Annotated in this window: 49 protein-coding genes, 4 tRNA genes, 3 pseudogenes and 1 other annotated feature (1 of these 57 cut by a window edge); of the genes and pseudogenes, 29 read left to right on the plus strand and 27 right to left on the minus strand. The window is 63.0% G+C overall.

Annotation, left to right across the window (positions count from 1 at the left end):
* The 6 genes and pseudogenes from BMX43_RS11460 to BMX43_RS11485 form a co-directional block, all read left to right on the plus strand.
* A partial coding sequence (locus BMX43_RS11460; RefSeq protein ID WP_175482096.1) for an ATP-binding protein occupies positions 1–266 on the plus strand: 266 nt, incomplete at its 5' end.
* Between the two features lie 103 nt (positions 267–369).
* Positions 370–1,431, plus strand: a pseudogene (locus BMX43_RS20205) (DNA methyltransferase); the annotation flags it as partial.
* Positions 1,432–2,035: 604 nt separating this feature from the next.
* On the plus strand, positions 2,036–4,621 hold the full coding sequence (locus BMX43_RS11470) for a DEAD/DEAH box helicase (RefSeq protein ID WP_091301499.1): 2,586 nt from the start codon (positions 2,036–2,038) through the stop codon (positions 4,619–4,621).
* Positions 4,622–5,037: 416 nt separating this feature from the next.
* Positions 5,038–7,440 (plus strand): phage/plasmid primase, P4 family, encoded by a 2,403-nt coding sequence (locus tag BMX43_RS11475; RefSeq protein ID WP_091301501.1) that lies wholly within the window; start codon positions 5,038–5,040, stop codon positions 7,438–7,440.
* A gap of 216 nt (positions 7,441–7,656) precedes the next feature.
* Positions 7,657–8,184, plus strand: coding sequence for a hypothetical protein (locus tag BMX43_RS11480; RefSeq protein WP_091301502.1), 528 nt, complete (start codon positions 7,657–7,659; stop codon positions 8,182–8,184).
* Complete coding sequence (locus BMX43_RS11485; RefSeq protein WP_091301504.1) at positions 8,174–9,931, plus strand: phage terminase large subunit family protein; 1,758 nt, start codon at positions 8,174–8,176, stop codon at positions 9,929–9,931. Before BMX43_RS11480 ends, BMX43_RS11485 begins: the two co-directional genes overlap by 11 nt.
* Before the next feature lie 246 nt (positions 9,932–10,177).
* Here the strand turns inward: BMX43_RS11485 and BMX43_RS19515 are convergent, their stop codons facing one another.
* Complete coding sequence (locus BMX43_RS19515; RefSeq protein ID WP_139201574.1) at positions 10,178–10,636, minus strand: hypothetical protein; 459 nt, start codon at positions 10,634–10,636, stop codon at positions 10,178–10,180.
* A 143-nt stretch (positions 10,637–10,779) separates the two neighbouring features.
* The gene (locus BMX43_RS11495) at positions 10,780–11,070 is read right to left on the minus strand and encodes a hypothetical protein (protein WP_091301508.1); all 291 of its coding nucleotides are present in this window, start codon (positions 11,068–11,070) and stop codon (positions 10,780–10,782) included.
* Positions 11,071–11,334: 264 nt separating this feature from the next.
* Here BMX43_RS11495 and BMX43_RS11500 point away from each other — a divergent pair, with 264 nt between their 5' ends.
* The 8 genes and pseudogenes from BMX43_RS11500 to BMX43_RS11535 all read left to right on the plus strand — a co-directional run bounded on the left by BMX43_RS11500 (position 11,335) and on the right by BMX43_RS11535 (position 17,044).
* Positions 11,335–11,871, plus strand: a complete 537-nt coding sequence (locus BMX43_RS11500; protein WP_091301510.1) for a hypothetical protein — start codon at positions 11,335–11,337, stop codon at positions 11,869–11,871.
* A 5-nt stretch (positions 11,872–11,876) separates the two neighbouring features.
* Positions 11,877–13,217 (plus strand): phage portal protein, encoded by a 1,341-nt coding sequence (locus BMX43_RS11505; RefSeq protein WP_091301512.1) that lies wholly within the window; start codon positions 11,877–11,879, stop codon positions 13,215–13,217.
* A 101-nt stretch (positions 13,218–13,318) separates the two neighbouring features.
* Positions 13,319–13,705 (plus strand): annotated as a pseudogene (locus tag BMX43_RS20500) (hypothetical protein); the annotation flags it as partial.
* 72 nt (positions 13,706–13,777) lie between these two features.
* Positions 13,778–15,010 carry a phage major capsid protein gene (locus tag BMX43_RS11510; protein WP_245749454.1) on the plus strand — a complete coding sequence of 411 codons (1,233 nt, stop codon included), beginning with the start codon at positions 13,778–13,780 and terminating at the stop codon, positions 15,008–15,010.
* Positions 15,010–15,225, plus strand: a complete 216-nt coding sequence (locus BMX43_RS11515; protein ID WP_245749455.1) for a phage head-tail joining protein — start codon at positions 15,010–15,012, stop codon at positions 15,223–15,225. Before BMX43_RS11510 ends, BMX43_RS11515 begins: the two co-directional genes overlap by 1 nt.
* 1 nt (position 15,226) lies before the next feature.
* Positions 15,227–15,553, plus strand: a complete 327-nt coding sequence (locus BMX43_RS11520) for a DUF2190 family protein (RefSeq protein WP_091301517.1) — start codon at positions 15,227–15,229, stop codon at positions 15,551–15,553.
* Positions 15,554–15,566: 13 nt separating this feature from the next.
* Positions 15,567–15,755 carry a hypothetical protein gene (locus BMX43_RS11525; protein ID WP_091301519.1) on the plus strand — a complete coding sequence of 63 codons (189 nt, stop codon included), beginning with the start codon at positions 15,567–15,569 and terminating at the stop codon, positions 15,753–15,755.
* Positions 15,756–16,009: 254 nt separating this feature from the next.
* Positions 16,010–17,044: a tyrosine-type recombinase/integrase gene (locus BMX43_RS11535; RefSeq protein ID WP_175482097.1), complete on the plus strand. Its 1,035-nt coding sequence runs from the start codon at positions 16,010–16,012 to the stop codon at positions 17,042–17,044.
* 80 nt (positions 17,045–17,124) lie between these two features.
* Here the strand turns inward: BMX43_RS11535 and BMX43_RS11540 are convergent.
* The 9 genes and pseudogenes from BMX43_RS11540 to BMX43_RS11585 all read right to left on the minus strand — a co-directional run bounded on the left by BMX43_RS11540 (position 17,125) and on the right by BMX43_RS11585 (position 27,247).
* Positions 17,125–17,214 (minus strand) — tRNA-Ser (locus tag BMX43_RS11540).
* 245 nt (positions 17,215–17,459) lie between these two features.
* Positions 17,460–18,661 (minus strand): annotated as a pseudogene (locus BMX43_RS11545) (IS3 family transposase).
* Positions 18,266–18,381, minus strand: a sequence feature (AL1L pseudoknot). It overlaps the preceding pseudogene by 116 nt.
* Positions 18,662–18,895: 234 nt before the next feature.
* The gene (locus tag BMX43_RS11555; RefSeq protein ID WP_217643955.1) at positions 18,896–20,077 is read right to left on the minus strand and encodes an efflux RND transporter periplasmic adaptor subunit; all 1,182 of its coding nucleotides are present in this window, start codon (positions 20,075–20,077) and stop codon (positions 18,896–18,898) included.
* A complete protein-coding gene (locus BMX43_RS11560; protein WP_217643956.1) occupies positions 20,074–22,440 on the minus strand; it encodes an ABC transporter permease in 2,367 nt (788 codons plus the stop codon). The genes BMX43_RS11555 and BMX43_RS11560 overlap by 4 nt, the downstream gene beginning before the upstream one ends.
* On the minus strand, positions 22,434–23,150 hold the full coding sequence (locus tag BMX43_RS11565; protein ID WP_091301852.1) for an ABC transporter ATP-binding protein: 717 nt from the start codon (positions 23,148–23,150) through the stop codon (positions 22,434–22,436). The genes BMX43_RS11560 and BMX43_RS11565 overlap by 7 nt, the downstream gene beginning before the upstream one ends.
* 153 nt (positions 23,151–23,303) lie before the next feature.
* Positions 23,304–23,549, minus strand: a complete 246-nt coding sequence (locus BMX43_RS11570) for a DUF2484 family protein (RefSeq protein ID WP_091301527.1) — start codon at positions 23,547–23,549, stop codon at positions 23,304–23,306.
* A complete protein-coding gene (gene murC, locus BMX43_RS11575; protein ID WP_091301529.1) occupies positions 23,546–24,973 on the minus strand; it encodes a UDP-N-acetylmuramate--L-alanine ligase in 1,428 nt (475 codons plus the stop codon). The genes BMX43_RS11570 and murC overlap by 4 nt, the downstream gene beginning before the upstream one ends.
* Positions 24,970–26,079 carry a UDP-N-acetylglucosamine--N-acetylmuramyl-(pentapeptide) pyrophosphoryl-undecaprenol N-acetylglucosamine transferase gene (locus BMX43_RS11580; protein ID WP_091301532.1) on the minus strand — a complete coding sequence of 370 codons (1,110 nt, stop codon included), beginning with the start codon at positions 26,077–26,079 and terminating at the stop codon, positions 24,970–24,972. The genes murC and BMX43_RS11580 overlap by 4 nt, the downstream gene beginning before the upstream one ends.
* Before the next feature lies 1 nt (position 26,080).
* Positions 26,081–27,247, minus strand: a complete 1,167-nt coding sequence (locus BMX43_RS11585) for a peptidoglycan glycosyltransferase FtsW (protein WP_091301534.1) — start codon at positions 27,245–27,247, stop codon at positions 26,081–26,083.
* Positions 27,248–27,547: 300 nt separating this feature from the next.
* Between BMX43_RS11585 and murD the strand changes: the two genes are divergently transcribed.
* Entirely contained in the window at positions 27,548–28,948 is a 1,401-nt protein-coding gene (gene murD / locus BMX43_RS11590; protein WP_091301536.1) for a UDP-N-acetylmuramoyl-L-alanine--D-glutamate ligase, read from the plus strand.
* Positions 28,949–29,041: 93 nt separating this feature from the next.
* Here the strand turns inward: murD and mraY are convergent, their stop codons facing one another.
* The 8 genes from mraY to BMX43_RS11630 form a co-directional block, all read right to left on the minus strand.
* On the minus strand, positions 29,042–30,124 hold the full coding sequence (gene mraY / locus BMX43_RS11595; RefSeq protein ID WP_091301538.1) for a phospho-N-acetylmuramoyl-pentapeptide-transferase: 1,083 nt from the start codon (positions 30,122–30,124) through the stop codon (positions 29,042–29,044).
* A complete protein-coding gene (locus tag BMX43_RS11600) occupies positions 30,124–31,569 on the minus strand; it encodes a UDP-N-acetylmuramoyl-tripeptide--D-alanyl-D-alanine ligase (RefSeq protein ID WP_091301539.1) in 1,446 nt (481 codons plus the stop codon). The genes mraY and BMX43_RS11600 overlap by 1 nt, the downstream gene beginning before the upstream one ends.
* Positions 31,569–33,050 (minus strand): UDP-N-acetylmuramoyl-L-alanyl-D-glutamate--2,6-diaminopimelate ligase, encoded by a 1,482-nt coding sequence (locus BMX43_RS11605; protein WP_091301541.1) that lies wholly within the window; start codon positions 33,048–33,050, stop codon positions 31,569–31,571. The genes BMX43_RS11600 and BMX43_RS11605 overlap by 1 nt, the downstream gene beginning before the upstream one ends.
* 17 nt (positions 33,051–33,067) lie before the next feature.
* Positions 33,068–34,864, minus strand: a complete 1,797-nt coding sequence (locus BMX43_RS11610) for a peptidoglycan D,D-transpeptidase FtsI family protein (protein WP_091301543.1) — start codon at positions 34,862–34,864, stop codon at positions 33,068–33,070.
* Positions 34,861–35,217 carry a cell division protein FtsL gene (gene ftsL / locus BMX43_RS11615; protein WP_091301545.1) on the minus strand — a complete coding sequence of 119 codons (357 nt, stop codon included), beginning with the start codon at positions 35,215–35,217 and terminating at the stop codon, positions 34,861–34,863. Before ftsL ends, BMX43_RS11610 begins: the two co-directional genes overlap by 4 nt.
* A complete protein-coding gene (rsmH, locus tag BMX43_RS11620; protein WP_091301547.1) occupies positions 35,217–36,218 on the minus strand; it encodes a 16S rRNA (cytosine(1402)-N(4))-methyltransferase RsmH in 1,002 nt (333 codons plus the stop codon). The genes ftsL and rsmH overlap by 1 nt, the downstream gene beginning before the upstream one ends.
* A 3-nt stretch (positions 36,219–36,221) precedes the next feature.
* Positions 36,222–36,746, minus strand: a complete 525-nt coding sequence (gene mraZ, locus BMX43_RS11625; RefSeq protein WP_091301854.1) for a division/cell wall cluster transcriptional repressor MraZ — start codon at positions 36,744–36,746, stop codon at positions 36,222–36,224.
* Between the two features lie 775 nt (positions 36,747–37,521).
* Positions 37,522–38,595, minus strand: a complete 1,074-nt coding sequence (locus BMX43_RS11630) for an Mrp/NBP35 family ATP-binding protein (protein WP_091301549.1) — start codon at positions 38,593–38,595, stop codon at positions 37,522–37,524.
* Positions 38,596–38,861: 266 nt separating this feature from the next.
* Between BMX43_RS11630 and BMX43_RS11635 the strand changes: the two genes are divergently transcribed.
* Positions 38,862–39,077: a DUF1127 domain-containing protein gene (locus tag BMX43_RS11635; RefSeq protein ID WP_091301551.1), complete on the plus strand. Its 216-nt coding sequence runs from the start codon at positions 38,862–38,864 to the stop codon at positions 39,075–39,077.
* Between the two features lie 563 nt (positions 39,078–39,640).
* Positions 39,641–40,783 carry a benzoate/H(+) symporter BenE family transporter gene (locus BMX43_RS11640; protein WP_091301856.1) on the plus strand — a complete coding sequence of 381 codons (1,143 nt, stop codon included), beginning with the start codon at positions 39,641–39,643 and terminating at the stop codon, positions 40,781–40,783.
* A gap of 99 nt (positions 40,784–40,882) precedes the next feature.
* Here the strand turns inward: BMX43_RS11640 and BMX43_RS11645 are convergent, their stop codons facing one another.
* Positions 40,883–43,252 (minus strand): ATP-dependent helicase, encoded by a 2,370-nt coding sequence (locus tag BMX43_RS11645; RefSeq protein WP_091301553.1) that lies wholly within the window; start codon positions 43,250–43,252, stop codon positions 40,883–40,885.
* Positions 43,253–43,464: 212 nt separating this feature from the next.
* On the opposite strand from BMX43_RS11645, the gene BMX43_RS11650 reads away from it, so the two are divergent.
* Positions 43,465–46,905, plus strand: coding sequence for a pyruvate carboxylase (locus BMX43_RS11650; protein ID WP_091301555.1), 3,441 nt, complete (start codon positions 43,465–43,467; stop codon positions 46,903–46,905).
* 35 nt (positions 46,906–46,940) lie between these two features.
* On the opposite strand, the gene BMX43_RS19820 is transcribed toward BMX43_RS11650, so the two are convergent.
* Entirely contained in the window at positions 46,941–47,087 is a 147-nt protein-coding gene (locus BMX43_RS19820) for a hypothetical protein (RefSeq protein ID WP_175482098.1), read from the minus strand.
* Positions 47,088–47,246: 159 nt separating this feature from the next.
* On the opposite strand from BMX43_RS19820, the gene BMX43_RS11655 reads away from it, so the two are divergent.
* The 6 genes from BMX43_RS11655 (at position 47,247) to BMX43_RS11680 (ending at position 50,745) form a co-directional block, all read left to right on the plus strand.
* Positions 47,247–47,321: transfer RNA gene (locus BMX43_RS11655), tRNA-Gly, on the plus strand.
* 122 nt (positions 47,322–47,443) lie between these two features.
* A tRNA-Gly gene (locus tag BMX43_RS11660) sits at positions 47,444–47,518 on the plus strand.
* Positions 47,519–47,624: 106 nt separating this feature from the next.
* Positions 47,625–48,476 carry a metal ABC transporter solute-binding protein, Zn/Mn family gene (locus BMX43_RS11665; protein WP_091301556.1) on the plus strand — a complete coding sequence of 284 codons (852 nt, stop codon included), beginning with the start codon at positions 47,625–47,627 and terminating at the stop codon, positions 48,474–48,476.
* A gap of 39 nt (positions 48,477–48,515) precedes the next feature.
* The gene (gene hisB / locus BMX43_RS11670) at positions 48,516–49,103 is read left to right on the plus strand and encodes an imidazoleglycerol-phosphate dehydratase HisB (RefSeq protein WP_091301558.1); all 588 of its coding nucleotides are present in this window, start codon (positions 48,516–48,518) and stop codon (positions 49,101–49,103) included.
* Positions 49,104–49,195: 92 nt separating this feature from the next.
* Positions 49,196–49,834 carry an imidazole glycerol phosphate synthase subunit HisH gene (gene hisH / locus BMX43_RS11675; RefSeq protein ID WP_091301560.1) on the plus strand — a complete coding sequence of 213 codons (639 nt, stop codon included), beginning with the start codon at positions 49,196–49,198 and terminating at the stop codon, positions 49,832–49,834.
* Positions 49,834–50,745 carry a glutaminase gene (locus tag BMX43_RS11680; protein WP_091301562.1) on the plus strand — a complete coding sequence of 304 codons (912 nt, stop codon included), beginning with the start codon at positions 49,834–49,836 and terminating at the stop codon, positions 50,743–50,745. The genes hisH and BMX43_RS11680 overlap by 1 nt, the downstream gene beginning before the upstream one ends.
* On the opposite strand, the gene BMX43_RS20000 is transcribed toward BMX43_RS11680, so the two are convergent.
* The 3 genes from BMX43_RS20000 to BMX43_RS11690 all read right to left on the minus strand — a co-directional run bounded on the left by BMX43_RS20000 (position 50,742) and on the right by BMX43_RS11690 (position 51,979).
* A complete protein-coding gene (locus BMX43_RS20000) occupies positions 50,742–51,122 on the minus strand; it encodes a DMT family transporter (protein WP_217643957.1) in 381 nt (126 codons plus the stop codon). The two genes, BMX43_RS11680 and BMX43_RS20000, sit on opposite strands and share 4 nt — an antisense overlap.
* A gap of 55 nt (positions 51,123–51,177) precedes the next feature.
* Positions 51,178–51,423, minus strand: coding sequence for a hypothetical protein (locus BMX43_RS20005; RefSeq protein WP_217643958.1), 246 nt, complete (start codon positions 51,421–51,423; stop codon positions 51,178–51,180).
* A gap of 166 nt (positions 51,424–51,589) precedes the next feature.
* Positions 51,590–51,979, minus strand: a complete 390-nt coding sequence (locus tag BMX43_RS11690; protein ID WP_091301564.1) for a DUF2147 domain-containing protein — start codon at positions 51,977–51,979, stop codon at positions 51,590–51,592.
* Positions 51,980–52,108: 129 nt separating this feature from the next.
* On the opposite strand from BMX43_RS11690, the gene hisA reads away from it, so the two are divergent.
* The 3 genes from hisA (at position 52,109) to BMX43_RS11705 (ending at position 53,996) form a co-directional block, all read left to right on the plus strand.
* On the plus strand, positions 52,109–52,828 hold the full coding sequence (gene hisA, locus BMX43_RS11695) for a 1-(5-phosphoribosyl)-5-[(5-phosphoribosylamino)methylideneamino]imidazole-4-carboxamide isomerase (RefSeq protein ID WP_091301566.1): 720 nt from the start codon (positions 52,109–52,111) through the stop codon (positions 52,826–52,828).
* Between the two features lie 98 nt (positions 52,829–52,926).
* Positions 52,927–53,688 (plus strand): imidazole glycerol phosphate synthase subunit HisF, encoded by a 762-nt coding sequence (hisF, locus tag BMX43_RS11700; protein WP_091301568.1) that lies wholly within the window; start codon positions 52,927–52,929, stop codon positions 53,686–53,688.
* Positions 53,685–53,996 carry a phosphoribosyl-ATP diphosphatase gene (locus BMX43_RS11705; protein ID WP_091301570.1) on the plus strand — a complete coding sequence of 104 codons (312 nt, stop codon included), beginning with the start codon at positions 53,685–53,687 and terminating at the stop codon, positions 53,994–53,996. Before hisF ends, BMX43_RS11705 begins: the two co-directional genes overlap by 4 nt.
* A gap of 74 nt (positions 53,997–54,070) precedes the next feature.
* On the opposite strand, the gene BMX43_RS11710 is transcribed toward BMX43_RS11705, so the two are convergent.
* Positions 54,071–54,490: a CoA-binding protein gene (locus BMX43_RS11710; protein WP_091301572.1), complete on the minus strand. Its 420-nt coding sequence runs from the start codon at positions 54,488–54,490 to the stop codon at positions 54,071–54,073.
* A gap of 162 nt (positions 54,491–54,652) precedes the next feature.
* Positions 54,653–55,441 carry a 23S rRNA (guanosine(2251)-2'-O)-methyltransferase RlmB gene (gene rlmB / locus BMX43_RS11715; protein ID WP_091301858.1) on the minus strand — a complete coding sequence of 263 codons (789 nt, stop codon included), beginning with the start codon at positions 55,439–55,441 and terminating at the stop codon, positions 54,653–54,655.
* A gap of 119 nt (positions 55,442–55,560) precedes the next feature.
* On the opposite strand from rlmB, the gene BMX43_RS11720 reads away from it, so the two are divergent.
* Both BMX43_RS11720 and BMX43_RS11725 read left to right on the plus strand, forming a co-directional pair.
* Positions 55,561–55,644: transfer RNA gene (locus BMX43_RS11720), tRNA-Tyr, on the plus strand.
* 129 nt (positions 55,645–55,773) lie between these two features.
* Complete coding sequence (locus BMX43_RS11725; RefSeq protein WP_091301574.1) at positions 55,774–56,367, plus strand: (d)CMP kinase; 594 nt, start codon at positions 55,774–55,776, stop codon at positions 56,365–56,367.
* Between the two features lie 64 nt (positions 56,368–56,431).
* Here BMX43_RS11725 and BMX43_RS11730 read toward each other — a convergent pair whose 3' ends face one another.
* Positions 56,432–56,782, minus strand: the 3' portion of a protein-coding gene (locus tag BMX43_RS11730) for a GGDEF domain-containing protein (protein WP_245749464.1). Its footprint extends 657 nt past the window's final position; 351 of the gene's 1,008 nt are visible here — the last part of the coding sequence; its start codon lies off the right edge, out of view; it ends in the stop codon at positions 56,432–56,434.

The raw sequence follows: 56,782 nt of genomic DNA on the forward strand, positions 1-56,782 counted from the left end.
TGCCGTTCAGCGCCTCGGGCGGGGCGTTGCTGTTCCACCTCTTGAGCAAGCTCTACGAACGCACAAGCGTCATCATCACTACAAACCTCAGCTTCAGCGAATGGGCAACCGTATTCGGCGACGCCAAGATGACCACCGCCCTGCTTGATCGTCTTACCCACCGCTGCCACATCCTTGAGACCGGAAACGACAGCTTCCGCTTCAAGGCAAGCTCAGCAGTAGCCAAAACGAAAAGGGAGGCCACGCATGCCTTGACCCCAGCATAACCCGCAGAACATAACCTTCAGGCGGGTCAATTCTCGATGAAAACCCCGGGTCACTTCTGGGTGGAAATCAACACACACGGTTATTATCGGCGAGAACTTCCATGTGCTCGAGGCGCTGACTTACACCCATCGCGGCAAGATCGACGCCATCTACATCGACCCGCCGTACAATTCAGGTGCCAGCGACTGGAAATACAACAACGACTACGTTGAGAAAGACGACCTGTACCGACATTCAAAATGGCTTGCGATGATGGAGCGGCGCTTAAAGGTCGCAGGTGAACTTCTGAACCCACAGAATAGCGTCCTCGTTGTTGCTATCGACGACAAGGAGTTTTCGAGGCTTGCCTTACTTCTCGAGCAGGTTTTTCCCGAGGCAAGACAGGAAATGATCACTTCAGTGATCAACCCTCGTGGGAAGTACCGTCAGGGCGAATTCGCGCGGTGCGAGGAATATCTCTTCTTCCTATCCTTTGGCTCGGCAAAGGCTCTTGGTGAGCCGGACGACGATTTTGGCGCCGGGGCGACGGTCAGTTGGAGAACACTGCGCCGCAGTGATCTTTCGTCTGCGAGAGGTACAAAGAAGGGCGGAACGGGGCAGTTCTATCCGATCTACATAAACAGCTCAGGAAAGATCGAGAAGGTCGGTGATCCGTTGGAGCACGGGGTCGAACGATCATTAGCACCATCTTTGCCGAACTGCGTTGCGGTTTTTCCGATTAGAGACGACGGCACCGAGATGAACTGGGGCCTTACTGCCCCATCGCTGAATGACTTGCTGGCAAAGGGGTATGTGCGAGTTGGCAGGGCGACCCCCGACAAGCCGCAAAAATACGAGATCTCGTATCTGACTTCGGGACGCATCGCTGACATTGAAACTGGAAGAGCCAAGGTCTTTGGGCGCGGGAAAGACGGCAGCGTGATCGCGAGATACGAGTCAAGCAAGATCAAAATGCCGGTATCAACGTGGGCACGGCCATCACACAATGCAGAGATTTGTGGAACAGACCTCCTCAAGAGCTTGATCGGAGAACGAGCCTTTCCATTTCCCAAGAGCCTGTTCGCTGTGGAGGATTGTCTGCGCCTCTTTATCGCCGACAAACCCCAAGCCACCATCCTCGACTTCTTCTCCGGCTCCGGCACGACCGCCCATGCCGTCATGCGGCTGAACCGTCAAGATGGCGGGCGGCGGCAGTGCATCTCGGTCACCAACAACGAAGTGGAGGCCGACGAACAGGCGGCCCTGCGCAAGGCGGGCCTGCGTCCGGGTGACACGGACTGGGAGAAGTGGGGCATCTGCGACTACATCACCAAGCCGCGGATCGCCGCCGCCATCACCGGCAAGACGCCAGAGGGAAAGGACATCGCTGGCGACTACAAGTTCACCGACGAATTCCCGATGGCCGAGGGGTTCGAGGAGAACGCCGAGTTCTTCACGCTGACCTACGAATCCCATATCGCCGTCGGCGCGAACTTCGCCTTCCAGCGCATCGCCCCCCTGCTGTGGATGCGGGCGGGGTCGGAGGGGCGCCGGATCGACGAGCTGCCCGCCAATGGATGGGCTGTGGCCGATACCTATGGGCTTCTGGTCGACCTGGACCGCGCAGGCGCCTTCTGCGACGCCGTAGCCGCGCAGGGTGGCCTATGTGGTGACCGACGACGACCGCCGTTTCCAGGCGGTGGCCCGCGCGCTGCCGGACGGGGTCGAGCCGGTAAGGCTCTACGAGTCCTACCTTTCCAATTTTCGCTTTTCGATGGGCCGCTGAGCCATGAAGTTTACCCTCAAGGACTATCAGGAAGAGGCCGTCGGCAAGGTTCTGGTGAACCTCAAGAAGGCGTCGAAGCGCTGGCGCGAGGACGGGGACAAGCACGCCTTCTCGCTGACGGCGACCACGGGCGCGGGCAAGACCGTCATGGCGGCGGCAGTATTCGAGGCGCTGTTCCACGGTGACGACAATTACGACATCGAGCCCGATCCGGGTGCCGTGGTGATCTGGTTCAGCGACGATCCGTCGCTCAACGAACAGTCGCGGTACCGGCTGCTCGAAGCATCGGACCGGCTGTCGATCTCGGACCTGGTGGTTGTGCAGAACACCTTTCAGCGCGAGGCGCTGGAACCGGGCAAGATCTATTTCCTGAACACGCAGAAGCTGAGCAAATCGAGCCTTCTCGTGCGCGGGCGCGATCAGGACGAACATGCAAACCCGGACGCGCCGCCTCTGCCGATGCCGGACAGCCGCTCCTGGACGATCTGGGACACGATCCAGAACACGATCGACGATCCGGCCCTGACGCTTTACCTCGTGCTGGACGAGGCGCATCGCGGCATGCGCGCGAGCACAGGTGCGGGCGAGAAAACCACCATCGTCAAGCGCCTGATCAACGGTTCGGGGTCTGTGCCCGGCATTCCCGTGGTCTGGGGCATCTCCGCTACGGTCGAGCGGTTCAACGCGGCCATGTCCGACATGCAGGGACGCGCAACGCTGCCCAACGTCGTCGTGGATTCGGGAAAGGTGCAGGCATCAGGTCTGCTAAAGGACACCATCATCCTCGACGTGCCTAAGGAGGCCGGGCAGTTCGATACCGTGCTGGTGCGGCGTGGCACCGACAAGCTGAAGGAAATCTCTGCCGCATGGGCAGCATATGGCGCACAGCAGAGCGATGCCGGTGTGGTGCTGCCGCTGATGGTGCTGCAGGTGCCGAATGCGCCGGATCACAATGACATCGGCAAGGCTCTGGACACGATCTTCACCCAGTGGCCGGAGTTGCCCGAAGATGCGGTGGCGCACGTCTTTGGCGAACACTCGACTCAGACCTTCGGACGCCACAGCGTGCCCTACATCTCACCCGAACGGGTGCAGGACTCGACATGGGTCCGGGTTCTGATCGCGAAGGACGCCATCAGTACGGGTTGGGACTGCCCACGCGCCGAAGTCATGGTCTCGTTCCGGCCTGCACGGGACAAGACGCACATCACGCAGCTTCTCGGGCGGATGGTGCGCACTCCGCTTGCGCGCCGGATCCCAGGCAATGACCGATTGAACTCGGTGGACTGCCTTCTGCCGTTCTTCGACGAGGCATCGGTCAAGGACGTCGCCAAGGCGCTGATGTCAGGCGGGGATGGAGGCGACGATCTCCCCGGCCGCCGCGTGTTGATCAACCCGGTGGAACTGAAGCCTAACCCGGCAATCCCCGAGGGTGTCTGGGACAAGCTGCTTGCACTTCCGTCACAGACACTGCCGAAGCGGCATGCGCGCCCTGTAAAGCGGCTGACTTCTCTCGCACACGAGCTGGCGGTCGATGGCCTGCTGGCAGATGCGGGGAAGCTGGCCCATTCAGAAATGCACAAAGTGCTGAACGGCATCCGCGCGCGCTACAAGACCGAAATTGAGGCCGCCCGAAAATCTGTCATGACAGTCGAGGGCAAGAGCCTGAAAGCCGACCTGAAGGGCGGCGCGATGACCTTCGACGACTTTCTAGAAGAGGCTGACTACGCCGTCATCGAGGACGCCTACCGCCGTGCCGGTCGGGCGATCAGCCCCGATCTTGCAACGACATACAGCGATTACCTCGCTCGGCTCGAAGGCAAAACCGACGACATGGAAACGGCGCTCATGGAGGCGCATGTCAGTATCGCAGCCTTGGGCCTGGTCCCACAGGTTCGTGAAACGCTCGAGGCTGAAGCCGAGAAGCTCGCCAATCAGTGGCTCACCCGGTTCCGCGTCGAGATCAAGGATCTGTCCGACGAACGCCAGGACGTCTATCGCCAGATCAGAGAGATGAGCGCCAATCCGATGGATGTGGACCTTGCTCGCCCGACATCATGGATGCAGGCGACCACAATCCGCGAGGCGAACGGCACCGAAACACCCCTCCCGACCTTCGAGAGACATCTTCTCTGTGATGAGCAGGGCCTGTTCCCCGAGGATTTCAATTCCTGGGAGGGCGAAGTGGTCCGAGCTGAGCTTGGGCGTTCAGGCACCGTCGCATGGTATCGTAACCCGTCGCGCGCCAGCCAGGACTCGCTTGGGATCATCTATGACGATGGCGGGGAGCCGAAGATTGTGCGGCCAGACTTCGTGTTTTTTGGTCAACAAGGCGACGGCACATTCACGGCAGACATCGTTGATCCGCACGGCATCCAGTTCGGTGATGCCATCCCAAAGTTGAAGGGCCTTGCCCAGTATGCAGAACGCTTCGGCGACCAGTATAGACGGATAGATGCGGTCGCGAAGATCGGCGATACATTCAGGGTCCTTGACCTGAAGGAAGCGGCAACGCGTGCAGCAGTCTTGGCTGCCGCATCCATCAAGGCGCTATATGAGGGGGCGCATGCGTCGGACTACTTGGTCTGAGCCGTTCTTTTTTTCGATTTGAGCGGCGCGCGGCAGGCGTGTGCCATTCCAAAGGTTAAGTGTCAGCGCGGGCGCAATATATCACAAAAACGGACACTTACACGGCATAACCGGAAAGTGTCCGGTTAACAGGTCCGGAGAATATCGGCCCGGAGAGAACGCCCGTGCACCTTTCCGGGCGTGGGCCGGTTAAGAGCCCCTCCCGCATAACCCCCGAAAACAACGGAAAAATCCGGCCGCAGCAGGATCGGGAGAACACTTTCGCTGGGGCAAGTGGCGGAGCCGAAGGGTGTGCCAGACATGAGTGAAATCAATCACTTGCGCTGTCAAACGGCACAAAACCGTTCCGTTGTTTTCCAAGGGATTTTCTGGCGTTTGTCAAACCGCCTGCGGGGCCTCAGTGAGAGGACGCGCAAATGGAACTGCGACACGACGATTTCGACGAGATGCTGGGTGGCCCTGAAAAAGTAAGAGCCGCTGCGGCTGGTCCCCGCAACGGCTCTGAATTCAAACAGGAAAGCATTCCTACCGAAAAAGATACCGCAGCATCGCCTGTTGCGCAAGAAGCGGATGATTTCGACGATCTGTTGGGCGCAGCCCCGGTTTTTTGCCCTGATGCACCGATCTGGACGGCGTGGCGCGAAGAGTCGCGTGGCGGGCGCGTCACGAAAGTGCCCTATCGCACGACTGTCGATAATTCGGCGTCCGATGACCCATCAACATGGATCACGCGCGCCGAAGCCCGAAATGTAGCCGCACGTCTGAAGACTGACGGGCGTAAAGGCACTGGGGTGTTCCTTGGCGGTGACACTGATCTTCTCTTGGGCGGCGTTGACCTCGACTCCTGCTATGATCCCGTTACGCGCGTGTTGGAGCCGTGGGCGCAGGCTGTCGTTGACCGCTTTGCGTCCTATGCTGAGGTCAGCCCCAGCGGGCAAGGCGTGAAAGTGTTCTTCCACTACCGCGCCGACGATCTGGAACCGCTGCGGACAGTAATGAAAACCAAATGGTCTAAGGTTTGGTCGCGCGGCACCCATCTGGAAATCGCGCTACATCTGGGCGGGCGCTATTTCGCGGTTACGGATCTACGCTTTGCCGGTAGCCCTTGCGCGGTGACTGTCGTTGATCGCGCCACCCTGCTTTGGCTGATTGAGGATGCAGGCCCCGCATTCAAGGGTGCGAAGGGTAAGGCAGATGGTGACGACAAGGGCCGCGACGAGTCACGTTCAGGTCGCGCATTCAAGGTGGCCGGTGACTGCCGCCGCGCGGGTATGGATCTGACCGGCTATCGCGCGGAATTGGGTAAAGATCCCGACCTTGCGGAATGGGCGAAGGATGCGCGGCAGGTGAAGCGCGCATGGGAACGGACGCGTCCGACTGACACCACAGAAGATGACTTTGAGGATCTGGGCGTTGACCTGATGGGCTTCGCTATGACCGAAGACGGCGTAGCACGGGCGTTCACAGAGGTTCACGCAGACCGCCTGCGCTTCTGCCATTCGTCAGGCCGCTGGCATGTTTGGACGGGCACCCACTGGCGGAAGGAAGAGACGCGCCTTGCCTTCAACTGGGCGCGTGAGACGGCGCGCCAGCGCGCCGCCGCTGATCCGTTGTCCAAGGATGCGAAAAACCTTGCAAAAGCTGCCTTTGCATCTGCCGTTGAACGATTTGCCCAAGCTGATCGCGCATTCGCCGCCACGGCTGACGCATGGGATTCCGACCATTGGCTCTTGGGAACACCTGGCGGCACCGTTGATCTCCGCACGGGTGCGCTGCGGGACTCCCGGCAAGAGGAAATGATCACAAAGACAACGGCAGCGGCACCTATTCCGCTGGATTCGTTCGACGCATTGCGGGATTGCCCCCGCTGGCTGGCCTTCCTCGATTTCGCCACGGGCGGCGATGCCGAAGCGATCCGCTTCCTGCAACAGTGGTTCGGCTACTCTCTGACTGGCGACACGCGGGAAGAGGCGCTGCTTTTTGTGCATGGTATCGGCGGTAGCGGCAAATCCACCGCGATCAACACCATGGCCGCGCTGCTGGGCGATTACGCCACTGCGGTTGATACAGAGACAATTACAGCCCAGAAGCACGGGCGACATTCCACCGAAATCGCCCGCTTGCATGGCGCGCGCATGGCCTATGCAAGTGAGACGGAGGCGGGCCGCGCTTGGGCTGAGAACCGTATCAAGCAGTTGACGGGCGGCGATACCATGACCGCGCGATTCATGCGGCAGGATGATTTCGAATTTAAGCCACAACTGAAGCTGGTTGTCGTCGGGAACAACAAGCCAGCCTTCGCAAATGTAGATGGCGCGATCAAACGCCGCTTCAACGTGATGCCCTTTGACCAGAAGCCCGACCAGCCTGACCATGGCCTGAAGGATGCCTTACGTGAAGAGTTTTCGGGCATCCTGTCATGGGCAACTCAGGGTTGTCTGGATTGGCAGCGCAATGGGCTGATCCGGCCCGCGATCATGCGCGAAACGACCGCCGAATACTTAGACGAAATGGACACCTTCACTAACTGGATTGGAGATCGGTGCGAGACTGGCGCGCGATATGCCGCCACGACCGAAGACCTGTTTGACTCGTGGTCATGGTATGCGCGCCAGAATGGCGAAGAGCCGGGGAACAAGCGTGGTGACTTCCCGCAGCGGATGCGAGAGCGCGGCTTTGTTCCTGTCAATCGTGCTGCCGGTATTCGTGGCAGGGGATGGAAGGGCCTGCGCATCGCCCCCCAGCCTGATCACAGCGACAATTTCGACGACCTTGGACACTCCCAAGTGACGGAGGGTGAGAAGTGCGTAACCCACTGAAATCAAACAAAGCGAACAGATTGAGTCACATCTGGTCACATCCATTCCGCATGAACGCTCTTACGCACGCGTATGCGCGCGCGTGCATAGGGCAACTAACCGGAACCGATGTGACTAGATGTGACTCGGTTCCTTCCCGCCGCCACCGCCTTGCGGGGTCCGCTGAGCCGCATGGTATTTCTCTTCACAAGATTTTTCGGAATCGGGAATCCTGCGATGTATGATGATTTCGACGATTTGCTCGGCACAACCGCGCACGAAAACACACCTGCCCCCCTGCCGATTGAAATGGACGAAAGAGGCATGGCGGCGCTGATGCGGCTTTCTCTGTCGCAAGTTCGCACCAAAGCACGGGAAGGCTTGTTCGTTCGCAGCGGACGCGGGCGCTATGATGTGGCCGAAAGCCTTGGGCGCTATATCGAGCATCTGCGCTCTGTCGCTTCCCGCTCTGGGGGGCGACCGTCTGCTGTCGGTGATGCTGACGACCTACGGGCCGAAAAGCTGCGGCTCACCCGCGCTCAGGCCGACAAGGAGGAAACCCGCGTCGCCCGTGAGCGTGGCGAACTGGTGCCCGCCGATGCCGTCACCCGTGAATGGGCATCCCTGCTGCGCGATCTGCGCAATGCGCTGCTGGCAGTGCCTTCCCGCTGTGGCGCAACGCTGGGGCATCTGACCGCCACCGACATTGCGACGATAGACCACGAGATCCGCACAGCCTTGGAAGGTGTAGCCCATGGGAATTGAGATTGTCCGCCGCAATGCCCTGAAAGCCCTGCTACCCCCCGCCAATGTGCCCCTTGCCGATTGGATCGAGTCCACGATCTACATTCCCGCCAGCGCGTCAGCCTTGCCAGGCAGAATGCAGCTTTGGCCGTTCCAGCGCGGCTGGTGCGAGGCAATCGAAAATCCCGAGATCGAACGTATTACAATTCTGAAAGGAGCAAGGATCGGTTACACGCAATGGCTCAGCGCCACGATTGCGCATTTTGTGGCAAACGCCCCCGCTCCGATCATCGCATTGCAACCCACTGCCGACGATGCAAGGGATTTCAGCGTTGAACTGGAAGGCCTCTTCGAAGCCTCGCCCGATCTGCGCGGACTCATGTCTGACGATGCGGACGAGTCCGGGCGCAGCACAATGCTGGCGCGGCGCTTTCCGGGCGGCAGTCTCAAATTTCTTGCTGCGAAGTCGCCCCGCAACCTGCGCCGCCATACTGCGCGACTTCTCGCAATGGATGAAATCGACGGATACGAAATCACCCAAGAAGGCGATCCGATCAAACTGGCGGAAATGCGAACCCTTACATTCCAGGACCGCAAAATTTTGGCTGGCTCGACTCCCGTGTTCGATTTCGGGCCGATTTCGCGCCTATATTCCGAAAGCGACAAGCGGGTTTATGAATGCCGCTGCCCGTCATGCGGTGAACTCGGTGAAATCACTTGGGCGTCGATCCAATGGAAAGAAGGCGATCCAGATTCCGCCCATTGGGTTTGCCCTGTCGCGGGCTGTGTCGTGGAAGAGCGGTTCAAGCCGCAGATGGTCGCACAAGGCCGCTGGCGGGCGACTGCGCCCGAGGTGAAGGGTCATGCGGGCTTTGCCGTGAATTGCCTGATCAGCCCGCACCATAACGCCCGATGGGGCAAGCTGGCTGCGGAATTTCTGCTGGCAAAGCGCGCGCCCGAGACGCTGCAAGTGTTCACAAACACCATTTTGGGCCAGCCGTGGAAGGTCGAGGGCGAAGATTTCGACGAACACGAACTTTTCGCCCGGCGTGAACCCTTCAGCTTGGACAAGCTACCGCCCGAAATCCTCTGGCTGACCGCAGGAGTCGACTGTCAGGACGACCGGCTGGAAATCGTCATCATGGGCCACACGGAAACCGATTGGCTGATCCTCGATCACCGCGTTTTCTGGGGGCCAATCGACGGCGAAACCGTCTGGCAGGAGGTGGATTCCCTGCTGAAAGAGACCTGGCAGCACCCGAACGGCGGCACGATCAGGATTGACGCTTGCGCGGTCGACTCGTCTGACGGCGGGCACCTCGAAACCGTCATGGGCTTCTGTCGCCCCCGTTTCGGGCGGCGTGTCGTGCCGATCAAAGGTGTTGCGGGCTTCTCACGCGCGCTTTTCCAGCGTTCCGCGACCAAGGGCCAGCATCTATGGCTTGTGGGTGTCGATGCCGCGAAATCCGCGCTCTTCACCCGCGTTGGGCGTAATCAGGGCATCCGCTTTGGTGAAGCCCTGCCGCCCATCTTCTATGAGCAATTCGCATCTGAGCGGCGCGTGGTGCGCTATGTGCGGGGCAAGCCGGAAGCCCGGTTCGAGCGGATCAAGGGAAAGCGCGCCGAGACACTTGACGCAAGCGTGTATGCGGTGGCCGTGCGCAACCTTATCGGGCAGAGTGTTGACAGGCGGGCCGAGGAACTGGCGAGTCAGGCCGCACCCAAGCGTCCGCCTGTCGTGATTAAAAGCAAATGGCTTGGAGGGTGATTAAAGTGAGCAATTTCAGTGTCGGCGATACTGTGGTTCCGAAAGGACGCATTTCCCCGAGGATGACCGTATCTGAAATCAATGGCGATAAAGCGCTTTGCCGGTGGCTTGATACAAAGCAAACGCAACACAAGGATTGGTTTTCGTTTGCTGAAATTTCGCCGCCGCCGCCCCCAGTCGGTCCAATGCGCGTCACATTCTAGTAGTAGACGTGGCGGCGGATCGACCATCGCCACTTATTCAAGGTCACTGTTTCCCGATCAGCGCCAGAACTTCAGCGAACTGATCGGGAGAAATCTTCCCCACAAATGAGCCTTTTGCCCCGATAATCTTGAACTCAATGCCCGTTTGTGCAGCTTGTTTGAACTGTGCTTCGGTCAGAACAAAGAGACCTTTCTCGGTTGTTATACAACCTCCGGCTCCCCCGCACATTCCAACATCGGTAGTAGTGTTCTTATATGGAAATTTTTTTCCGAAACTCCATACCTCTTGAGGGTGTATCCAGCCGTAATTAGAGATTAGCGTTTCCACGCCATATCCAACATCTCTATTGTAGAAAGCCCGGGCCTTTACGAAGTTCAAAAGGCCTGAGTAGGCATCAACAGTGCGTGAGAATACAACCGTCTGATTTGTATGCTCATCATAGACAACTTGCGGAGTGGTTTCGACACAAGCAGTTAATGCGGTTGCAATGGTGCCAGCCATTAGGAATTTTTTTAGACGCATTTTTTCCTAGTAATTGATCTGTTTCAAAAAGTTTGCGTCTTCCGATGATTCTTGTCGTGTCGCGGCAGACTGCGCTGATAGCATGTGGGCAATCGCACTTCTACGCAATGGCTGTTTGCGTGTCATCGCCGAATCTCGACATAGGGCATAGCGCCGTCCAGCAGCGCGCTCCCCACGCTAGCCGCAGTTGCTGCAGCATCATCGTCGTCAATGTCTGTCACTTCCCGGCTGGATGCATAGAACGGCATGGACATGAACTTGTCGCCATTCCGGCCCACAACAAGGCACGGATGCCAGCCTTCAACTGAGCGCCCACGGAACTGCACAAGGCGTTCCTCTGCCGTGGCAGGCCGTAGCCACCACTGCCGCTCTGGGAAGCGTTTTGCAAAGCGGCGATCAATCTTGGCTGTCATTGGGCGGTCCTCTGTTGTCCTTATATAAAACGACAAGGCCCCCGATCCACTGCCCCCGTAAAAGCCGGCTCGGGCGCGCGCAACCGCCAGGTGTTCGGTGGAGGACGAGACCGCCCGGCAGTGTCTTGGTGGCGGGGCCGATCCGTAGACCGCCCCCGCCCGTTCTTGCCAATCGAACTTTGGTGCAGTCATTGTAGTGGACCCTGGTTGACTTTACAACTCATATTAGAGTAATAGAGGCAAGACCGCCACGGAGTAGCCGACATGACCTTGAAAACCCTTGCCGAGATTGCCGCAGGCTTCGCCCGTATCGACGGAATCTCTGACGAAGATCACCCTGCCTTTGACAAATTCCTGCGCAACCTGACGCAACGCCATTTCCTGCCGCCGACCGAACAAGTCGGGCGGGCATTCCTCTATGATCCCGCCGCCGCTGTCACGATCAGGCTGGCCCAGATCGCCGCTGAATTCGGTCTACCCCGCACCACGATTGACGCTCTAGCGCGTTGGTTGAGTGGTTCAGGTGAGCGCAAGAAGCGCATTTCAGACAGTATGCTGAAAGGCGTGACATACGCCGAAGAGGCGCTTGACCGCGTGACAGCGGGCGAGACCTTTGCCGTCCATGTCATCATGTGCGTTGACCGTTCGGTGATCGTGAAGCCCGACTGGGATCACCCCCGCAGCGAACACGCCGAAAATGCTCTTCGCCTGATCGGCAAAGGCCCGAAAGCGGAAATCGCCCGGTTCAGTCTGCCTGCATCCGCACTGATCGCGGAAATTCTGCCTTTCCTCAAAGGCTGATCCGCATGGGCCTGCTTGACCTTTTCCGCCGCCAGACTGCCCCGGCCCAGACACGCCGCTATGATGCGGCATCTGGTAGCCCGCGCCGGTTCAACGGTGGGGCGAGCCGTTTCGCGGGTTATGGCGCGGAAACGGTGGCGGCAGGCCCCAGCATCCGCAGTCGCGCCCGCCATGCTGCCGAGAACAACAGTCTCGCCGCCAGCGCAATCGGCGCATGGGTGGATGCAGCTATCGGCCCCGGCATAATGCCAACGAGCCAGCACCCTGACCCAGCCGTTCGGGTGATCCTGGACTCCTATTTCGCCAAATGGGCCAAGCGCGCCGATGCGTCGGGAAGGACTGACTTCTGGGGCCTGCAAGCCGCTGCGGTTCGCTCTGAGCGGATCGACGGCGAAAGCATGTTGCTATGGCGCGGTGCCAAGCTGCTGCATCTGCCTGTTGAGCAAATTGCCTATCTAACCACAGACTCGGCGGTTGCCGGGGTTGAACTGGACGACGACGCAGGGGTAACGGGCTATTGGATTCACCCTTCCCGCCCTGATGGCCTGAACGGGCAATACGCACCACCAATCTTTGTGCCCGCCGAAGATGCACTTCACATCTTCCAGCCTTCAGGGCCGGGACAGGTGCGAGGCGTTAGCGCCCTTGCCCCTGTATTGCTGGCATTGTCGGAACTGGACGCAACCGAGGATGCGTTGATCACGCAAACGAAGATTGCCGCCTTGCTGTCGGTGATCCTGACCAATCAGAACGATCTGACGGGCGATGATCCATTGCAGGATGGCCAGGGACTTGAACCGGGCGCGGTTCTTCGCCTTCCGGGAAACTACACAGTCACCACCGTCGCGCCGCAGCAATCGCAACAAGCCGGTGAGTTTCTGGCGCACCTTACCCGGCGTATCGCCGCAGGCGTGGGGGTGCCCGTGCATCTCGTTGATGGGAACCTGAACCAAGCGAACTACAGTTCCTTGCGGGCCGCTCTGGTCTCGTTCCGCCAGCGCATCGAGCGTTATCAGTTTCAATGCCTTGTCCCGGCATTCCTCGATCCTGTTTGGCGGCGTGTCGCAACGCTGGCCGCGCTGGAACATGGCCTCGATGTAAACGACGATCTGTTTGCAGTGGAGCATATCCCGCCAGCCCAACCTTGGGTTGATCCAGCCAAAGATGCGGAAGCCACACTAACCCTGATGGGGGCCGGTCTCATGTCACGCCGTCAGGCCGTGGCAAGCCTTGGCTACAGCATCGAAAAGCTGGACGCGGAAATCGCGGCAGATCGTCAGCGGGAGTCCGCCATGGGCCTCAGCTTCATTCAACAGTCAGTTGAACAAAAGGGCAGTAAAGCATGAACAAACCGCTTCACCGTCTGACCGGAAATCCAGCAAAAGCCACGATCATCACCGCGCCCAAACCGATTGATACCACGGCAGGCGAACGCCATTTCCGCGCCATGCCACGCGTGGGCGATCTGGACGATAAGAGCCGAGAATTCCGGGCTGTGGTCGCCACCTCGACTCCGGTGCGGAGGCGTGACGCCAAAGGGCCATACCTCGAAATCCTCGATCCTATCGGGCTTGAATACCGCGATAGCGACGACTTCCCGTTGCTGACCGATCATCGCCAAGCCGCCCGTGAAACTGTCGGGCGCGCATCCGGCCTTGTGGTCGACGGCCCCAGCGTCAGCGCCACCCTGCGCCTTGGGCAAGCTGACGACATAGAACCGATTTTCCAGCGCGTGAAAGATGGCGTCATTCGCCACGTTTCAGCCGGATACCAAGTTCTCGCATGGCGCGAGACCCGAGACCCTGACGGAACCCGAGTGAAGACGGCAACGCGCTGGCGCTTGCTTGAAATCTCTCTGGTGCCGGTGCCTGCCGACCAAAACGCAATCATTCAACGGAGTGGCGCAATGCCCTTTGACTTTGAAACACGCGCGGCTCTTATCGACACGCTGCGCTCTGCCTGCAATCTGCCCGACACTTGGGGCGACGATTTGGCCGAAGAGGCTGTGACGGAAGAGCAAGTGCGCGAAGCCGCACGGGAAGCGATGCTGACCCGGCAGGCCCCGCAAATCCGCATCCGCCGCGATCACACTGACCCGGCCCAGATCCAGACCCGCGCTGCCGATGCTCTGGCCTTCCGCATGGCGGGCGGTGATCTGCCCGAGGCCAGCCGCGAATTCGTCAACATGTCGATGCGCGATCTTGCCGCCGATTGTCTGACCCGTTCCGGCGTTTCCGTTCGCGGCATGTCGGCGGATGAGGTGTTCAGCCGCGCACATGGCACCTCTGATTTCCCGCTGCTTGTCAGCAACGCCATGGGCAAGGTCGCCGCTCAGGCATACCAAGCCGCCGAAAGCCCGCTGAAGGCTCTGGCGCGTCAGCGGACGCTGCCGAACTTCAAAGAGTCCACCTCGATCCGCCTGGGCGAGATGGGGCGGCTTCAGGAGATGACCGAACACGGCGAATTCAAGCATACCAGCCGCGCCGAAGCTGGCGAGAGCATGGCGCTGAAAACCTTCGGTCGCGCAATCAACGTCAGCCGGAAGCTGCTGATCGACGATGATCTGGGCCTGCTGGGCGATATGACTGCCGCCATGGGTCAGGCTGCCGCCCAGACCGAAGCTGAAGAAATGGTGGCCCTGCTGTCGGGCAACTCCGTTCTCTCGGACGGCAATCCCGTCTTCCACGCATCGCGTGGCAACCTCGCCACGGGCGCGCCCTCTGAACTGGACGAAGGCGCACTGTCGGCAGCGCGTCAGCACATGCGCACCGTGAAGGGGCTGGACGGGAAAACGATCATCGACGCCAAACCGAAATTCCTGATCGTCGGGCCGGAACTCGAAACCCGCGCCGAAAAGCTGCTGGCCTCGATCTACGCCACCACGACCGACGATGTAGCCGCTTTCGCGGGCAAGCTGTCGCATGTCGTGGAACCGCGCCTTGCCGGTCCAGTCTGGTATCTGCTGGCTGATCCCGCCCGCGTGGCCTCTCTGCAATACGGCTATCTGTCGGCGGCTCAGGGCGTCCAGATCCAGCGACAGGAGGCTTGGGATACGCTGGGCCTGAAGTATCGCGCATGGCTGGACTTCGGCTGCGGCTGGCTTGACTGGCGCGGCGCTTACCGTGCGGCAGGCGCGTGATGACCAGCGTCACCAAACTGCGGGAATACCGTGACCAGCTACAGGATGCCCGCTTCTCGGGCGTTCGCACCTTCCGCGACTCCAATGGTGAGGAAGTCACCTATCGGTCGCAAGGCGAGATCGAGCGGGCCATTGCCGCGATCGACTCGGAAATCCGCGCCCTGTCGCAGAAGCGCATGGGCCTTGTTTACCTGCAAACCTCGAAAGGCTTGTGAGATGAAAAACTATATCCAGAAGGGCGACACGCTCACCATTCCGGCCCCGGCGGCTGTCGCTTCCGGCTTCCCGGTGATCGCGGGCGCAATTGTCGGCATTGCATCGGGTGGCGCTGCCAGCGGTGCCCCCGTCGATGTGGCAACCGTGGGCGTGTTCGAACTGCCCAAGGTGGCTGCCGATAACTTCGTAGTCGGTGCCGCCGTCTATTGGGATGTTACTGCTGAACTGGCGACCAGCACCGCGACCGACAACACCAAACTGGGCGTGGCTGTCGCCACCGCTGCCGCCTCGACCGCTTCCGTCAATGTCCGCCTGAGCGGCTTCTAAGGAGGGCATCACCATGGCGAAGATGTTCGCAAAGACACAGATCATCATGCCGGATGATACGGTGATCCCCCGTGGCAAGGTATTCGACGCCACGCCGTTGCAGGCCAAGCAGTTCGATCACCTGAACGCAGCCCGGGCTGCAACAGAAGCCGAGATTGGGAAGGCTACTGCGGCTGAAGCTGCAAAGAACGGTCAAGCCTGATCAGATGCAGACTCAAGTTCGCCCCTCTTCACCGATTGCACCGCCGACTCGGCGCGGGCTGTCGCGCGGAGAGGCGGCGGCTTACATCGGAGTCAGCCCTTCGACCTTCGACAAGATGGTGCAATCTGGCGAAATGCCCGGCCCAAAGCGCGTGTATGCCCGGACAATCTGGGATGTGCGCGCTTTGGATCTGGCGTTTGATGCCCTTCCGGGTGACGATTCAGCCCCCGAAACCAATGACTGGGACTGAAAGGATGAAACTCTTACGCAAACCGCCCCGATACTGTCAGGGCTTCGAAGATCGTCACGGCACCTTCCGCTGGTATTACCGCCGCCCTGGCTTCCCCCGAAGCGCGCTTCCCGGCCTGCCATGGACGCCTGAATTTATGGCGGCATATGAGAAAGCCGCCAATGGCGAGAAGCTGGAAATCGGCGTGAAACAAACCATTGCGGGCAGTGTATCCGCGCTTGTGGTCAGCTACTACAAGACCAGCGATTTCACCGGCCTGAGCGACTCCACCAAGACGACATATCGCGGCATCATCGAACGCTTCCGGGCAGAACATGGTGACAAGAGAGTCGCCCATCTGGAACGCAAGCACCTGCAAAAGCTTGTCAGCGACAAGGCGGCAACGCCCGCCGCTGCGAACAATATGCTGCGCATGGTGCATCTGCTGATGCGTCACGCTGTCGAATTGGGCTGGCGCGGTGACGATCCGACGCAAGGCGTTCGCAAGGTGAAGAACAAGACGGCGGGCTTTCTCACATGGGAAGAGGATCACATTGCCACCTTTGAAGAACACCACAAGCCGGGCACCCGCGCGCATCTGGCGCTTATGCTTCTGCTCTACACAGGGCAGCGGCGCAGCGACGTGGTGCGCATGGGGCGGCAGCATGTCCGCAAAGGCATTCTGTCGATCACGCAACAGAAGACGGGGCAGGACGTTCATATCCCGTTGCATGATGATCTACGGGCAGTTCTCGACGCGCTGCCCCTCGATAATCTGAGTTTCCTAATGACCGCTCAGGGGCGACCCTTTACCCCACCCGGATTCACGAACTGGTTCCGCGACATGGTGCGCGACGCTGGCTTGCCGGATGGGCTGTCACCGCATGGGCTGCGCAAGGCGACTTGCCGCAGGCTGGCGGAAGCGGGCTGCACACCGCACCAAATTATGGCTATCTCGGGCCATAAGTCGCTTGCCGAAGTGACCCGTTACACGGTCGCGGCAGGCCGAAAAGACCTCGCTGCGCAGGCAATGCTTGCGCTCGGGAAGAAAGAAGGGTGACTATCAACTGTCAAACCTTCTAAGATAGTTTGACAAACCGCCTCGCAAGCGGCTGACAAATAAGAGAAATTTTAAGGTAATGGCGGAGCCGAAGGGATTCGAACCCTCGAGACGGTTCCCCGTCTGCACCCTTAGCAGGGGTGTGCCTTCGACCACTCGGCCACAGCTCCGTTGGGGGGTTTAGCCAAGGGCGGGCGGTTCGACAAGGGTAAATCGTGCACATTTTGTTTGCCTACCACGCTGTGGCTCTGCACCTCAGCAATATCACCGTGGAAGAGGCCAATCGGGTAACACATGAACTTTGAACTGCGGGAAGATGCCAGAGGCCGCAGCTGCTGAGCAGGGTGGCGCATCATGAGCAAAGCTGCGAACAGGTTGAACCGCGCCGGGTTTGCCGGAGGCTTATTTCGGTTGGTTACGCGGCCATGTCTTCAGTTTCCAGAGCGGCGTAGAAGTCTGCCTCTGCTTCCGCCGGAGGGATATTCCCGATCGGCTTGAGGAGGCCGCGGTTGTTGAACCAGTCCACCCATTCGAGGGTTGCCTATTCCACGGCTTCGAAGCTCTCGGCGGTGGATGACCTCTGCCTTGAACAAGCCATTGATCGTCTCTGCGAGAGCGTTGTCGCAACTGTCTCCGACGCTGCCAACCGAGGGCTCGATCCCGGCTTCCGCCAAGCGCTCAGTGTAACGAATGGACAGGTATTGCGAGCCCTGTCGCTCTGGTGGACCAGACCCATGCCCTTTCCCGGAGGGCGATCATGCACTGCCTGTTCCAGGGCATCGAGCACGAACCCTGCATGGGCCGAGGTGCTGAACCGCCTGCCTACGATCCGTCGAGCATAGGCGTCGATGACGAAGGCGACAGAGACGAACCCCTTCCAGGTGGCGACAGAGGTGAAATCCGACACCCACAGCATGTTCGGTGTCGGAACGCGGAACTGACGGCTCACCTTGTCCAGCGGACAGGGAGCTTTCTTGTCCGGTACGGCTTGCTGCGGATAATGCCCGGAATCCCCATGCTCTTCATCAGCCCTGCCACCGTGCATCGCACGACATATAAGCCCTCGCGGCCAAGCTGCCGCCAGATCTTCCGGACGCCATAAACCCGCCAGTTCTCTTCAAAAACCCGAAGGATCTCGGGGCGCAGAGCCTTATCCCGGCGGGCGCGGTCTGACCGCCGCGACGGATCGGCTCGCATGGCCAGATGATCATAACAGGTGGACGGGCGATCGGCAGAACCGCGCAGATCGGCTCGACCCCGTGCGCATCACGATGCGCATCGATGAAACCCACCATCACTTCGACCGGCGGTCGAGCTCCGCCATCGCAAAATATGCGCGGGCCTGGCGAAGGATCTCGTTTGCCTGGCGCAACTCGCGGTTCTCGCGTTCCAAAGCCTTCATGCAGCCGGCCATCTCGGTCGGGATGCCCGCACGCTTGCCACTTTCGACCTCGGCCTTCTTCACTCACTCGTTCAGGGTATGGCCGAACAGCCAATCTTCGCCGCAATCAACACGACCGACTGCCAACGCAAGCCATGCTGCCCCTCATTGTCGAAGACCAGCCGCACCGCACGTTCACGCACTTCAGGGGAAAACTTGTTCGTCGTCTTGCTCATGATGCTCCAGCTTACTCACGACCGAGAGCCTCCGGTAAACCCGGCGCGGTTCAATGCGACAGTCGCTAAAGCGGTCGCAGCCGGTGCTTTCTGCGCAGCGCTGTCGCCCACTTATCTCGAGGCTCACGGCCACGGGCTTGGCGCAATGGCAGATGATGCAAGCGCCGGCGGCTATCGCGTTGCGGCTGGGAAGCAGCCTCGCAAGTGCGATGCGCCTTGCACTCAAGGGCCGGCCTAAGGTGCGACGGTAACGCCATCTGAAATCAGATCGCTTGGGTGCAAGACCACCCTGTCTCCGGCCTCCAGGCCCTCCAGTACCTGCGCGACCTCGTCGTCGCGTTCGCCCAAGGTGATGATCCGCAGGCGGGCGCGGCCGTCCTCTATCACAAAGGTCGCCCAATCCGATCCATCGCGGAACAGCGCCCCGACAGGGATCGACAGGACATCCTGCACGTTCAGAAGCGTGATCCCAACGATGACGCGGTAGCCATGACCAAGGGCCTGCCAGTCTTGCGGATCGCCCGTCAGGCGAAGCAGCACTTCGACCCGCTGTTCATCAATCCCCAGGGCAGAGATGCGTGTCATGGCGGCGGGTTCGACGCGCTCGACCTCGGCTGTGATGTCAGGGCCACCCCAACCGGTGATCCGCGCCGCCGCACCCGGTCGGACGCGCACCGCATCGCGCGACAAAAGATCGACGCGGACCCGAAGATCGCCCGGATCGCCGACTTCGAGGATTGGCGTTCCGGACCCGACAACCTGGTCATCCTCGGTCAGCACCCGCATGATCCGCCCTGACACCGGCGCGGTCAGTTCCACGCAGCAAGCCTCTGTCGCCTCGCGGCCTGCGTCTTTCAGCACCGCTGCGGCGCTGTCGCGCTCACGCTCGCGGACGGTCAGGTTTGCCCGCGCACTCTCCAAGGCAGCCGTGGCGGTATCGCGTTCCAGCAGCGCAATATCCAGAAGATGCTGCGAGATCGCCCCCCGATCAAAGAGAACGGCTGCCCGGTCAGCCTCGCTGATACGGAATGAGAGAGTTGCCGCGGCCTGCGCGACCTGGGACTGCGCCAGTTTGACGGCGGCGTCGGCTGCGGCAAGGCCTGCTGCGGCCACCGCCCGCGACCGCGCATCCAGCAAGGCGGGCGCCACAGGGCCGATCACCGCCACGACCGTTTCGCCCGCCGTGACCGGATCGCCCGCGTGCAGGTCGATCCGTCGCAACTGCCCCGCGATGGGGGCCGAGACGACAAAGACCTCACGGATTTCCGCAACGCCCTCATCTTCAACCGTGACCTTGATGGTGCGGGGAGAAATCGTGGCCAGCTCGACCCCGACCGGCCTTGGCAAAAGGGCCCAGACAGCAAGTCCCAGGATTGCGAGGGCAGCAAGGACAAGGCTTGTGCGAAGCATGGTCATTCCCGTGTTTTCAGAACCTCGATCAGGTCAAGGCGGTTGATCCGCTGCCGCACGGCCAGAGCCGACAGTGCGGCGGCGGTACAGACGACCAGACTGGCTGTGGCATAGACTGCGGGCCCGATGACAAAGGGCACGCGGTAGAGGTCGGAGGAAAAGGCCCCGGCCATGGCTAGGCCCATACCGAAACCGATGGCCCAGCCCAGCGGTTGTGCCAGCAGGACGATGACGGCCAATTCGCTGAACAGGATGGCCGCGACCTCGGCCCGGGTAAAGCCAAGGACCCGCAGACTGGCCAGTTCGCGCCCCTGTTCGGACAGCGAAATGCGGGAAAAGTTGTAAATCACGCCCACAGCGATGATCGCGGCCAACGCAACATAGACGGTGATCATCACAGTGATGTTTTCGGCCAGCGTGGCGCGGAAACGCGCGACGGTCAGCCCCATCACGGCGATGAACCCGGTTTTGGGCGAGGCCGCCGCCGCATCAAAGAATTCCTCCAGCCCGGCCGGGTCGATCAGCAGGTTGACGCCCGAGATCATCTGGCCTCCGCCTGTCGCGCGGTTGAGCGCCCCGATGTCCATTGTAGCACCCAGCCCCACATATCCCACGGATACCCCGCTGACCGGCAGGGTAAGGCTGCGCCGTGCGCCGTCCAGGAATGTGACAGTCACGTTGTCGCCCGGTCGCACCTCCAGCACCTGCGCCAGAGTTTCCGACAGGATCAACCCCGCCTCTGGCATGTCCATGGGCCGCAGGTCGGGGGCAAGGACGCGCGACAGCCTCGGCTCTGCGGGCCGACCGATCACTGTGACCTTCCGCAAGAGGTTGCGGTGGCTGATCTGCGCGGCAGCGGCGCGAAACGGCTCTGCGACCATGACACCGGGCATCTGGCGCGCAGCAAAGACAGCGCGCAGCGGTTCAGGCTGGCCAAAGACCATCTGCACATCCTGCCGTTCGGTGCGAAAGAAGGTGATGTCGATCATCCGTTCGATCGAGCCGAAGGACCAGAGCGAGGCGACGAGGATTGCCACCGACAGGGCCACGCCAAGGATGCCCGACAGCGTGCGCATCGGCCAGCGCATGAGATGCCGCGCCGTCATAATCCTGGTCTGGCGAAAGCCCAGTCGCCGCCACAGCGTGCCGCCCTGCTGCCGGTATTCCGCAGGCGCAGGGGGCGCCATCGCGACGGCAGGCGGCAGGGCCAGCACTGCGCGCACGGCAAACAGTGCGCCCGTGACCGCCGCACCTGCCGTGACAAGGGCGGCCAAGGCATAAATCCTCGGATCGTTGGAAAAGACGAGGAAAGGAAAGGAAAAGAACCGCGCATAAAGCCGGGCCAACCCCGCGCCCATCCATGCCCCCGCCGCAAAGCCGATGGCGATGCCAAGGATGGCGATGGTCAGAACGAATTCCACGTAATGCTGCGCGATCGCTCGGGGGGCATAGCCGATCGCCTTGAACAGGCCGATCTGCTCGCGCTCGAGCGTGACAAGGCGCGATAGGGTCATGTTCACCAGCATCGCCGCGACCAGGAGAAAAATCGGCGGCAGCACATGCACCATCGCGCCTAGCTGCTTGAGTTCCGCATCAAGAAAGGCATGTGATGTCAGGTCGGCGCGGGCCGTGGCACCCGTGCCACCATAGGGCGCGGTCAGGCGGTCCACGTCTGCGATAACCCGCTCGATCGGCGCACCGGGGGCAAGTACCAGCACCAGGTTCGAAAATGCGCCTTCAAGGTCGTAGGCCCCAGCCAGACTTTCCCGTGGCAGCCAGCCGATGCCAAAGCGTCTTGGGTCGGGCATCATCTCTCCCGGACCCAGCGCATAGATGAATTCCGGGGACAGGGCGATTCCGGTGATCATCAGATCGCGCCGCTGGCCATTCATCACGACCGTCAGTGTCGCCCCCGGACTGAGGCGATGAGCGGTTGCAAAGCCCTCGGACACCACCATTTCGCGGGCAGATTGTGGATCGGGCAGCCGCCCCTGCCGCAAGTGCAACCGGTTCAACCCCGCTCCCCCGCCCTCGGGCAGGGAAACGAGCAGGATCGTCCCCGGTTCGACCATTTCGGGCAGGTCCAGAAGGCCCAGCTTCACAATCCGCGCTTCGGCGGCCAGCACCCCGTCGATGGCGCGCACATCGTCCAGCAGGGCGCGGGGCGCGCGGGTCACATCGGCAAAGACATCGGCAAAGCGCGAAGTGTCGTAATAGCGCGCCCGGGTATCCGACAGGGCCGAATAGGCGCCGTTGCCAAGGATCATCGTCGCCACCCCGGCTGCCAGCACCAGCGCGATGGCCAGCGACTGCGGCCAGAGCCGCGCAAGATCGCGCAGAACCTTGCGGCGCAGGGGGGTGATCACCATGACACGTCCGCCGGAGCCTTGCGGCTTGCATTGACGGTTTCCTCGACGATGCGGCCATCGGCAAAGCGCAGCACGCGGTCGGCGATGTCGCGGATCGCGGCATTGTGGGTGATGACAAGGGTGGTGGCACCGATGCGGCGGTTGACCTCGGTCAACACCTCAAGGACACGGATTCCGGTGGCGGAATCGAGCGCACCTGTCGGCTCGTCGCACAACAGAACGTCAGGGTTCTTGGCGATGGCACGGGCAATGGCCACGCGCTGCTGTTCGCCCCCCGAAAGCTGCGCTGGAAAGTGGTCGGCGCGGTCAGTCAGGCCCACCAGCGCCAAGGCAGCCTCGGGCGACATGGGATTGCGGGCAATTTCTGTGACCAGAGCCACGTTTTCGCGCGCGGTCAAGCTGGGAACAAGGTTATAGAACTGAAAGACAAAACCCACATGGTCGCGCCGGTATTGCGTGAGACCGCGCGCATCAAGGGCGGTCAAGCGGTGATCCTTGAACCAGGCTTCACCCGATGTGGCGGTATCAAGCCCGCCCACAATATTCAGGAAGGTCGATTTGCCCGAGCCCGACGGGCCGAGGATCACGATGAATTCGCCACGCGCCGCCTGAAAATCAACGCCACGCAGCGCCTGCACCTCGCCCGCAGCCGAACGGTAGGACTTGGTCAGCCCCTTTGTCCGAAACACGATATCCGGTTCGTTGATCATATTGCTGGTTCCTGCCCGGATGGCGAGCATAGATCCATCGTGCGGAGTTGCGTTGACCTGGGTCAAGGTAAAAGGGGGCTTCAGCAACACCTCATTGCCGGGCACGCAAAGCAGACGCACAGAAACTGGTGGCCTGCTGCCCCCACCAAAACTCTATTCCACCGAGGTGCCCCGCAGGCGGCGCAGCAGAAAGATCAGCGGCCAGCGCAGGATACTGGCGCCCCCGGCCAGTGCGATCAGGCCCCAGAACGGACCGTTTTCAAAGGTGATCCAGCCCAGAAGCGGGATGCCGACAGTGGCCAGCCCATAGGCGCAGGGCCAGTGGATGCGGCGGGGGGCCAAGGCGATCAGCGTCGCCACCAGCACCCAGACGCCCGCCACTGTCAGCGAAACGCTCATGCCGCCTTCACCGCAAGCCGGGCGGGCAGGCCATTGGCCCAAGCCGAGATGGTGCCCGCGCCAAGACAGACCACCATGTCACCGGGCCGGGCCTGTTCGCGCACGAGCCGTTCGAGATCATCCTCGCTGACCAGCGCGCGGGCGTGGCGATGGCCGTGGGCGATCAGCCCAGCCACCAGATCATCGCGCGAGGCGCCGGGGATGGGTTCTTCGCCCGCCGCATAGACCTCGGCGATGGCCACGACATCGGCCTCGTTGAAGCAGGTGCAGAAATCGTCGAACAGGTTCGACAGGCGGGTGTAGCGGTGCGGCTGGTGCACGGCGATCACCCGGCCCTTGGTGGCCTGACGCGCGGCGCGCAGCACGGCGGCGATTTCAACCGGATGGTGGCCGTAATCGTCGATGATCGTCACGCCATTCACTTCGCCCACCTTGGTGAAGCGGCGGTTCACCCCACCAAAAGCGGCCAGCGCGGCGCGGATCTCGTCTTTCTTCATGCCCAGATGGCGGGCCACCGCGATGGCCGACAGCGCGTTCGACACGTTGTGGTCGCCCGGCATCGGCAGGGTGCAGCCCTCGATCAGCGACGGGTTGCCCGCCTCGTCCAGCCCTTCGCCCTGCAGTGCCACGTCGAAATGCGCGGTGCCGTTTTCATAGCGCAGGTTCAGTGCGCGCACATCGGCCTGCGCGTTGAAGCCGAAGGTAACGATGCGGCGATCGGTCACCCGACCGACCAGCGCCTGCACCTCGGGGTGATCGGTGCAGCAGACGGCAAGACCATAGAACGGCACGTTGGACACGAAGTCATAGAAGCCCTTCCGCAGCGCGTCGAAGGTGTGCCAATGCTCCATATGCTCGGGGTCGATATTGGTGACGATGGCAATGGTGGCAGGCAGCCGGTTGAAGGAGCCGTCGGATTCGTCGGCCTCGACCACCATCCACTCCCCTGCCCCGGCGCGGGCGTTCGATCCATAGGCATGGATGATGCCGCCATTGATGACCGTCGGGTCAAACCCGCCCCGGTCGAGCAGCGTGGCGACCATGGTGGTGGTGGTGGTCTTGCCATGCGTGCCGGCGATGGCAATGTTGGATTTCAGGCGCATCAGCTCGGCCAACATTTCGGCGCGGCGCACAACAGGCAGGCCACGGCGGCGGGCCTCTTCCAACTCCGGGTTGCCCTTCTTGATGGCAGAGGAGATGACGACCACGGCGGCGTCGCCGATATTCTCGGCCCGCTGGCCTTCAAACACCGCAGCACCCAAGGATACCAGCCGGTCGGTAATCTTGCTGGCCTTGGCGTCAGAGCCCTGCACACGGTAGCCCAGCGTCATCAGCACCTCGGCAATGCCGGACATGCCGATGCCGCCGATACCGACAAAATGAATGGGGCCCAGCTCTCCGGGCAGTTTGGTTGCAGCGTTCATGGTTCACTCTTTTCGGCAAGGCGAAGCACCTGCTCCACCAATCTGTCGGTCGCATCGGGGCGGCCCTGCGAAAGGGCTTGGGCCGCCATGGCCTGCGCGGCCTGCGGATGCGCAAGCACGGCGGCCATTTGCGCGCTGAGCGCGGCGGGGTCAAGGGCGGATTCGGCGATGAGGGTCGCGGCACCTGCCGCAACGAGACCGCGGGCATTGGCGGTCTGGTGGTCGGCGGTGGCGGCGGCGAAGGGGATCAGGATCGACGGGCGCCCGATCACCGAGATATCTGCGATGGACGAAGCGCCAGAACGCGATACCACAAGCTGCGCTTCTGACAGACGGCGCGGGATGTCGGTGAAAAACGGCTGCACATCCGCCTCGATCCCGGCAGCGTCATAGGCGGCCACCACGCGGTCAAGGTCTTCGGCGCGGGCCTGATGGGCGATGCGCAGATGCGGGCGCAGGGTTTCGGGCAGTGCTGCGATGGCGGCGGGCACCACATCGGACAGGATGCGCGCGCCCTGGCTGCCGCCGATGACCACAACGCTCATCGGGTAATCCCCTGGCGGAATATAGGGGGCACCCGCCCGCTCCAGCACAGCGGCGCGCACCGGGTTGCCGGTATGGATACCCTGCACACCCTGCGGCAAGGCGGTCGGCCAGGTGCCGCAGCACACGGCATCGACACGCTTGGCGAAGATCTGGTTCACCCGCCCCAGCACGCCATTCTGTTCGTGGATCATCCGCGGCAGGCGCAGCAGTGTGGCCGCCGTCAGCGCCGGGATGGATGGATAGCCGCCAAAACCCACCACCACCGCAGGTCGGTCGCCCCGCATCGCCGCCACGGCCGCCAGCACGCCGCCCGCGATACGAAACGGCACCAGCGCCTTGGCTGCGATGCCGCCGCGCGCGAAGGTGGCCGAGGCGACCTGTTCCACCAGCACTTCTTTCGGAAAGCCCCCGGCATAGCGCGCACCGCGCGCATCGGTGGACAGTTTCACCCGCCAGCCGCGCGCGATCATCGCCTCGGCCAGCGCCTGTGCCGGGAACATATGCCCACCCGTGCCCCCGGCTGCAATCAGCAGGAGCGGTGTCTGCGGCGCGGCCCCCATCTTAGCGGCCCCGGCGGAACAGGATGTCGCCCATCTGCCCCTGCGGACGGGTGCGAGTCAGCGCCAGCAACATACCGACGGTGATGCCTGCGGCGATGACGGACGATCCGCCATAGCTGACGAATGGCAGCGTCATCCCCTTGGCGGGCAGCAGCCGCACGGCCACGCCCATGTTGATCATCGCCTGAACGCCAAAGATGCAGGCCAGCCCGGCCCCGGCCAGCCGCACGAAAGGATCGCGTTCCTTCATCAGCCGGAACATCGAGCGCACAACGACCGTACCGTAAAGGCCAAGGATGCACAGCACAAGGATCAGGCCGTATTCCTCGGCGGCGACGGCGATGATGAAATCGGTATGGGCATCGGGCAGCGTCCACTTCACCTGCCCCTCGCCCACACCGACGCCGAAGAAGCCGCCCTCTTGAATCGCGTTGGTGGCATAGCCCAATTGCGAGCGGGGATCGACATCGGGGCTGAGAAAACCGTCGATGCGGCGGGCAAAGTGCTCCGAGGCGCCATAGGCCAGAAAACCGCCCCCGGCGACCAGACCAGCGAACCCGAGGATCAGCACCATCGGTGCGCCGGCGACAAAATAGATCACGCTCCAGCCGAAAATCACCAGCATGGACTGGCCGAAATCGGGTTGAGTGGCCAGAAAGCCCACCACGGTCAGGGTGATGCAGAAGGAAATCGTCTTGCCGGGCGGCCCGTTCAGCTCCTGCGCCGAGGCCATCAACCAGGCGGTGACGATCACAAAGCCGGGCTTGAGAAATTCGGACGGCTGGAACGAGGCGAAGCCGAACGAGAACCAGCGCACGGCACCCTTGCCGAAATCGGTGCCAAACACCGGCAGCAGGATCAGGGCGAAGAACGACAGGACAAACCCGACAACCCCCAGCCGCCGCACCATATCGGGCGACAGCATCGAGGTGCCCAGCATGGCGGCGATGGCCAGCCCGCCAAATACCGCCTGCCGCTGCACATAATAGAACGGGTCCAGCCCGTTGCGCGTGGCCAGCGGCACCGAGGCGGCCAGCCCCAGCAGGATGCCCACGCCAAACAGCACCAGAATGGCGGTGAGCGACCATTTGTCGATGGTGCGCCACCAACGGGAAAGAACCGGCTCACCCGCCCGCACGGGCATAGAGCCATAGACCATCTCAGTCATGGGAACCGCCTGATTTCGCCTGCTTGCCTTGAACGGCCGGTGTTACCCCGGCTCTGTATTCCAGATTAGCCGCAAAAGCGCCGCCTGACTAGGGTAAAGGCAGCCCCCGTCGCTGCGGCAATGCTGGCATCTGCATGTTTCTCCTTTGCAAAAATACCCAATCCGCACACTCGGCCCAGCGCGACGCTGGACGAGAAGCCGCCCAATTGCGCCGGGGCGCGGCACGGGCGTCGGGCGCGCCCTTGCAGCCGCCGCGCCCTGCCCTCATTCTGCCGCGCAACACGGTCGAAGGGGTGGCAGATGATTCCGGTTCAGGGGTTCGAGGGGCAGAAGGTGGCGGTGCTGGGATTGGGGCGTTCCGGCCTTGCCACGGCGCGGGCGCTGCTGGCAGGCGGCGCCGAGCCGTTGCTGTGGGACGACAGCCCGGAGGCACGCGCCAAGGCCGAGGCGGAAGGATTCACCTGCACCGACCTGATGCGCCATGGCGCGATGGAGGGGGTGGCCTGTCTGGTCACCTCGCCCGGCATCCCGCATCTGTACCCGGCACCAAACAAGGTGATCGCCAGGGCGCTGGAGGCGGGGGTGCCGTTGGACAATGACATCGGGCTGTTCTTCCGCAGCGTGGCCTTGGGCAGTTGGGATGAGTTCGACACGGTGCCGCGGGTGGTCTGCGTGACGGGATCGAACGGGAAATCCACCACAACGGCGCTGATCCACCATATCCTGCAGGTTGCCGGGCGGCCGACGCAGATGGCGGGGAATATCGGGCGTGGCGTGCTGGACATCGACCCGCCGCAGGATGGCGAGGTGGTGGTGCTGGAGCTTTCGTCCTATCAGACCGATCTGGCCCGCGCGCTGACGCCGGATGTGGCGGTGTTCACCAACCTCTCGCCCGACCATCTGGACCGGCACAATGGCATGGGTGGCTATTTCGCGGCCAAGCGACGGCTGTTTGCCGAAGGCGGGCCGGATCGCGCGGTGATCGGGGTGGACGAGGTGGAGGGGCGGTTTCTGGCCAATCAGGTGGCGCAGGGGCCGCAGGATGACCGGGTGATCCGGGTGAGTTCGGGCAGCAAGCTCGACGAGTTCGGCTGGAGCGTGTTTGCCCGCAAGGGGTTTCTGGCGGAGTGGCGCAAGGGGCGGCAGATGGCCTCGATCGACCTGCGCACGGTATCGGGGCTGCCGGGCGCGCATAACCACCAGAACGCTTGCGCCGCCTATGCCGCGACGCGGGCGCTGGGACTGGCACCGAAGCTGATCGAGCAGGCGCTTCATTCCTTCGCCGGGCTGCCGCATCGCAGCCAGTTGGTGGGCGAACGCGGCGGTGTGCGCTTCATCAATGACAGCAAAGCCACAAATGTGGATTCGGCAGCCAAGGCGTTGCAAGCCTTTCCGAAGATCCGCTGGATTGTCGGGGGCATGGGCAAGGACGGCGGGATTGCCAGCCTGCAGCCCTTCCTCGGGTCCGTGGTGAAGGCCTATCTGATCGGCCATTCGGCCCGCGATTTCGCGTTGCAGATCGGTGATCTGCCGCATGAGATCTGCGAGACGATGGACCGCGCGGTGGGGCGGGCTGCGGCGGAGGCCGAGGCGGGCGAGGTGGTGTTGCTGGCGCCCGCGGCAGCGAGTTTCGACCAGTATCCGAATTTCGAGAAACGGGGAGAGGACTTCATGGCGCAGGTGCGGACGGTGATCGGGTAAGGGGGCTCTGCCCCCACGCCCTTCGGGCTCCCCCGGGATATTTTTGCCAAGATGAAGATGCAGAAAAAGGGCGCCCGGCGGCGCCCTTTCGTGTCAGCGGACTTTCAGGGTGGCAAGGCCGATCAGCGCGAGGATCAGCGAGATGATCCAGAAGCGGATCACGATCTGCGGCTCGGCCCAGCCCTTCTTTTCGAAATGATGGTGGATCGGCGCCATGAGGAAGACGCGGCGCCCGGTGCGTTTGAAGTAAAGCACCTGGATGATGACACTCAGCGCCTCGACCACGAACAGGCCACCGACGATGGCCAGAACAATCTCATGCTTGGTGCAGACGGCAATGGCCCCCAGCGCGCCCCCCAGTGCCAGCGAGCCGGTATCGCCCATGAACACTGCGGCGGGCGGGGCGTTATACCACAGGAAGCCCAAGCCCCCCCCGATCAGGGCGGCGGCGAAGATCAGCAGTTCCCCCGTGCCGGGCACGAAATGCACACCGAGATATTCGGTGAAGTTGAAGTTGCCGACCACATAGCCGATCACGCCCAGCGTGCCGCCCGCGATCATCACCGGCATGATGGCCAGCCCGTCGAGCCCGTCGGTCAGGTTCACCGCATTGGCGGCGCCGACGATCACGATCATGCCGAAGGGCACGAAGAAAAAGCCCAGATTGATCAGCACGTTCTTGAAGATCGGCAGGGCAAGCTGGTTGGTCAGTTCGACGGGGTGGAAGCTGGAGGCGGCATAGGAGGCCAGCGCCGCAATCAGCAGACCCAACGCCATGCGCACCCGGCCCGAGACGCCTTTGGTGTTCTGCTTGGTGACCTTGGCATAATCGTCGGCAAAGCCGATCAGTCCGAAACCCACGGTAACCAGCACCACGATCCAGACATAGGGGTTATCCAGCCGCGCCCAGAGCAGGGTGGAGACCAGCAGCGCCGACAGGATCAGCAGCCCGCCCATGGTGGGCGTGCCCGCCTTTGAGAAATGCGAAGCCGGGCCGTCATCACGGATCGGCTGGCCCTTGCCTTGTTTGCGGCGCAGGAAGTTGATCAGCGGGCGCCCGAACAGGAAGCCGAAGATCAGCGCGGTGAAGAAGGCGGCCCCGGCGCGGAAGGTGATGTAGCGGAACAGGTTGAAGATATCCCCGCCGTCGGAGAGCCCTGTCAGGAGGTAGAGCATCAGTCTGTCCCTTTGTCGGTTCGGGGGGCGGGGTGCCCGAGTTTGCGCAGGGCGTCAACGATCAGGCTGACCTTGATGCCCTTGGAGCCCTTCACAAGCACGACATCACCGGCATCGACCAGCGCGCCCGCGCGGGGCAGCAGGTCGGCGGCGGTTTCGGCCCAGTCGCCGCGTTTGGCGGCGGGAAGTGCTGTGTGGAGCGATTTCATCCGGGGGCCGACGCAATGTACCAGCGCGACCCCGGCCAGTGCCGGGTGGTTGGCGATCTCGGCGTGCAGAGCCAGTTCGGTATCGCCCAGTTCCAGCATGTCGCCCAGAATGGCGATGCGGCGGCCCTGGCGGATGCGGCCCACATTGTCGCGCGGGGTGCAGAGCGCCAGCACCTCAAGGCTGGCCGCCATAGAGGCCGGGTTGGCGTTGAAGGCATCGTCGATCAGATCAAACCCGATTTCCTCCACCGGGTCCGTGACGATGCTTTCGCGCTGGCCGCGCCCGGCGGGGGGCTGCCAGCGGCCAAGGCCCTGCGCGCACAGCGCGGGGTCAAGGCCGAGCGCATCGCCCGCCGCCAGCACCGCAAGCGCATTCAGCGCGAAATGGCGGCCGGGGGATTGCACGCGGAACAGGCGGGTGGCGCTGGCATGGGCGCACTGCGCCACGGTGGCATCGGCGGAAAGCTGGGCCGAGGCAAGGCGGTAGTCCGCCCCCTGCCCCGCGCCGAAGGTCAGCACAGAGGCGCCGGTTGCGGCGGCTTTCTCCAGCAAGATCGGGGTCACCGGCAGGTCGAAGGGCAAAATGGCCGTGCCGCCCGGGCGCAGCCCTTCAAAGATGGCAGCTTTTTCGCGAGCGATGCCTTCGATCCCGTCAAAGGAAAACAGGTGGGCGGAGGCGACAGTGGTGATCAGCGCCAGATCCAGATCGGCCATGCGGGCCAGTGGCGCGATTTCGCCGGGGTGGTTCATACCGATTTCGATCACCGCGAAATCGGTGGCGGCGGGCATCCGCGCCAGCGTCAGCGGCACGCCCCAATGGTTATTATAGCTGGCCTCGGCAGCATGAAGGGCGCCTTGCCCGGTCAGCATGGCGCGCAGCATTTCCTTTGTGGAGGTTTTTCCGACAGAGCCTGTGACACCAATGACCTTTGCAGAGGTGCGGGCGCGAGCGGCGCGACCCAGTGCCTCCAGCCCCTGCAGCACATCGGGCACGATCAGCAGCGGCGCGTCGGGGGAAACCCCTTCGGGGATATGCGACACCAGCGCGGCGGCGGCCCCAGCCGCCAGTGCCTGCGCCACGAAATCATGTGCGTCGCGCACATCCTTCAGCGCCACGAACAGATCGCCGGGGCGCAGGGTGCGCGTGTCGATCGAGACGCCTTGCGCTTGCCATGCCGTTGTGGCCTGCCCGCCGGTGGCGGCCGCGGCCTCGGTCGAAGTCCAGAGTGCGGTCATCAGATCACCCCATCCAGTGCGGCGACGGCAATGCTCGCCTGTTCCACATCGTCGAAGGGGAAGATGTCACCCTTGATCACCTGCCCGGTCTCGTGCCCCTTGCCCGCGATCAGCAGCGCATCACCCGGCAGCAGCGCATCGACACCGCGCAGGATCGCCTCGGCCCGGTCGCCCACCTCGTTCACCTCGGGGCAGGCTTGCATTATTTCTGCACGGATGGCAGCCGGATCCTCGGATCTGGGGTTGTCGTCTGTCACAAACAGAACATCGGCGTGGTCGCGCGCGGCGGCGCCCATCAGCGGGCGTTTGCTGCGATCCCGGTCGCCGCCTGCTCCGAAGACGATCAGGATACGGCCCATCACATGCGGGCGCAGCGCCTTCAATGCCGTGGCGATGGCATCGGGGGTATGGGCGTAATCGACATAGACCGCCGCACCATTGGCCCGTGTGGCGGCCAGTTGCATCCGCCCGCGCACGCCTGAAAGCTGCGGCAGGGCGCGGAATACATCGCCGGGCGCTTCGCCCGCGCCGATGGCCAGACCTGCGGCCAGAGCCACATTCTCGGCCTGAAATCCGCCGACGAGGTTCAGGCGCACCAGATGCGGCGCGCCCTGCCAAAGGTAGCGCACCTCCTGCCCGGTCGCGTCAAATCGCTGGCCCGCAATGCACAGATCGTTGCCCGCATCATGGCCCACGGTGATGATGCGCTGCCCCTTGGCACTGGCCAATGCGCGCAGATCGGCACCCTTGGGGTCGTTCATGTTGATCACCGCCGCCGCGTCGGGCGGCAGCACGCGGTCGAACAGCCCGGCCTTGGCCGCGAAATAGGCCTCGAACGTGCCATGGTAATCCAGATGATCCTGCGTGAAATTGGTGAAGCCCGCCGCCTTCAGGCGCACCCCGTCCAGCCGCCGCTGATCGAGACCATGCGACGACGCCTCCATCGCGGCATGGGTCACGCCCGCCCGCGCGGCCTGAGCCAGCATGGAATGCAGCGTGATCGGGTCGGGCGTGGTGTGACTTGACGGCGCGGCCCAGGCGCCTTCGATCCCGGTGGTGCCGATATTGATCGCGGCATGGCCAAGCGCGACCCAGATTTGCCGTGCAAAGGTGGCGACCGAAGTTTTGCCGTTGGTGCCGGTCACAGCCACCATGGTGGCGGGTTGTTGCGCGAACCAGAGCGAGGCGGCACAAGACAGCGCCTGCCGCGGATCGCAGGCAACGATCAGCGCGGCGGGGCTGTCGGCCAGTGCGGCAGCAGCCTGCGCGGCGCCTTCGGCATCGGTCAGCACGGCGGCGGCACCCTGCGCCAGCGCGGTGGGGATATAGGCCGCGCCATGCACCCGGCTGCCCGGCAGGGCGGCAAACAGGAAGCCGGGCCTCACCGCCCGGCTGTCCACCGCAAGCCCGGTGATGCGCGCTTCGCGCCCGCCTCTGGCGGTCAGGCCCAGTTCGGCCAGAGTAGCTTCTCGTTCCGCCATGTCATCCGCCCTTCGCCTCAGTTCTTCTTCTGGACGACGGCTGTTAGCGCATTTTGCCCCGGAACTTCAATCTCTGGCCTCAGCCCCAGCAGCGGGGCAGTGCGGCGCACCGCCTCTGCGGCGACAGGTACGACTGTATAACCGGCGGTGCGGCGCGGTTCGGAGCTTGAGGTATCCACCGGCTCGTCCAGCGTGACGATCAGCACATATTTCGGATCGTGGGCCGGGAAGGTGCTGGCGAAGGTATTGACCACCTTGTCTTTATAATAGCCGCCGCCGGGCTTGGGCTTGTCTGCGGTGCCGGTCTTGCCCGCAATCGCATAGCCCGGAATGTTCGCGTAAGAGGCGGTGCCGCGGGTGACCACCTCGCGCATCATCAACACGGCCTGATGCGCCACCTTTTCCTGCATCAGTCGCGTACCGACAACCGGGGTCGTATGGTGCAGCAGCGTGGGTTTGACTGCCGTGCCGCCATTGGCGATGGCCGCATAGGCGGCGGCAAGGTGCAGCGGGCTGGCGCTGACGCCATGACCATAAGAGGCGGTGATGGTAACGATATCGGGCCATTTCGCCGGCACCAGCGGACGGGCGCCACGCGCCTCGACCAGCTCGACCGGCGTCGCCTCGAAAATCCCCAGCGATTTGAGGAAGGCCTGCTGGCGCAGCCCGCCGATCATCAGTGCAATCCGCGCCGTGCCGACGTTGGAAGACTTGGCAATCACATCGGTGACCGACAGCAACGGGCCATAATTGTGGTTCTTGAATTCCTTGATCCGGTATTTGCCCCAGACCATCGGCGCGTCGGCATCGACCATGGTGTCGGGGTTCACCAACCCAAGGTCCAGCGCCTGAGCCACCGCGAAAATCTTGAAAGTGGAGCCGAGTTCATAGACCCCCTGCACCGCACGGTTGAACAGCGGGCTGTCGCCGGGATCGCCTTCCAGCAGCGGCGCCGGGCGGTCGTTCGGATCGAAATCGGGCAGCGAGACGAGGCTGATCACCTCGCCGGTATGCACATCCATCAGGATGGCGGCGGCGCCCTTGGCGTTCATCATCTTCATGCCCGCATCGAGCACTTCGGTGACGGTGGCCTGCACCGTCAGGTCGATCGACAGTTGCAGCGGTTCGGCGGCCTTGGCCGGATCGCGCAGGCGGTCATCCATGAACTTCTCAATGCCGGCTGTGCCGATCACCTCGGCGCTGTGCACGCCCTCAGCGCCGAAGCTTGCACCGCCCAACACATGCGCAGCCAGCCGCCCGTTGGGGTAAAGCCGCATCTCGCGCGGGCCGAACAGCAGGCCGGGGTCGCCGATTTCATGCACTTTCTGCATTTGTTCAGGCGACAGTTTCTTCTTGATCCACATGAAGCTGCGCCCGTCGGTCAGGCGGCGCTTCAGGTCGTCTTCCTTCAGATCAGGAAAGATGGCGGCCAGTTCGCGCGCCACCTTGCCGGGGTCCACCATATCCTTGGGCTGGGCATACAGCGCGTGGGTCACCAGATTGGTGGCCAGCACCCGGCCATTCCGATCGGTGATATCGCCACGTTGCGCCACGATGGTCGCCCCCGGCGCGGCCGAGCGCGGCTCCATTGGCTCCGAGGCGGCAAGCAGGCCCATGCGGGCGCCAATGACAGTGAAAGCCATGAAGAAAGCCAGACCCATGAACAACAGTCGCCCTTCGGCGCGGTTGCGCGATTTCTCGCGAATCACTTCATGGCGGGCACGCAGGTTCTCGCGCTCGATCACATCGGGGTTTTCACCGGCAGCGCGGGCAGAAAGGATGCGGGCCAGCGGGCGAAGCGGCGTGCGGGTCATGGCGCTTGATCCTGTTCTCCGATCACATCGACGGGTTCGGTGATTTCGGGCAAGGCGGCGGCTGGGGATGCGGGGTAGGAAACCTGACTGGTGGCACCGAATTGCTCGGGTTCCATCGGCAGCAGGCCCAGACGATCAAAGTTGATGGTGGACAGTTCGCGCAACCGGTCGGGTCGGTTCAGATAGGCCCATTCCGCACGCTGGATCGACAGTGCCTCTCGCAGATCGGCGATTTCGGCATTGACGCGGGCAACATCTTTCAGCGTCTGCTGGGTCGCGTAATTCTCGGTATAGGCCCAAAAGCCCGAACCGATCACGGCAAGAAAGGTCAGCAGATAGGCCAGTGTGCGCATCAGCGGCGTCCCCCCTTCTGGCGGATCATCGGCACATCCAGCGCCGCAAGATCGAGCTTGAGCGCAGGGGCGGCAGTGCGCAGCCCAATGCGCAACTTGGCCGACCGGGCGCGCGGGTTTTCAGCCAGTTCCTGATCATCGGGCGCCACAGCGCGGCGGGTCAGCAGGGAAAAGCTGGCTACCACATCGGCCTTGGCGGGCGCATAGCGGTTGGCATTGGCATCATGGCCAGAGCGGAGCTGGAAAAACCGCTTCACGATCCGGTCTTCAAGGCTGTGGAAGGTGACGACCGCCAGTTTGCCACCGGGGCGCAGTGCGCGTTCGGCGGCGGCAAGCCCTTCGGCCAGTTCATCGAATTCGGTGTTCACCGCGATACGGATCGCCTGAAAGCTGCGGGTGGCCGGGTGGCTTTGCCCCGGCTTCGGGCGCGGCAGGCAGGCAGCCACAATCTCGGCCAGGCGCAGCGTGGTGGTGATCGGTTCCACCATGCGGGCCTGCACGATGGCGCGGGCGATGCGGCGCGAAGCACGCTCCTCGCCGTAGACATACAGGATGTCGGCCAGCGCTCCCTCTTCCGTCTCGTTCACCAGATCGGCGGCGGAGCGGCCTTGCTGGCTCATCCGCATGTCCAGCGGGCCGTCGCGCAGGAAGGAGAAACCACGTTCGGGCAGATCAAGCTGCATGGACGAGACGCCGAGATCCAGCACCACGCCATCCAGCCCCTCGGCATAGGTATCCAGTTGCGAGAAGGTGCCAGCCACAAGGCGCAGCCGGTCACCATACTCGCCCGCCCAGGATTGCGCCATTTCCAGCGCCAGCGGATCGCGGTCCACGCCGATCACCTGGTCGGCCCCAGCGGCCAGCAAGCCCTTGGTGTAGCCCCCTGCCCCGAAGGTACCATCCAGCCAGACGCCGGAAATCGGGGCGCAAGCCGCAAGCAACGGGCGCAGAAGCACGGGGATATGCGGCTGGCGATCAGTGTCTGGATCGCGTTCGGCCACCGCTTATTCCTCCGGATCGTGGGGCAGAAGGGCGAGCATGTCCAACCCGTCGGGAAGGATGTCGTCTTCCAGTTCGGCCTGTTGGGCCAGTTCGGCATCATAGGCGTCACGCTTCCAGATCTGGAACGTGTCGAGCGTGCCGGCAAAGATTGCCTCGGCCCCATCTTTCATGTCTTCGGCAGTCAGCGCGATCTTGTCGCGCACCTTGGGGGGCATGACGATGCGGCCATCCTCGTCGACCTCGACGGTCTGAGACAGGGTCACGAGGTTGATTTCCAGATAGCGGCGGGAGCGGTTGCCAGGGGGCATCTTGCGGATGCGGGCTTCGACCTTCTTCATCTCGGTGATGGTGTAGCATTCGACGAACTTGCGGTCGGCGCTGCCGTAGACCATGACCAGACGGGGGCGGCTGCCTTCGCCGAACGCAGGGTCGCCGGCTTCAAGGACGCGGCGGAACGCTGCGGGAATCGAGACCCGCGCCTTTCCGTCAACCTTCTGGCTGAACTCGCCTCTGAACGCCTCTGACACGACCTGCTGCCCCTCGGGTCTTCTCTTTTTTCTGTTGCCCCGGTCTTGCCGCCGGAGCATGATTCTCTGATTTGCCGATCCCAGAAACGAAAGAGGCGGATCGAGCGGCTGCCACTGCTCGATCCGCCGTCTGTCCCATTTCTGGGCCCATTTCTGGGTCGGCCCGGCGCACTTGCCACTGGGGGAGTGCTGCTCGCTTGTGCGCCGGTCGTATGGGATAAAGGCGGTGCCTGTATGAGACCTGCTTATCGCCTTGTGGGGTCTTGGTGCCCCGTAGTTTTGTTTTCGCCTTCATCCGGTAAGCAAAGGGATGCCATGGGATTTGATGGGTGGCAATGGGAATTTTTGGGAAAGGATCGGCAGATTCTGTTTGCGCTGCCCCCCGGATACCGCATCTAGTGGCCATGCCCGCTGTAGCTTGCGCAAATTCTGGCGAAACACGAACGCGTGAGCTACTAGATATAGCTGCGCGACTTTTTCGCCACGGTGGCGCAGCAAAACCTGATGCACCACATGAACAGCGCGGCACAACTGTCGGGAAGGGTTGAAAAACTCGGAAGTCGCTCAGTTGACCTAACGTTCACAGGCTCGAATCACGCGCCAGTGATTCGACGCGAGAGGGCGATGCGGTTTTGCAGCCCAATCGGAAGCTGTTTCCCATGCAATCCCGGACTACCCACGTTTTCCCGTCCGATATCCTGGAATGTGTGGGGAGGGGGAGCAGTAATGCAGAGGCCCCGGTCGATGCTAGGACCTGCTGCCTCGTGTTTCCGGGTCAGGCCACGCCACCGTCAATCAAACGACGAGCCAGTCGCGCATAGGCTTCGGCCACCGGCCCCTCACCCGCTGCGACGGGGGTGCCCGCATCACCCGCCAGCCGCACCGAAAGATCCAGCGGCAATTCGCCCAGGAAAGGCAGATCCAGTCGCCGCGCCTCGGTCGCCACGCCGCCGTGGCCGAAGATATGTGCCTCGTGCCCGCAATTGGGGCAGATATAGGTGGACATGTTCTCGACCAGACCCAGAACCGGCGTTTTCAGCTTCTGGAACATGTCAAGCGCCTTGCGCGCATCCAGCAGCGCCACGTCCTGCGGCGTGCTGACGACAATCGCCCCGGTCATCTGGAAGCGCTGGCATAGCGTCAACTGAATGTCACCCGTACCCGGCGGTAGGTCGATCAGCAGGATGTCCAGCTCACCCCAAGCCACTTGCTCGATCAACTGCTGCAGCGCGCCCATCAGCATCGGGCCACGCCAGATCACCGCCTCATCCTCTTTCAGCATGAAGCCCATCGACATCAGCGTGACCCCATGCGCCTGCAACGGGATGATGGTCTTGCCGTCGGGCGAGGCGGGGCGCTTGTTCACCCCCATCATACGCGGCTGGCTGGGGCCATAAATATCGGCATCCAGCAACCCGACCCGTCGACCCTGCCGTGCCAGCGCCACCGCCAGGTTGGAACTGACAGTAGATTTGCCCACCCCGCCCTTGCCCGAACCAATGGCGATGATGCGGTCTATCCCGCTCACCTTCTTCGGCCCGCCCTGCTGCGGTGTAGGGTGACCACCGATCTTGAGGCTTGGCGCGGGGGCCTTCGCGGACGGACCATGCGCGGTCATCACGATCTGCACCTTCTCCACACCCGGCAAAGCACGCAGAGCAGCCTCGGCCTGCACCTGCACCGGCGCATAGGCGCGGGCCTCCTCAGGGGTGGCCGTTTCGATGACAAAGCTGATCAAACCGCTTTCAATCCGCAGCGCACGAATCAAATCGCGCGAAACCGGATCGCCGCCGCCGGGCAGCGCAATCCGCGCCAGCGCTGCGAGCACATCTTCCCTCGATAGATTCATGTCTTTTCTCCGCCAGTTTCAGCAAGAACCTTGTTCACACTGCAAAAAAGGGCAAGCCCCGGTTGACCATTTGCTCAAGTTTCAGGCGAAGCGCCTGTTTACCTTAGGGAATTTTATCACCAAGCCATGCGACTGCCGCATAGCTGCAATGCGGCAAAGATGGATTGTGCAGATGCAGCATTTACCCCAGATTGGCTTCAACAGCACGGCATGGGCAGAACAGCCCGACAAGGCGCCGGGCAAGAGTTTACCTGAGGCTGAAGAAAATGGCTTACGTCAATACGTCCCGCATCGCCCATCACGGTTTCGCCGATCGGTTGAATACGCTGGTCGTTGAAGCGAAGAAGTTTGTGGCCCGTCGCGCGATCTTCAAGCAGACGCAGCGCGAACTCAATGCCCTTTCGGCACGCGAGTTGGCGGATCTGGGCATCCACCGGTCGATGATCACCCGGCTGGCCCAAGAGGCAGCTTACGGCAAATAAGGTTCTTGCGAGACCCCACCTCCTCCCGGGGTCTGTAGCAAAAGCGGTGGCACTTCTCCTCCTCCCTGGTGCCACCGCGTCTTTCTTAGGAAGTTAAAGCTTCCAAATCGCATTGCTCGGCCCCTCCTCCTCCCTGGGCCTGTAGCAAGAGCGGCGGTCCCCTCCTCCTCCCTGGGATCGTCGCAACACTTTCCGGGCCGCAAGGCTCGACCGGATCCCTGGCCCCTCCTCCTCCCTGGGCCTTGGAACCGCGGCGGCCCCCTCCTCCTCCCTGGGGTCGCCGCCTCCCTCTTCCGGGCCGCAAGGTCCGACCGTGATCCTCGGCCCCTCCTCCTCCCTGGGCCTTGGTACTGTCGGTTGCCCCCTCCTCCTCCCTGGGGTGACCACATCGTTAGCACCGCCCCTCCTCCTCCCTGGGCGGTCGCAGACAGAACGGCGGCGCCCCTCCTCCTCCCTGGGCGTCGCCGTTTTCTGTTTCTGGATCAACGATCTGGAGGAACGCCCCCTTGCATCCCTTCAAGCTTGCCGCCATCGTCGGGCGAAAGTCCTGTCACGGGTTGTTCATGCGTCTTTCCCTGATTTCTGCCGCACTGGTCGCGGCGCTCGTCGGCTATGGCTCCACCATTGCCCTGGTGCTGGCCGCCGCTGCCGCCGTTGGGGCAAGTCCCGCGCAGACTGCTTCCTGGGTTCTGGCAATCTGCCTCGGCAAGGCCCTGGGCTCTGCAGTGCTGTCGTGGCGGGCGCGGGTGCCGGTGGTTCTGGCTTGGTCCACCCCTGGCGCGGCACTGATCGCGGCGACCGAGGGGCTGAGCATGGCCGAAGCCGTGGGCGCCTTTGTCATCACGGGGATACTGATCGCACTGACGGGCGCAGTTAAACCTTTGGGGCGGCTGGTGGCACTGATCCCAGACGGGATCGCGGCGGGGATGCTGGCCGGCGTGCTGCTGCCTTTGTGCCTGAAACTGCCCACAGCCACACAAGACCTGCCGCTGCTGATTCTGCCGCTGATTGCGCTGTTCGCACTGGTGCGGCTGCGCAATCCGGCCATGGCGGTGCTGGCCGCTTTGGCTGCGGGCATTGTCGCCGCTTTTGCCTTTGGATTGGCCACATTGCCAGCGCTGACGCTTCCCCTGCCCCGACTAACCTTCATTCCGCCTGACTTCAAGGTTTCGGCGCTGATCGGGCTGGCCCTGCCACTTTATCTGGTGACCATGGCATCGCAGAACCTGCCGGGTTTCGCGACGCTGCGTGCTGCCGGATACGAGCCGCCGGTGCGGGCCGGGCTGACCGTGACGGGTGGGATTTCGGCTGTGATCGGGCTGTTCGGCGCCCATACGATTTCCATGGCCGCAATCACCGCGGCGATTTGCCTGGGCGATGATGTGCATCCCGACCGGCACCGACGCTGGATTGTGGGGCTGGTCTACGCCGCGGTCTGGGTGTTGCTCGGGCTGCTGAGCCCCCTGATCCTGACGCTGCTGGCCGCCCTGCCCGCACCGCTGATCACGGCGATTGTGGCGCTGGCGCTGCTGGGGCCGTTCATGGGGGCGGCAACGGGGGCCTTTGCCGCGCCTGATACCCGGTTTGCGGCGGCGATCACGCTGGCGGTTACCGCTTCCGGAGCCCCGGCGCTGGGGATCGGCGCGGCGTTCTGGGGATTGTTGGCCGGTCTGGCCTTCCACATGCTGGAACGGCTGAAACGGTAACGGGCGACCATGCGCGCCCAGAGGATGTTGCGGCAAAGAAGGGCATGCACCTTCTTCTTTGCCTAACTACCCATTTCAGCCCCTAACGCTGGCGCGCGCTCAGAAGGGCACGTCATCCGCCTCATGTGCCGCGACGACAAAGCGGGCGACGATCTTCTTCACCCCTGCCTTGTCGAAAGCGATATCAAGCTTGTCACCCTCGATCGCCGCCACACTGCCATAACCGAATTTCTGGTGGAACACCCTGTCACCCTCGGTAAAGCTGGATACCGCAGCGAGGTCGATCACCGGGCTGCGGCTTTCGCGCGGCTGGCTGACCGGGCGCTGGCTGCTTCGTTCTTGCAGGCGGCGCCAGCCGGGGGAGTTGTAGACATCCGCCTTGGTCGCCCGATCCTCGATCCGCGATCCGCCACCAAAGCCTCCCGGCGCCGCCGCGCCATAGGCGCCACCGTAAAGGCCGGGCGGGGTGAGCACATCCACATGCGCCACCGGCAATTCGTCGATGAAACGCGAGGGAAGCTGGCTTTGCCATTGGCCGTAAACCCGGCGATTGGCGGCAAAGCTGATGGTGCAAAGGTGTTCCGCGCGGGTGATGCCGACATAGGCGAGGCGGCGTTCCTCTTCCAACCCTTTCAGCCCGCTTTCATCCATGCTGCGTTGGCTGGGGAACAGCCCATCCTCCCAGCCGGGCAGGAAAACTGCCGGAAATTCAAGGCCCTTGGCCGCGTGCAAGGTCATGATCGAGACCTTTTCCACCGCGTCTTCGGTCTCGTTCTCCATGATCAGAGCGACGTGTTCGAGGAAGCCTTGCAGATTCTCGAACTGCTCCAGCGCCTTGACTAGTTCCTTGAGGTTTTCCAGACGGCCCGGCGCCTCGGGCGTCTTGTCGGCCTGCCACATCGCGGTATAGCCGCTTTCCTCAAGGATCTGTTCGGCCAGTTCGATATGGCTGTGGCCCTGTTGCAGGGTCTTCGCGTGCCAGCGATCCACCCCCGCCACAAAGGCGCGCAATTGCCCGGCCCCCTTGCCGCCGATGCCGCCAGCGGCCAGCAATTCGCGGGCGCCTTCCAGCAGGCTCATGCCGCTGACGCGGGCGGTGCGCTGGATGTCCTGCTGCGCCTTGTCGCCAAGGCCGCGCTTGGGGGTGTTCACCACCCGCTCGAACGCCAGATCATCGTCGGGCGAAACCGCGAGGCGGAAATAGGCCATGGCATCGCGGATTTCGAGTCGTTCATAGAAACGCGGGCCACCGATCACGCGATAAGGCAGGCCGATGGTCAGAAAGCGATCCTCGAAGGCGCGCATCTGGTGGCTGGCCCGCACCAGAATCGCCTGATCGTTCAGGCCGACCGGCTGCCCGCCCCGGGTGCCACGTTGCAACGCCTCGATCTCGTCCCCGATCCAGCGCGCCTCTTCCTCGCCATCCCAATGGCCGATCAGACGCACCTTCTCGCCGCCCTGCGCCTCGGTCCACAGGGTCTTGCCAAGGCGCCCGGCATTGGCGGCGATCACACCCGATGCGGCGGCAAGGATATGTTCGGTGGACCGATAGTTCTGCTCTAGTCGCACCACCTCGGCGCCCGGAAAATCCTTCTCAAAGCGCAGGATATTGCCCACCTCGGCCCCGCGCCAGCCATAGATAGACTGGTCGTCATCGCCCACGCAGCAGATGTTGCGATGCCCCTGCGCCAGCAGTCGCAGCCAGAGATACTGCGCGACGTTGGTATCCTGATACTCGTCCACCAGAATATAGCGCAGCCAGCGCTGGTATTGCGCCAGAATGTCGGGATGGGCCTGAAACAGCGTGACGACATGCAGCAGCAGGTCGCCGAAGTCACAGGCGTTCAGGGTGCGCAACCGCTCCTGATACTGTTCATAAAGCTCGGTGCCGCGGTTGTTATAGGCCGAGGCTTCAGAGGAAGGCACCTTTGCCGGCGTCCAAGCGCGGTTCTTCCAACTGTCGATAACCCCCGCCAGCATCCGCGCGGGCCAGCGCTTTTCGTCGATCCCGGCTGCGACGATCAACTGCTTGAGCAGTCGCAACTGATCGTCGGTATCCAGAATGGTGAAATTGGATTTCAGCCCCGCCAGTTCGGCGTGGCGGCGCAGGATCTTCACGCTGATCGAGTGGAAGGTGCCCATCCAGGGCATCCCCTCGACCGACTGGCCCAGCATCCGCGCCACCCGCTCTTTCATCTCGCGCGCGGCCTTGTTGGTGAAGGTCACCGCCAGAATCTCGTTCGGGCGGGCCTTGCCGGTCGCCAGAAGATGCACGATGCGCGAAGTCAGCGCCTTGGTCTTGCCGGTGCCCGCCCCCGCCAACATCAGAACCGGCCCGTCCAGCGCCAGCACCGCCGCACGCTGCGCGGGGTTCAGATCGTCGAGGTAGGGCATCGGGCGCGCCGCCATGGCACGCTGCGACAGGGGAACTGCGGCCTCGAAGGCGTCTGATTCATCAAATCCGCTCATGAAGCGAGCTTATCGTGCCGCCCCAGCAATGAAAAGCCCGTGTTCCACCATTGTTCCCGCCCCTTCCCTCAGAACCCGCACGAAATTTGCAGTCGCAAATCCTTGCTGAATATTTCGCAAAACTTTGCAGAAACGTCGCCCATCACCCTTGCGCTGCAATGCAGCGCCCCTAAAGTGGCCCGGCTTTGCACTGCACCGCTCGGGGGAACCGAATGACTGAATTCCGCAAGATCCTTGTCGCCAACCGGGGCGAGATTGCCATCCGAGTGATGCGCGCCGCCAATGAGATGGGCAAGAAGACGGTCGCCGTCTATGCCGAGGAGGACAAGCTTTCCTTGCACCGCTTCAAGGCGGACGAGGCTTATCTGATCGGTCAGGGTCTGTCCCCGGTGGGTGCCTATCTGAGCATCCCGGAAATCATCCGCGTGGCGAAGCTGTGCGGGGCGGACGCGATCCATCCCGGTTATGGGCTTTTGTCGGAAAACCCTGATTTCGTGGAGGCTTGCGCGTCGAACGGCATCACCTTCATCGGCCCCAAGGCCGAAACCATGCGCGCGCTTGGCGACAAGGCCAGCGCGCGGCGGGTGGCGATGGCAGCGGGTGTGCCGGTCATCCCGGCGACCGAAGTGCTGGGTACGGATTTCGATGCGATCCGCAAAGAGGCCGCCGAGGTCGGCTATCCGCTGATGCTGAAAGCCTCGTGGGGTGGTGGCGGGCGCGGGATGCGGCCGATCATGGGGCCTGAGGAGCTTGAGGCCAAGGTGCTGGAGGGGCGGCGCGAGGCCGAGGCCGCCTTCGGCAATGGCGAGGGCTATCTGGAAAAGATGATCCTGCGCGCGCGCCACGTCGAGGTGCAGATCCTGGGCGACAAGCATGGCGAGATCTATCACCTGTTTGAACGTGATTGCACCGTGCAGCGCCGCAACCAGAAGGTCGTCGAGCGCGCGCCCGCCCCCTATCTGACCGAAGAACAGCGCGCCGAAATCTGCGAGCTGGGCAAGCGGATCTGTCAGCATGTGAATTACGAATGTGCGGGCACTGTCGAATTCCTGATGGATATGGATTCGGGCAAGTTCTACTTCATCGAGGTGAACCCCCGCGTGCAGGTGGAACATACCGTCACCGAACAGGTGACCGGCATCGACATCGTGCAGGCCCAGATCCTGATCGCCGAGGGCAAGACGCTGGCCGAGGCCACCGGGATGCCGTCTCAGGCCGACATCAAGCTGCATGGCCATGCTCTGCAATGCAGGGTGACGACGGAAGACCCGCAGAACAACTTCATCCCCGATTATGGCCGGATCACCGCCTATCGTTCGGCAACCGGGATGGGCATCCGGCTGGATGGCGGCACGGCCTATGCCGGGGCGGTGATTACCCGCTATTACGACTCGCTGCTGGTGAAGGTGACGGCCTGGGCGCAGACCCCCGATCTGGCGATCAGCCGGATGCACCGCGCGCTGTCGGAGTTCCGCATCCGGGGCGTCAGCACCAACATCGCCTTTGTCGAGAACCTGCTGAAGCACCCGACCTTCCTCGACAATACCTATACGACTAAGTTCATCGACACGACGCCCGAGCTGTTCCAGTTCAGGAAACGCCGTGACCGGGCGACCAAGATCCTGACCTATATCGCTGACATCACGGTGAACGGGCACCCCGAAACCGCAGGCCGCCCGAAACCCCATGCCGAGGTGAAGACGCCGAAAGCCCCCGCGCCCAAGGCGGAGCCGATGTACGGCACCCGCAACCTGCTGGAACAAAAGGGACCGCAGGCGGTGGCGGACTGGATGAAGGCGCAGACCAAGGTTCTGATCACAGACACCACGATGCGCGACGGTCACCAGAGCCTGCTGGCCACCCGGATGCGATCGATCGACATGATCCGCGTGGCGCCCAGCTATGCCGCCAACCTGCCGCAGCTTTTTTCGGTGGAATGCTGGGGCGGGGCGACCTTCGACGTGGCCTACCGCTTCTTGCAGGAATGCCCGTGGCAGCGCCTGCGCGACCTGCGTGCCGCCATGCCCAACCTGATGACCCAGATGCTGCTGCGCGCCTCGAACGGGGTGGGCTACACGAACTACCCCGACAATGTGGTGCAGGCCTTCGTCAAGCAGGCCGCCGAAACCGGCGTGGATGTGTTCCGCGTGTTCGACAGCCTGAACTGGGTCGAAAACATGCGCGTCGCCATGGATGCGGTGCTGGAAGCGAACAAGGTCTGCGAAGGCACGATCTGCTACACCGGCGATCTGCTGGACCCTGCGCGCGCGAAGTATGACCTGAAATACTATGTCGGCATGGCGAAAGAGCTGAAAGAGGCCGGCGCGCATGTGCTGGGCCTGAAAGACATGGCCGGCCTGCTGAAACCCGCTGCCGCCCGCGTGCTGATCCGCGCGCTGAAGCAGGAGGTCGGGCTGCCGATCCACTTCCACACGCATGACACCTCTGGCGCGTCGGCGGCCACGATCATGGCGGCCTGCGATGCCGGGGTGGACGCGGTGGATGCGGCGATGGATGCGTTTTCGGGCGGCACCTCGCAGCCCTGCCTCGGCTCCATCGTCGAGGCGTTGCGCCACACCGAGCGCGACACCGGGCTGGATATCGCCGCCGTGCGTGCTCTTTCGAACTACTGGGAACATGTGCGCGCGCAGTATGCCGCCTTTGAAAGCGGCATCCCTGCCCCGGCCTCGGAGGTGTATCTGCATGAAATGCCCGGTGGGCAGTTCACCAACCTCAAGGCGCAGGCCCGCAGCCTGGGGCTGGAGGAACGCTGGCCCGAGGTGGCGCAGGCCTATGCCGATGCCAACCAGATGTTCGGCGACATCGTGAAAGTCACCCCTTCGTCCAAGGTGGTGGGCGACATGGCGCTGATCATGGTGGCCCAGGGGCTGAGCCGGGCACAGGTCGAAGATCCTGCTCTGGATGTGGCCTTCCCCGATTCGGTGGTGGACATGATGAAGGGCAACCTCGGGCAACCGCATGGCGGCTGGCCTGCGGGTATTCTCAGGAAAGTGCTGAAGGGTGAGGCGCCGCTGACCGACCGGCCCGGCAAATCGCTGCCGCCGGTGGATCTGGAAGCGACGCGCGCCAAGCTGATCGACGAGTTGGGCGGTTACAAGGTCGATGATGAAGATCTGAACGGCTATCTGATGTATCCCAAGGTCTTCCTCGACTACATGGGGCGCCACAAGCTGTATGGCCCGGTGCGCACCCTGCCGACGCGGACCTTCTTCTACGGGATGCAGGCGGGCGAAGAGATCACCGCAGAAATCGACCCCGGCAAGACGCTGGAGATCCGGCTGCAGGCGGTGGGCGAGACCGGCGATGACGGCGAGTGCAAGGTGTTCTTCGAGTTGAACGGCCAACCGCGCGTCATCCGCGTGCCGAACCGCGCGATCAAGGCCAAAACCGCCGCCAAGCCCAAGGCGCAGGACGGCAACCCCAACCATATCGGCGCGCCGATGCCCGGCTCCATCGCCTCGCTGGCGGTGACGGTGGGGCAGAAGGTACGCGCGGGCGATCTGCTGCTGACCATCGAGGCGATGAAGATGGAAACCGGCCTGCACGCCGACAGGGAGGCCACCGTGAAAGCGATTCACGTCACGCCTTCCGGCCAGATCGACGCGAAGGATCTTCTGATCGAGCTGGAATGACTGCACGACGCCGCCCTTCGGGGCGGCGTTTCACATCAGGGCGGCACATGGATGACCCGATGCAGCGGCATGCAGCGATGCGTGCCTTGCCCCCGCCGTAACCGCCCCGGCACCACGACCGGCCCGATTGCAGACCGCGCGCGCAACAGCAACAGCAAAACTCCGATCACGATCAACAGCATGGCGGCCCCTTTCGCATCACTTCACCCGCTCATGCTGCCTGCCAAACCTTAACGCAGGCTTTCCGCCCCTCCCCCGCACGAAAAATTTTTGGTGCGCAGGTGTTTTCCCCTTGCAGCCACTGCCGCGCTTTTATAAATCCCCGCTCACCGATACGGAGTGCGGGCGTAGCTCAGGGGTAGAGCATAACCTTGCCAAGGTTAGGGTCGTGAGTTCGAATCTCATCGCCCGCTCCATCGGACAGACAGGCGCCGCAAGGCGCCTTTTGTCATTTTAAGTCCCGCCAAGCCGCTGAAATTTCCTGAAAATTTCCTCTTGCAGCCCCCCCCGGCTTTGGCTAAAAGCCTTTTCACGGAGTGCGGGCGTAGCTCAGGGGTAGAGCATAACCTTGCCAAGGTTAGGGTCGTGAGTTCGAATCTCATCGCCCGCTCCATCGAAACGGGCGGCCTTCGGGCCGCCTTTTTGATTTCCGCCTCACAAACTCGACAATTGACTACCGCTGCGTTGACATTCCGCCGCAAGATGGCGACGTTTGCGCCATGTCCCGCAGTTTTCTCAACCGCCGCTCGATGATGTCGCTGATGGCCACCGCACTGGTGGCCCCTATTGCGGGTGCCGCAACGGCGCCGCGGATTGTGGCCACCACGCCCTTGCTGGCCGATTGCGCGCACAGGCTGTGCGGCGCCGTGGTAACCGCGCTGATCCCCGCCGAAACTGCCGCGCAGAGCTATCGGGCGAGCCGGGCAGATACGGCCCTGTTGGCGCAGGCCGACCTCGTGCTCTGGCATGGTCCGGGCGTCGAGGCCGAGATGACCGCGCATCTGACACGGCTGGCGCGCAGCCGCCCCGTTGTGGCACTGGATGCCGCTGACCATTGGCCCGCCCTGGTGCCCACCCACAGGGCAGAGATGGTCCACGCTCTTGCCGCCACCCTAGCCGCGCATTTCCCGCAACTGGCGGCGCGCAGCACCGAACAAGCCGCCCAACTTGCCGCCGATCTGTCTGCGCTGGATGCCCGCTGCGCGGCGCATCTGGCGGCCCCGGTCGCAAACCGGCGACGGCTGCTCACCACCTCGCCCGCACTGGCGGCTTTCGGCGCGGCTTACGGGCTCGAACCCGCTGCCCCCCCCAACACCCAAGCAACGTGTCACGCCTTTCTGGCGCAAATGGCGGCATCGGGGGACAGCAAGCTGTTCATCACTGATCCCGATGATGCGGCGGCGCAAGCCCTCGTCGCTCTGGCGCCGCATCTGACCCGCATTCACCTGCCGCTGAAACAGCCCTTGGCAGACCACCCCGATCTGGCCGAACAAATCGCCACAAGCCTGGCCCTACACCTCGCCAGCGCGTCGCAGCCCGAGCGCGCGGAAAGCCTTCCCTCGCGCGCCTGACCGCCCTATAAACCGCGCGAGACAAACGCGGAGAGCCCCATGCGCAAGGCCGAAATCACCCGCCGCACCGCCGAGACGGATATCAACGTCACGGTGAACCTTGATGGCAGCGGCCGATATGACGTGAAAACCGGCGTCGGCTTCTTCGACCACATGCTGGATCAACTGGCGCGCCATTCGCTGATCGACATCACTTTGTCCGCCAAGGGCGACCTGCATATCGATGACCACCACACGGTCGAGGATTGCGGGATCGCCATCGGTCAGGCGCTGACACAGGCGCTGGCCGACAAGCGCGGCATCCGCCGTTATGGCGAATGCAGCCTGCCGATGGATGATGCACAAGTGCATTGCGCGCTCGATCTGTCGGGCCGCCCGTTCCTCGTGTGGAATGTACCCTTCCCGACCCAGAAGATCGGCAGTTTCGATACCGAACTGGTGCGCGAGTTCTTTCAGGCACTGGCCACCCATGGCGGAATCACCCTCCATCTGGATCTGCGGCATGGCGTGAACAGCCACCACATTGCCGAAGCCGCCTTCAAGGCCACCGCCCGCGCGCTGCGGCTGGCAGTCGAGGTCGATCCGCGCAAGGCTGATGCCATCCCCTCCACAAAGGGGATGCTGTAAGGCACCGCTCCTTTTCTGTCTGAAATATCCCCGCCGGAGGCTCCCGCAGGCACACGCCGCGCCCCACCCGGCAGAGGTAGAAAGGCCCCCAAATGCTTACCGTCCTCGTCGATTATGACAGCGGCAACCTGCACTCGGCAGAAAAAGCCTTTCAGCGCATGGCGGCAGAGGTGAATGGCGGCACGATCCTCGTGACCGACAAGCCCGAAGATGTCGCCCGCGCTGACCGGATCGTGCTGCCCGGCGACGGCGCCTTTCCGGCTTGCCGCCGCGCGCTCGGCGCTTATGGCGGGCTGTTCGAAGCGATCGAAGACGCCGTGCGCGTCAAGGGTCGCCCGTTCCTCGGCATTTGTGTCGGCATGCAGATGATGGCCAGTTGGGGCCGCGAATACGAAGATACGCCCGGTTTTGACTGGATCTCTGGCGAGGTGACGCGCATCACCCCCACCGATCCGCATCTGAAAGTGCCGCATATGGGCTGGAACGATCTGGTGATCGACCATGACCACCCGGTGCTGGCGGGGATCAAGACCGGCGATCACGCCTATTTCGTCCACTCCTATGCCTTCCGCGTCGCCAACTTGGCCGAACGTCTGGCGCATGTCGATTATGCGGGTGACATCACCGCAATCATCGGCACTGAAAACATGGTCGGCACCCAGTTCCACCCCGAAAAATCGCAGGCCACCGGGTTGCGGCTGATCGGCAATTTCCTGCGCTGGAAGCCTTGATGGATCTGGCGGCGATCCTGACGCGGATCGGCGCCGAAATGCAGGCGGCCCCCGACCGGGGCCGCGTTGCCGATTACATCCCCGAACTGGCCCGCGTCTCGCCCGATCATTTCGCCATGGCGATCTGCACGGCTGAAGGCGAAACCTTCACCACCGGCGAGGCGGAAACGCCCTTCTCCATCCAGTCCATCTCCAAGGTCTTTACCTTGGCACTGGCGCTGGGGCGCCTGGGCGATCAACTCTGGACCCGGGTCGGGCGTGAACCTTCTGGGCTGGCCTTCAACTCGATCCTGCAACTGGAACATGAAAACGGCATCCCGCGCAACCCGTTCATCAACGCGGGCGCGCTGGTAGTGACCGATGCCATTCTGGCCGGCCACAAACCACGCGAGGTGCTGGGTGAACTGCTGCGCTTTCTGCGCGAGGCAGCAGGTGAGGACGATATCCACATCAACCGCGCCGTCGCCGCCTCGGAACAGGCAACGGGGCACCGCAATCTGGCGCTGGCGCATTTCATGGCCGCGCAGGGCAACCTGCTTCACGCGCCCGAACTGACCTGCGGCACCTATTTCCACCAATGCGCCATCGAGATGAGCACAAGGCAACTTGCCCGCGCCGGGCGGTTTCTGATGAACGCACCGGGCCTGCCGCGAATGCTCGGCGCGGCGCGGGTGCGGCGGATCAATGCGCTGATGATGACCTGCGGCCATTACGACGGATCGGGCGAATTCGCCTATCGGGTGGGCCTGCCCGGCAAGTCCGGCGTGGGTGGCGGGATACTGGTCATCGCCCCGGGCCGCGCCGCAATCGCGGTCTGGTCACCGGGGCTGAACGCACAGGGCAACTCGCAACTCGGCACGCTGGCGGTGGAACGGCTGGCCCGCGCCACCGGCTGGTCGGTATTCGGCTAACCCCTGCCCCGCCGCACTACCGCCCATAGTCCCTGCGAGACCAGAGCAAAGCCACTGAAATGCTGAAGTTCCAGCCGCTCGCCAAGCACCAGCGCACCCAAAGCCGCAGCACTGACCGGGATCAGAAAGGTCACCAGCAGCAAATTTACCGCCCCGACCGAAGCCAGCAGCCGGAAATACAGCGCATAAGCGAGGCCAGTGGACAGATCCGCGATCCCCAGCACCGTCAGAAGGGGACCGGCACCCGGCGCAGGCAGGCGCCACGGTCGATCCACCAGCAGCCACAGCGGCAGCAGCAGCGCTGTCGCAGCACCACCTGCGCGAACGCCGCCTGCAAGGGCAGAACCCCCATGCTGCGGAACCGTCGGCCAGCGCATAGGACAGCGCAGCCCCCAGACAAGCCAACATGGCTGGAAGCGCCCCCGCTCCGCCCTAGGCCATCACCACCACCCCGAACAACGGCGTCATGGCATTCAGGATGGCCGCAAGGCTGCCGCTGATCTCGCCAGCGCCAAGGCAAACAGGCTGAACGGCACGGCACTGTTCAACACCCCCATCACCGCCAGCGCCCGCCAGATGCGCCCCCGCGCGGCAGCGCCTCCCCCACGATCCGCAACATGGCCAGCAGGAACAGCGCCCCAGCGCCACCCGGCCAAGCACCACCGAAAGCGCAGGCATACCCTGCAACGCACCTTCCATAAAAAAAGAACGATCCGCCCCACAAGATGGAAAGGGCGATCAGGCGGGTCCAGTCTGACGCAGACATGCACAGTTCCTTTTTGCGCAACCGTGCCAGAACCGGGCCGCGCGGCGCGACCCGGTTCCTGCTGTTTTGCCCGCAGCGCTACTTCACCCGCGTCCAGGTGCCGCCATCGCGGCAGATGCCCAGCACGCAGCCCTTCACAGCCAACCCGTTGCCCGAAAGCTGCATCTTGGAACTGTAGGTCTTGTCACGATCCGGCGACCAGATCTTGCCGCTGTCATAGGCCCCGTTGCCCTGCGCGACCATGTCCCAGACGATGCGCTTGCCGGTGTTCGGGCTGTCGATCTGCTTGCCAGACCCATCAAAAGCCTTGATCAGCGTGCCACAGAAGGCCGCGCCGCAGGGCTTGATCTCCACCTGCCCGTAACGCCCGTTGTCATCGGGCGTGGTCTTCCAGATTCCTTCCACCGGATCGGCCAGCACCGCCCCGGCCGCACAGACCAGCGCGGCCGCCATCAGAAACATCTTCATGGGTTCCTCCTCCCTATACTGCGCAGAGTTTCGGCATGCCCCCCGGATTCCCGCAAGCGTGACGTTGCGGCTCTTGCCCCGCGCCTGCCCGCATGCGAAACCGCGCCCGAGTTGACACGGAGCCCGGCCATGATCCTCTACCCCGCCATCGACCTGAAAGACGGCAAATGCGTGCGCCTGCTGCGCGGCGTAATGTCTGCCGCCACCGTGTTCGGCGACGATCCGGCGGCACAGGCCGCGAAGTTCGAGGCGGCGGGTTGCACATGGCTCCATCTCGTCGATCTGAACGGCGCCTTCGCGGGCGCGCCGGTGAACGGCGCGGCGGTGGAGGCGATCCTCGCCCGCTGCAGCGTGCCCGCACAACTGGGCGGCGGCATCCGTGACATGGCCACCATCGAGATGTGGCTGTCGCGTGGCCTCGCCCGCGTCATCCTTGGCACCATTGCCGTGGAAAACCCCGATCTGGTGCGCGAAGCGGCGCGCGCCTTCCCCGGGAAGGTCGCCGTCGGCATCGACGCGCGCAAGGGCTTTGTCGCCACCAAGGGCTGGGCCGAGGAGACCACCGTGCAGGTCACCGACCTCGCTCGCAGCTTTGAAGACGCAGGTGTTGCCGCGATCATCTATACCGACATCGACCGTGACGGCGCCATGCAGGGCCCGAATATCGAAGCGACCGAGGCACTCGCCCGCGCCGTTTCGATCCCGGTCATCGCCTCTGGTGGCGTCTCCCGCATGGAAGACCTGATCGCGCTGCGCGATACCGGCGTGATTGCCGGCGCCATTTCGGGCCGTGCCCTCTATGACGGCGCGATTGACCTTACAGCCGCCCTTCAGGCGCTCCGCTCCTGACCCTTTTCTGTTCGAAAATATCCTCGGGGGTGAGGCCGCAGGCCGAGGGGGCAGACAGCCCCCTTCCCCACGCTGCCGCCCCGCGCTAAGGTTCGACCATGCTGAAAACCCGCATCATCCCCTGCCTCGATGTCGCCGATGGCCGCGTGGTCAAGGGCGTCAACTTCGTGAACCTGATCGACGCCGGCGACCCGGTCGAGGCCGCCAAGGCCTATGACGCAGCAGGTGCAGACGAACTCACCTTCCTCGATATCCATGCCACGCATGAAAATCGCGGCACCATGTTCGATCTGGTCACCCGCACCGCCGAACAATGCTTCATGCCACTCACCGTGGGCGGCGGGGTGCGCACGCATCACGATGTGCGGGCGCTGCTGCTGGCGGGGGCCGACAAGGTGTCCTTCAACTCCGCCGCCGTCGCCAATCCCGATGTGGTGGCCGAAGCCGCCGACCGTTTCGGCAGCCAGTGCATCGTGGTGGCCATCGACGCGAAAACCGTCAGCCCCGGCAAATGGGAGATCTTCACCCATGGCGGGCGCAAATCCACCGGCATCGACGCGGTGGAATTTGCGCGCACTGTAGCCACGAAAGGCGCGGGCGAGATCCTGCTCACCTCGATGGACCGCGACGGCACCAAGGGCGGTTACAACCTCGCCTTGACCCGCGCCATCGCGGATGCGGTGTCAATCCCGGTGATCGCAAGCGGAGGCGTCGGTACCCTCGACCACCTCGTGGAGGGCGTGACCGAAGGCCATGCCAGCGCCGTTCTGGCCGCCTCCATCTTCCATTTCGGCACCTATACGATTGGCGAGGCCAAGGCCCATATGGCTGCGGCAGGCATCCCGGTGAGACTGACATGAGCGTGATCCACGATCTGGCCGCCACTGTTTTGTCACGGCGGGGCGCCGACCCCGAGTCGAGCTGGACAGCCAAACTGTTCGCCAAAGGCCCAGAGAAATGCGCCGAGAAATTCGGTGAAGAGGCTATCGAGGCTATCATCGAAGCTGTGAAGGGTGATCGGGCCAAACTGACGGCAGAGGCCGCGGATGTGCTGTATCACCTGCTGGTGATGCTGGCGGCGCGGGATGTAACGCTGGCAGAGGTCGAGGCGGAACTGGCGCGACGCGAGGGTGTTTCGGGGCTGACCGAAAAGGCCGCGCGGGGCTGAACCTGCGCACGGACAGGTGGGTCGTGAAGGGGGCGCTGCGCGCGTCTCCAGCGGAGTATTTTCTGGGTTGAAGATCAGAGCCCGAGGCGCGGCATCTCGATCGCCGGGCAGCGGTTCTGCACGACGGTGATGCCCCGCGCCTCGGCCGCAGCCGCGGCTTCGGGGCTTTGTACGCCAAGTTGCATCCAGACGGTTTTCAGATGCGGCAAAGCGGCCAGCCCCTCGGCCACTACTCCGGGCACCTCCTCCGAACGGCGGAAAATGTCTATCATGTCCACCGGCTCGAAAATATCAGCGAGCGAAGCGCGCACGGTTTCGCCCAGCGCCTGCTGCCCCGCCTGCCCGGGATTGACCGGAATCACCCGATAGCCCCGCGCCTTGAGAAAGGCCGCAACGCGGTGGCTGGGCCGGTCCGCCTTCGGCGACCAACCGACAAGGGCGATTACGCGCGTGGTGGTCAGGATCTGGCGCAGGGCGTCATCGGTCTGGGACATGGCGGGCCTTTCAACAAAAAAAGCGCCCGGGAAAACCCGGGCGCAAGGCGTGGAACGAGGGACAGTAACAAGGAAGGTGCGGGGGTTCCGGACCCGCTCTTCATACCTGTCATATGGGGATCCCCTGAAACCGTTAAAGGCATGGTCGCAAAACTGTGAAGCTCAGCGCTGCGAAACGGCATAAAGCGCTACGGCAGCGGCATTGGACACGTTGAGCGAGCCGAACTCCCCGCCAAAGGGGATGCGCACCAGCCGGTCGCAGGTCTCACGCGTTTTTTCGCGCAGGCCTGGCCCCTCGGCCCCCATCACCAAGCCGATGGGCCGGGTGCCCGCTTCGACCACCGCCTGCGCGATGGTCGTTTCAGCCGCCCCATCCAAGCCAAGCAGCACATAGCCCATCGCCTTAAGCTCTTCCATCGCATCGGCCAGATTAACGACGCGAAGATAGGGCTGACGTTCCAACGCGCCGCTGGCGGTCTTGGCCAGAGCACCGGTTTCAGGTGCCGAATTGCGCTGGGTGCCAATGACGGCGCGCGCCCCGAACACCTCGGCCGAGCGCAGGACGGCGCCCACGTTATGCGGATCAGTCACACGGTCCAGCAGAACAACGAGCGGCGCGCCCTTGCCGTCGATACAGACATCGGCCAGCGAGCCCCAATGCAGCGGCTTCACCTCCAGCGCGGCGCCCTGATGCACCGAGCCTTCGTCGATCGGCACACTGAACTTGCGCGGATCGACGATTTCGGGTTCGATCCCGGCCTGCGCCACGGCATCGGCCAGCTTGTCAAAGGCGTTTTTCGTCACCACAAGCCGCAGCTTGATACGCGCCGGATTGACCAGTGCGTCACGCACCGCGTGTAGCCCGAACAGCCAGACGGTTTCTGCGGCCGCCGCGCGTTTCGTCCGCTCCTTGTCGATCACCCAAGCCGGTTTCGTAGTGCCGCCCGCCATTTCCGCTTCCTCTTTTTGATGGCGCGGACAATGCGCCGGGCGGGCCGAGGCGTGCAAGCGAAAAACCTTCACTTTCGGCCTTGACGCCCCCCGCCCCCTTGGATACATCCGCCGCCAGTGGGCGACGTGCTGCAAGGTGCGGCAGCGGACTGTAACTCCGCCGAGGCGACTCGTGCCTGGTTCGATTCCAGGGTCGCCCACCATCTGCTTGAATAATTTGCTATTTCAGGACTTTGTATCCACTCGGTCCGTCCTTGTGCTGCAAGCCGCGTGACAGGCCCTGACGCAAAGGGCATAGAGACCGCGCGGCGCGGGTTGGCAAAGAGGGCGGCATGATCTTCACTGTGGCGATTGATGGGCCAGCTGCGGCGGGCAAGGGCACGATCAGTCGCGCGGTGGCGGCTCGGTTCGGCTTTGCCCATCTGGATACGGGCGCACTTTATCGGGCCGTGGGCGTGAAGGGGGGCGATCCGATTGCCGTAGCCCGCAGCCTGAACGCGACCGATCTGGCCCATCCTGGCCTGCGCAGCCTGGAGGCCGGTCAAGCGGCAAGCCGCGTGGCAGTCATCCCCGAGGTTCGCGCAGCGTTGCTGGATTTCCAGCGCAGCTTTGCGCGACAGCCAGGGGGGGCGGTGCTGGACGGACGCGACATCGGCACGGTGATCTGCCCGGAGGCCGAGGTAAAACTCTTCATTACTGCCCGCCCCGAGATTCGCGCCCATCGCCGCTGGCTGGAAGTGGGGGGCGACGCAGCGCAGGTGTTGACCGAGGTGAAGGAGCGCGATGCACGCGACATGTCCCGTGCCGATGCGCCGCTGAAGCCTGCGACAGATGCGATTCGCATCGACACGTCAGACCTGAGCAGCGAGCAAGCCATTGCCGCAGCCATTGCCGAGATCGACCGCAGGCTGAACACCACAGGCTGACACAAGCAGCGTGGCGCTTGCCTTGCGTTCTCTTCACACCCGCATACTAGGGTCGCGACGCATCTCATGGCATGTTGGATGTGATCGGCGGCGCATGCAGGCGCACACAGCCCCGGCCCGCGTGTTTGGCCGCATAAAGTGCCTGATCGGCATCGTTGAACATTTCATCTGCCGTCGGTGCCTCATAGGAGCTGGATACGGCAAGACCGATCGAGGCGGAAATGACGCAGTCCCGCCCCTCATAAAGGATCGGCTCTGACAGCCGCAGAACGATTCGCTGGGCGATGACCATCAGGCGCGTCGGATCGGCCAAACCGGGCAGCAGGATGACAAATTCATCCCCCCCCACACGCGCGACAGTATCGCTTTGCCGCGTTTCGCCACTCAGCACTTCGGCCACACACCGCAACACATG

Source organism: Gemmobacter aquatilis, assembly GCF_900110025.1.
Lineage (GTDB): Bacteria > Pseudomonadota > Alphaproteobacteria > Rhodobacterales > Rhodobacteraceae > Gemmobacter > Gemmobacter aquatilis.

Excerpts from the sequence above, each read along its gene's own strand:
- BMX43_RS11470 (WP_091301499.1), top strand. The coding sequence starts at position 2,036 with ATGAAGTTTACCCTCAAGGACTATCAGGAAGAGGCCGTCGGCAAGGTT.
- BMX43_RS11475 (WP_091301501.1), top strand. The coding sequence starts at position 5,038 with ATGGAACTGCGACACGACGATTTCGACGAGATGCTGGGTGGCCCTGAA.
- BMX43_RS11480 (WP_091301502.1), top strand. The coding sequence starts at position 7,657 with ATGTATGATGATTTCGACGATTTGCTCGGCACAACCGCGCACGAAAAC.
- BMX43_RS11485 (WP_091301504.1), top strand. The coding sequence starts at position 8,174 with ATGGGAATTGAGATTGTCCGCCGCAATGCCCTGAAAGCCCTGCTACCC.
- BMX43_RS19515 (WP_139201574.1), bottom strand. The coding sequence starts at position 10,636 with ATGGCTGGCACCATTGCAACCGCATTAACTGCTTGTGTCGAAACCACT.
- BMX43_RS11495 (WP_091301508.1), bottom strand. The coding sequence starts at position 11,070 with ATGACAGCCAAGATTGATCGCCGCTTTGCAAAACGCTTCCCAGAGCGG.
- BMX43_RS11500 (WP_091301510.1), top strand. The coding sequence starts at position 11,335 with ATGACCTTGAAAACCCTTGCCGAGATTGCCGCAGGCTTCGCCCGTATC.
- BMX43_RS11505 (WP_091301512.1), top strand. The coding sequence starts at position 11,877 with ATGGGCCTGCTTGACCTTTTCCGCCGCCAGACTGCCCCGGCCCAGACA.
- BMX43_RS11510 (WP_245749454.1), top strand. The coding sequence starts at position 13,778 with ATGCCCTTTGACTTTGAAACACGCGCGGCTCTTATCGACACGCTGCGC.
- BMX43_RS11515 (WP_245749455.1), top strand. The coding sequence starts at position 15,010 with ATGACCAGCGTCACCAAACTGCGGGAATACCGTGACCAGCTACAGGAT.
- BMX43_RS11520 (WP_091301517.1), top strand. The coding sequence starts at position 15,227 with ATGAAAAACTATATCCAGAAGGGCGACACGCTCACCATTCCGGCCCCG.
- BMX43_RS11525 (WP_091301519.1), top strand. The coding sequence starts at position 15,567 with ATGGCGAAGATGTTCGCAAAGACACAGATCATCATGCCGGATGATACG.
- BMX43_RS11535 (WP_175482097.1), top strand. The coding sequence starts at position 16,010 with ATGAAACTCTTACGCAAACCGCCCCGATACTGTCAGGGCTTCGAAGAT.
- BMX43_RS11555 (WP_217643955.1), bottom strand. The coding sequence starts at position 20,077 with ATGACCATGCTTCGCACAAGCCTTGTCCTTGCTGCCCTCGCAATCCTG.
- BMX43_RS11560 (WP_217643956.1), bottom strand. The coding sequence starts at position 22,440 with ATGGTGATCACCCCCCTGCGCCGCAAGGTTCTGCGCGATCTTGCGCGG.
- BMX43_RS11565 (WP_091301852.1), bottom strand. The coding sequence starts at position 23,150 with ATGATCAACGAACCGGATATCGTGTTTCGGACAAAGGGGCTGACCAAG.
- BMX43_RS11570 (WP_091301527.1), bottom strand. The coding sequence starts at position 23,549 with ATGAGCGTTTCGCTGACAGTGGCGGGCGTCTGGGTGCTGGTGGCGACG.
- murC (WP_091301529.1), bottom strand. The coding sequence starts at position 24,973 with ATGAACGCTGCAACCAAACTGCCCGGAGAGCTGGGCCCCATTCATTTT.
- BMX43_RS11580 (WP_091301532.1), bottom strand. The coding sequence starts at position 26,079 with ATGGGGGCCGCGCCGCAGACACCGCTCCTGCTGATTGCAGCCGGGGGC.
- BMX43_RS11585 (WP_091301534.1), bottom strand. The coding sequence starts at position 27,247 with ATGACTGAGATGGTCTATGGCTCTATGCCCGTGCGGGCGGGTGAGCCG.
- murD (WP_091301536.1), top strand. The coding sequence starts at position 27,548 with ATGATTCCGGTTCAGGGGTTCGAGGGGCAGAAGGTGGCGGTGCTGGGA.
- mraY (WP_091301538.1), bottom strand. The coding sequence starts at position 30,124 with ATGCTCTACCTCCTGACAGGGCTCTCCGACGGCGGGGATATCTTCAAC.
- BMX43_RS11600 (WP_091301539.1), bottom strand. The coding sequence starts at position 31,569 with ATGACCGCACTCTGGACTTCGACCGAGGCCGCGGCCGCCACCGGCGGG.
- BMX43_RS11605 (WP_091301541.1), bottom strand. The coding sequence starts at position 33,050 with ATGGCGGAACGAGAAGCTACTCTGGCCGAACTGGGCCTGACCGCCAGA.
- BMX43_RS11610 (WP_091301543.1), bottom strand. The coding sequence starts at position 34,864 with ATGACCCGCACGCCGCTTCGCCCGCTGGCCCGCATCCTTTCTGCCCGC.
- ftsL (WP_091301545.1), bottom strand. The coding sequence starts at position 35,217 with ATGCGCACACTGGCCTATCTGCTGACCTTTCTTGCCGTGATCGGTTCG.
- BMX43_RS11630 (WP_091301549.1), bottom strand. The coding sequence starts at position 38,595 with ATGAATCTATCGAGGGAAGATGTGCTCGCAGCGCTGGCGCGGATTGCG.
- BMX43_RS11635 (WP_091301551.1), top strand. The coding sequence starts at position 38,862 with ATGGCTTACGTCAATACGTCCCGCATCGCCCATCACGGTTTCGCCGAT.
- BMX43_RS11640 (WP_091301856.1), top strand. The coding sequence starts at position 39,641 with ATGCGTCTTTCCCTGATTTCTGCCGCACTGGTCGCGGCGCTCGTCGGC.
- BMX43_RS11645 (WP_091301553.1), bottom strand. The coding sequence starts at position 43,252 with ATGAGCGGATTTGATGAATCAGACGCCTTCGAGGCCGCAGTTCCCCTG.
- BMX43_RS11650 (WP_091301555.1), top strand. The coding sequence starts at position 43,465 with ATGACTGAATTCCGCAAGATCCTTGTCGCCAACCGGGGCGAGATTGCC.
- BMX43_RS19820 (WP_175482098.1), bottom strand. The coding sequence starts at position 47,087 with ATGCTGTTGATCGTGATCGGAGTTTTGCTGTTGCTGTTGCGCGCGCGG.
- BMX43_RS11665 (WP_091301556.1), top strand. The coding sequence starts at position 47,625 with ATGTCCCGCAGTTTTCTCAACCGCCGCTCGATGATGTCGCTGATGGCC.
- hisB (WP_091301558.1), top strand. The coding sequence starts at position 48,516 with ATGCGCAAGGCCGAAATCACCCGCCGCACCGCCGAGACGGATATCAAC.
- hisH (WP_091301560.1), top strand. The coding sequence starts at position 49,196 with ATGCTTACCGTCCTCGTCGATTATGACAGCGGCAACCTGCACTCGGCA.
- BMX43_RS11680 (WP_091301562.1), top strand. The coding sequence starts at position 49,834 with ATGGATCTGGCGGCGATCCTGACGCGGATCGGCGCCGAAATGCAGGCG.
- BMX43_RS20000 (WP_217643957.1), bottom strand. The coding sequence starts at position 51,122 with ATGCGCTGGCCGACGGTTCCGCAGCATGGGGGTTCTGCCCTTGCAGGC.
- BMX43_RS20005 (WP_217643958.1), bottom strand. The coding sequence starts at position 51,423 with ATGCCTGCGCTTTCGGTGGTGCTTGGCCGGGTGGCGCTGGGGCGCTGT.
- BMX43_RS11690 (WP_091301564.1), bottom strand. The coding sequence starts at position 51,979 with ATGAAGATGTTTCTGATGGCGGCCGCGCTGGTCTGTGCGGCCGGGGCG.
- hisA (WP_091301566.1), top strand. The coding sequence starts at position 52,109 with ATGATCCTCTACCCCGCCATCGACCTGAAAGACGGCAAATGCGTGCGC.
- hisF (WP_091301568.1), top strand. The coding sequence starts at position 52,927 with ATGCTGAAAACCCGCATCATCCCCTGCCTCGATGTCGCCGATGGCCGC.
- BMX43_RS11705 (WP_091301570.1), top strand. The coding sequence starts at position 53,685 with ATGAGCGTGATCCACGATCTGGCCGCCACTGTTTTGTCACGGCGGGGC.
- BMX43_RS11710 (WP_091301572.1), bottom strand. The coding sequence starts at position 54,490 with ATGTCCCAGACCGATGACGCCCTGCGCCAGATCCTGACCACCACGCGC.
- rlmB (WP_091301858.1), bottom strand. The coding sequence starts at position 55,441 with ATGGCGGGCGGCACTACGAAACCGGCTTGGGTGATCGACAAGGAGCGG.
- BMX43_RS11725 (WP_091301574.1), top strand. The coding sequence starts at position 55,774 with ATGATCTTCACTGTGGCGATTGATGGGCCAGCTGCGGCGGGCAAGGGC.